The 54,002-nt window shown below is 68.4% G+C and carries 63 protein-coding genes and 1 tRNA gene (1 of these 64 running past the window's edge); 33 read left to right on the forward strand and 31 right to left on the reverse strand.

Going from position 1 to position 54,002, the window contains the following annotated elements; genetic code table 11:
• Positions 1-74: 74 nt before the first annotated feature.
• The gene (gene rimI, locus AC1DXV_RS03410) at positions 75-575 is read right to left on the reverse strand and encodes a ribosomal protein S18-alanine N-acetyltransferase (RefSeq protein WP_477932490.1); all 501 of its coding nucleotides are present in this window, start codon (positions 573-575) and stop codon (positions 75-77) included.
• Positions 572-1,291: a tRNA (adenosine(37)-N6)-threonylcarbamoyltransferase complex dimerization subunit type 1 TsaB gene (tsaB, locus tag AC1DXV_RS03415; RefSeq protein WP_477932492.1), complete on the reverse strand. Its 720-nt coding sequence runs from the start codon at positions 1,289-1,291 to the stop codon at positions 572-574. The genes rimI and tsaB overlap by 4 nt, the downstream gene beginning before the upstream one ends.
• 41 nt (positions 1,292-1,332) lie before the next feature.
• On the opposite strand from tsaB, the gene dacB reads away from it, so the two are divergent.
• The gene (gene dacB / locus AC1DXV_RS03420; RefSeq protein WP_477932494.1) at positions 1,333-2,754 is read left to right on the forward strand and encodes a D-alanyl-D-alanine carboxypeptidase/D-alanyl-D-alanine endopeptidase; all 1,422 of its coding nucleotides are present in this window, start codon (positions 1,333-1,335) and stop codon (positions 2,752-2,754) included.
• Positions 2,755-2,760: 6 nt separating this feature from the next.
• On the opposite strand, the gene AC1DXV_RS03425 is transcribed toward dacB, so the two are convergent.
• The 6 genes from AC1DXV_RS03425 to purE form a co-directional block, all read right to left on the reverse strand.
• Positions 2,761-3,432, reverse strand: coding sequence for an OmpW/AlkL family protein (locus tag AC1DXV_RS03425; RefSeq protein ID WP_477870878.1), 672 nt, complete (start codon positions 3,430-3,432; stop codon positions 2,761-2,763).
• A 38-nt stretch (positions 3,433-3,470) separates the two neighbouring features.
• Positions 3,471-4,565 (reverse strand): SGNH/GDSL hydrolase family protein, encoded by a 1,095-nt coding sequence (locus AC1DXV_RS03430; protein ID WP_477870879.1) that lies wholly within the window; start codon positions 4,563-4,565, stop codon positions 3,471-3,473.
• Positions 4,566-4,720: 155 nt separating this feature from the next.
• Positions 4,721-5,722 (reverse strand): SGNH/GDSL hydrolase family protein, encoded by a 1,002-nt coding sequence (locus tag AC1DXV_RS03435; RefSeq protein ID WP_477870880.1) that lies wholly within the window; start codon positions 5,720-5,722, stop codon positions 4,721-4,723.
• A 36-nt stretch (positions 5,723-5,758) separates the two neighbouring features.
• Positions 5,759-6,757 carry an L-threonylcarbamoyladenylate synthase gene (locus tag AC1DXV_RS03440; protein ID WP_477932496.1) on the reverse strand — a complete coding sequence of 333 codons (999 nt, stop codon included), beginning with the start codon at positions 6,755-6,757 and terminating at the stop codon, positions 5,759-5,761.
• A gap of 22 nt (positions 6,758-6,779) precedes the next feature.
• A complete protein-coding gene (locus tag AC1DXV_RS03445) occupies positions 6,780-7,946 on the reverse strand; it encodes a 5-(carboxyamino)imidazole ribonucleotide synthase (protein WP_477932498.1) in 1,167 nt (388 codons plus the stop codon).
• Complete coding sequence (gene purE / locus AC1DXV_RS03450) at positions 7,943-8,407, reverse strand: 5-(carboxyamino)imidazole ribonucleotide mutase (RefSeq protein ID WP_477864960.1); 465 nt, start codon at positions 8,405-8,407, stop codon at positions 7,943-7,945. Before purE ends, AC1DXV_RS03445 begins: the two co-directional genes overlap by 4 nt.
• Positions 8,408-8,535: 128 nt before the next feature.
• Between purE and AC1DXV_RS03455 the strand changes: the two genes are divergently transcribed.
• Entirely contained in the window at positions 8,536-9,474 is a 939-nt protein-coding gene (locus tag AC1DXV_RS03455) for a tetratricopeptide repeat protein (protein ID WP_477864957.1), read from the forward strand.
• A gap of 60 nt (positions 9,475-9,534) precedes the next feature.
• Here AC1DXV_RS03455 and AC1DXV_RS03460 read toward each other — a convergent pair whose 3' ends face one another.
• The 3 genes from AC1DXV_RS03460 to fba form a co-directional block, all read right to left on the reverse strand.
• Positions 9,535-10,629, reverse strand: a complete 1,095-nt coding sequence (locus AC1DXV_RS03460) for a tetratricopeptide repeat protein (protein ID WP_477932500.1) — start codon at positions 10,627-10,629, stop codon at positions 9,535-9,537.
• Positions 10,630-10,634: 5 nt separating this feature from the next.
• Positions 10,635-11,540 carry a phosphoribosylaminoimidazolesuccinocarboxamide synthase gene (locus tag AC1DXV_RS03465; protein WP_477932502.1) on the reverse strand — a complete coding sequence of 302 codons (906 nt, stop codon included), beginning with the start codon at positions 11,538-11,540 and terminating at the stop codon, positions 10,635-10,637.
• A gap of 101 nt (positions 11,541-11,641) precedes the next feature.
• A complete protein-coding gene (gene fba / locus AC1DXV_RS03470) occupies positions 11,642-12,706 on the reverse strand; it encodes a class II fructose-bisphosphate aldolase (protein ID WP_477864954.1) in 1,065 nt (354 codons plus the stop codon).
• 255 nt (positions 12,707-12,961) lie between these two features.
• On the opposite strand from fba, the gene AC1DXV_RS03475 reads away from it, so the two are divergent.
• On the forward strand, positions 12,962-13,978 hold the full coding sequence (locus AC1DXV_RS03475; protein WP_477864953.1) for an ATP-binding protein: 1,017 nt from the start codon (positions 12,962-12,964) through the stop codon (positions 13,976-13,978).
• 55 nt (positions 13,979-14,033) lie between these two features.
• Here the strand turns inward: AC1DXV_RS03475 and AC1DXV_RS03480 are convergent, their stop codons facing one another.
• The 9 genes from AC1DXV_RS03480 to def all read right to left on the reverse strand — a co-directional run bounded on the left by AC1DXV_RS03480 (position 14,034) and on the right by def (position 22,278).
• Positions 14,034-15,239 carry a threonine ammonia-lyase gene (locus AC1DXV_RS03480; protein WP_477864952.1) on the reverse strand — a complete coding sequence of 402 codons (1,206 nt, stop codon included), beginning with the start codon at positions 15,237-15,239 and terminating at the stop codon, positions 14,034-14,036.
• A 70-nt stretch (positions 15,240-15,309) separates the two neighbouring features.
• Positions 15,310-16,740, reverse strand: a complete 1,431-nt coding sequence (gene pyk / locus AC1DXV_RS03485; protein WP_477864951.1) for a pyruvate kinase — start codon at positions 16,738-16,740, stop codon at positions 15,310-15,312.
• 82 nt (positions 16,741-16,822) lie between these two features.
• Positions 16,823-18,028, reverse strand: a complete 1,206-nt coding sequence (locus AC1DXV_RS03490; RefSeq protein WP_477932504.1) for a phosphoglycerate kinase — start codon at positions 18,026-18,028, stop codon at positions 16,823-16,825.
• 95 nt (positions 18,029-18,123) lie between these two features.
• Entirely contained in the window at positions 18,124-18,453 is a 330-nt protein-coding gene (locus tag AC1DXV_RS03495; RefSeq protein ID WP_477864949.1) for an AzlD domain-containing protein, read from the reverse strand.
• An 85-nt stretch (positions 18,454-18,538) separates the two neighbouring features.
• Positions 18,539-19,303: an AzlC family ABC transporter permease gene (locus tag AC1DXV_RS03500; protein WP_477932506.1), complete on the reverse strand. Its 765-nt coding sequence runs from the start codon at positions 19,301-19,303 to the stop codon at positions 18,539-18,541.
• A gap of 35 nt (positions 19,304-19,338) precedes the next feature.
• Positions 19,339-19,779, reverse strand: a complete 441-nt coding sequence (locus tag AC1DXV_RS03505; RefSeq protein ID WP_477864947.1) for a hypothetical protein — start codon at positions 19,777-19,779, stop codon at positions 19,339-19,341.
• A 115-nt stretch (positions 19,780-19,894) separates the two neighbouring features.
• On the reverse strand, positions 19,895-20,740 hold the full coding sequence (htpX, locus tag AC1DXV_RS03510) for a zinc metalloprotease HtpX (RefSeq protein ID WP_465110648.1): 846 nt from the start codon (positions 20,738-20,740) through the stop codon (positions 19,895-19,897).
• Between the two features lie 54 nt (positions 20,741-20,794).
• On the reverse strand, positions 20,795-21,751 hold the full coding sequence (gene fmt, locus AC1DXV_RS03515) for a methionyl-tRNA formyltransferase (protein ID WP_477932508.1): 957 nt from the start codon (positions 21,749-21,751) through the stop codon (positions 20,795-20,797).
• 14 nt (positions 21,752-21,765) lie between these two features.
• Positions 21,766-22,278 carry a peptide deformylase gene (def, locus tag AC1DXV_RS03520; RefSeq protein ID WP_477873702.1) on the reverse strand — a complete coding sequence of 171 codons (513 nt, stop codon included), beginning with the start codon at positions 22,276-22,278 and terminating at the stop codon, positions 21,766-21,768.
• Positions 22,279-22,486: 208 nt separating this feature from the next.
• On the opposite strand from def, the gene AC1DXV_RS03525 reads away from it, so the two are divergent.
• The 3 genes from AC1DXV_RS03525 (at position 22,487) to AC1DXV_RS03535 (ending at position 25,375) form a co-directional block, all read left to right on the forward strand.
• Positions 22,487-23,656: a LysM peptidoglycan-binding domain-containing protein gene (locus AC1DXV_RS03525; protein ID WP_477932510.1), complete on the forward strand. Its 1,170-nt coding sequence runs from the start codon at positions 22,487-22,489 to the stop codon at positions 23,654-23,656.
• A 57-nt stretch (positions 23,657-23,713) separates the two neighbouring features.
• Positions 23,714-24,859 carry a DNA-processing protein DprA gene (gene dprA / locus AC1DXV_RS03530; RefSeq protein ID WP_477932512.1) on the forward strand — a complete coding sequence of 382 codons (1,146 nt, stop codon included), beginning with the start codon at positions 23,714-23,716 and terminating at the stop codon, positions 24,857-24,859.
• Between the two features lie 63 nt (positions 24,860-24,922).
• On the forward strand, positions 24,923-25,375 hold the full coding sequence (locus tag AC1DXV_RS03535) for a Smg family protein (protein WP_477864443.1): 453 nt from the start codon (positions 24,923-24,925) through the stop codon (positions 25,373-25,375).
• Between the two features lie 64 nt (positions 25,376-25,439).
• Here AC1DXV_RS03535 and AC1DXV_RS03540 read toward each other — a convergent pair whose 3' ends face one another.
• Genes AC1DXV_RS03540 through yajC form a run of 4 tightly spaced genes read right to left on the reverse strand, consistent with a single transcriptional unit; the run spans position 25,440 to position 31,065 of the window.
• Positions 25,440-27,728 carry a DUF1631 family protein gene (locus AC1DXV_RS03540; protein WP_477864442.1) on the reverse strand — a complete coding sequence of 763 codons (2,289 nt, stop codon included), beginning with the start codon at positions 27,726-27,728 and terminating at the stop codon, positions 25,440-25,442.
• Between the two features lie 39 nt (positions 27,729-27,767).
• Entirely contained in the window at positions 27,768-28,799 is a 1,032-nt protein-coding gene (secF, locus tag AC1DXV_RS03545; RefSeq protein ID WP_477864441.1) for a protein translocase subunit SecF, read from the reverse strand.
• A gap of 33 nt (positions 28,800-28,832) precedes the next feature.
• Positions 28,833-30,722 carry a protein translocase subunit SecD gene (gene secD / locus AC1DXV_RS03550; RefSeq protein WP_477932514.1) on the reverse strand — a complete coding sequence of 630 codons (1,890 nt, stop codon included), beginning with the start codon at positions 30,720-30,722 and terminating at the stop codon, positions 28,833-28,835.
• Positions 30,723-30,732: 10 nt separating this feature from the next.
• Entirely contained in the window at positions 30,733-31,065 is a 333-nt protein-coding gene (yajC, locus tag AC1DXV_RS03555) for a preprotein translocase subunit YajC (protein ID WP_477864439.1), read from the reverse strand.
• A gap of 307 nt (positions 31,066-31,372) precedes the next feature.
• Here yajC and rplN point away from each other — a divergent pair, with 307 nt between their 5' ends.
• From rplN to AC1DXV_RS03690, 27 genes are all read left to right on the forward strand, one after another.
• Positions 31,373-31,741, forward strand: a complete 369-nt coding sequence (gene rplN, locus AC1DXV_RS03560) for a 50S ribosomal protein L14 (protein ID WP_011831006.1) — start codon at positions 31,373-31,375, stop codon at positions 31,739-31,741.
• Between the two features lie 25 nt (positions 31,742-31,766).
• On the forward strand, positions 31,767-32,084 hold the full coding sequence (gene rplX / locus AC1DXV_RS03565) for a 50S ribosomal protein L24 (RefSeq protein WP_477864438.1): 318 nt from the start codon (positions 31,767-31,769) through the stop codon (positions 32,082-32,084).
• A 10-nt stretch (positions 32,085-32,094) separates the two neighbouring features.
• A complete protein-coding gene (rplE, locus tag AC1DXV_RS03570; RefSeq protein ID WP_477932516.1) occupies positions 32,095-32,634 on the forward strand; it encodes a 50S ribosomal protein L5 in 540 nt (179 codons plus the stop codon).
• 8 nt (positions 32,635-32,642) lie between these two features.
• The gene (rpsN, locus tag AC1DXV_RS03575) at positions 32,643-32,948 is read left to right on the forward strand and encodes a 30S ribosomal protein S14 (RefSeq protein WP_477864437.1); all 306 of its coding nucleotides are present in this window, start codon (positions 32,643-32,645) and stop codon (positions 32,946-32,948) included.
• A gap of 27 nt (positions 32,949-32,975) precedes the next feature.
• Positions 32,976-33,371, forward strand: a complete 396-nt coding sequence (gene rpsH / locus AC1DXV_RS03580) for a 30S ribosomal protein S8 (RefSeq protein WP_047507686.1) — start codon at positions 32,976-32,978, stop codon at positions 33,369-33,371.
• A 16-nt stretch (positions 33,372-33,387) separates the two neighbouring features.
• A complete protein-coding gene (gene rplF, locus AC1DXV_RS03585) occupies positions 33,388-33,921 on the forward strand; it encodes a 50S ribosomal protein L6 (protein ID WP_477864436.1) in 534 nt (177 codons plus the stop codon).
• An 11-nt stretch (positions 33,922-33,932) separates the two neighbouring features.
• Complete coding sequence (rplR, locus tag AC1DXV_RS03590; RefSeq protein WP_477864435.1) at positions 33,933-34,298, forward strand: 50S ribosomal protein L18; 366 nt, start codon at positions 33,933-33,935, stop codon at positions 34,296-34,298.
• 44 nt (positions 34,299-34,342) lie between these two features.
• Positions 34,343-34,861 (forward strand): 30S ribosomal protein S5, encoded by a 519-nt coding sequence (gene rpsE / locus AC1DXV_RS03595; RefSeq protein WP_477864434.1) that lies wholly within the window; start codon positions 34,343-34,345, stop codon positions 34,859-34,861.
• A gap of 20 nt (positions 34,862-34,881) precedes the next feature.
• Positions 34,882-35,064, forward strand: coding sequence for a 50S ribosomal protein L30 (rpmD, locus tag AC1DXV_RS03600; protein ID WP_047507678.1), 183 nt, complete (start codon positions 34,882-34,884; stop codon positions 35,062-35,064).
• Positions 35,065-35,078: 14 nt separating this feature from the next.
• Entirely contained in the window at positions 35,079-35,510 is a 432-nt protein-coding gene (gene rplO / locus AC1DXV_RS03605) for a 50S ribosomal protein L15 (RefSeq protein ID WP_477864433.1), read from the forward strand.
• 16 nt (positions 35,511-35,526) lie between these two features.
• On the forward strand, positions 35,527-36,837 hold the full coding sequence (gene secY, locus AC1DXV_RS03610) for a preprotein translocase subunit SecY (protein WP_477864432.1): 1,311 nt from the start codon (positions 35,527-35,529) through the stop codon (positions 36,835-36,837).
• A gap of 39 nt (positions 36,838-36,876) precedes the next feature.
• Complete coding sequence (gene infA / locus AC1DXV_RS03615) at positions 36,877-37,095, forward strand: translation initiation factor IF-1 (RefSeq protein WP_047489367.1); 219 nt, start codon at positions 36,877-36,879, stop codon at positions 37,093-37,095.
• Between the two features lie 60 nt (positions 37,096-37,155).
• Positions 37,156-37,269 carry a 50S ribosomal protein L36 gene (gene rpmJ / locus AC1DXV_RS03620; protein WP_011830995.1) on the forward strand — a complete coding sequence of 38 codons (114 nt, stop codon included), beginning with the start codon at positions 37,156-37,158 and terminating at the stop codon, positions 37,267-37,269.
• A gap of 37 nt (positions 37,270-37,306) precedes the next feature.
• Complete coding sequence (rpsM, locus tag AC1DXV_RS03625) at positions 37,307-37,672, forward strand: 30S ribosomal protein S13 (RefSeq protein ID WP_477864431.1); 366 nt, start codon at positions 37,307-37,309, stop codon at positions 37,670-37,672.
• 17 nt (positions 37,673-37,689) lie between these two features.
• Complete coding sequence (rpsK, locus tag AC1DXV_RS03630; RefSeq protein ID WP_025495798.1) at positions 37,690-38,091, forward strand: 30S ribosomal protein S11; 402 nt, start codon at positions 37,690-37,692, stop codon at positions 38,089-38,091.
• A gap of 162 nt (positions 38,092-38,253) precedes the next feature.
• Positions 38,254-38,877, forward strand: coding sequence for a 30S ribosomal protein S4 (gene rpsD / locus AC1DXV_RS03635; RefSeq protein ID WP_047507670.1), 624 nt, complete (start codon positions 38,254-38,256; stop codon positions 38,875-38,877).
• A 166-nt stretch (positions 38,878-39,043) separates the two neighbouring features.
• Entirely contained in the window at positions 39,044-40,030 is a 987-nt protein-coding gene (locus AC1DXV_RS03640) for a DNA-directed RNA polymerase subunit alpha (RefSeq protein ID WP_047507668.1), read from the forward strand.
• 73 nt (positions 40,031-40,103) lie between these two features.
• A complete protein-coding gene (gene rplQ / locus AC1DXV_RS03645; RefSeq protein ID WP_477864430.1) occupies positions 40,104-40,496 on the forward strand; it encodes a 50S ribosomal protein L17 in 393 nt (130 codons plus the stop codon).
• A 110-nt stretch (positions 40,497-40,606) separates the two neighbouring features.
• Positions 40,607-41,527, forward strand: coding sequence for an ATP-binding cassette domain-containing protein (locus AC1DXV_RS03650; RefSeq protein WP_477932518.1), 921 nt, complete (start codon positions 40,607-40,609; stop codon positions 41,525-41,527).
• Positions 41,528-41,539: 12 nt separating this feature from the next.
• Positions 41,540-42,325, forward strand: a complete 786-nt coding sequence (locus AC1DXV_RS03655; protein ID WP_477864428.1) for an ABC transporter permease — start codon at positions 41,540-41,542, stop codon at positions 42,323-42,325.
• A gap of 57 nt (positions 42,326-42,382) precedes the next feature.
• Positions 42,383-44,251: a protein-disulfide reductase DsbD gene (gene dsbD / locus AC1DXV_RS03660; protein ID WP_477864427.1), complete on the forward strand. Its 1,869-nt coding sequence runs from the start codon at positions 42,383-42,385 to the stop codon at positions 44,249-44,251.
• A 44-nt stretch (positions 44,252-44,295) separates the two neighbouring features.
• Positions 44,296-44,372: transfer RNA gene (locus AC1DXV_RS03665), tRNA-Met, on the forward strand.
• A 121-nt stretch (positions 44,373-44,493) separates the two neighbouring features.
• The gene (locus AC1DXV_RS03670) at positions 44,494-44,958 is read left to right on the forward strand and encodes a cupin domain-containing protein (protein ID WP_477864426.1); all 465 of its coding nucleotides are present in this window, start codon (positions 44,494-44,496) and stop codon (positions 44,956-44,958) included.
• 128 nt (positions 44,959-45,086) lie between these two features.
• The gene (locus AC1DXV_RS03675; protein ID WP_477932520.1) at positions 45,087-46,193 is read left to right on the forward strand and encodes a 6-pyruvoyl trahydropterin synthase family protein; all 1,107 of its coding nucleotides are present in this window, start codon (positions 45,087-45,089) and stop codon (positions 46,191-46,193) included.
• A gap of 31 nt (positions 46,194-46,224) precedes the next feature.
• On the forward strand, positions 46,225-46,860 hold the full coding sequence (gene queE, locus AC1DXV_RS03680) for a 7-carboxy-7-deazaguanine synthase (RefSeq protein ID WP_477865786.1): 636 nt from the start codon (positions 46,225-46,227) through the stop codon (positions 46,858-46,860).
• A gap of 4 nt (positions 46,861-46,864) precedes the next feature.
• Positions 46,865-47,410: a methylated-DNA--[protein]-cysteine S-methyltransferase gene (locus tag AC1DXV_RS03685; RefSeq protein WP_477865787.1), complete on the forward strand. Its 546-nt coding sequence runs from the start codon at positions 46,865-46,867 to the stop codon at positions 47,408-47,410.
• A gap of 38 nt (positions 47,411-47,448) precedes the next feature.
• Positions 47,449-47,772 (forward strand): hypothetical protein, encoded by a 324-nt coding sequence (locus tag AC1DXV_RS03690; RefSeq protein ID WP_477865788.1) that lies wholly within the window; start codon positions 47,449-47,451, stop codon positions 47,770-47,772.
• Between the two features lie 10 nt (positions 47,773-47,782).
• On the opposite strand, the gene AC1DXV_RS03695 is transcribed toward AC1DXV_RS03690, so the two are convergent.
• The 7 genes from AC1DXV_RS03695 to AC1DXV_RS03725 all read right to left on the reverse strand — a co-directional run.
• Positions 47,783-48,865, reverse strand: a complete 1,083-nt coding sequence (locus AC1DXV_RS03695; RefSeq protein WP_477865789.1) for a hypothetical protein — start codon at positions 48,863-48,865, stop codon at positions 47,783-47,785.
• A gap of 320 nt (positions 48,866-49,185) precedes the next feature.
• The gene (locus AC1DXV_RS03700) at positions 49,186-49,908 is read right to left on the reverse strand and encodes an ABC transporter ATP-binding protein (RefSeq protein ID WP_477865790.1); all 723 of its coding nucleotides are present in this window, start codon (positions 49,906-49,908) and stop codon (positions 49,186-49,188) included.
• On the reverse strand, positions 49,905-50,654 hold the full coding sequence (locus AC1DXV_RS03705; protein ID WP_477865791.1) for an ABC transporter ATP-binding protein: 750 nt from the start codon (positions 50,652-50,654) through the stop codon (positions 49,905-49,907). The genes AC1DXV_RS03700 and AC1DXV_RS03705 overlap by 4 nt, the downstream gene beginning before the upstream one ends.
• Positions 50,651-51,613, reverse strand: a complete 963-nt coding sequence (locus tag AC1DXV_RS03710; RefSeq protein WP_477865792.1) for a branched-chain amino acid ABC transporter permease — start codon at positions 51,611-51,613, stop codon at positions 50,651-50,653. The genes AC1DXV_RS03705 and AC1DXV_RS03710 overlap by 4 nt, the downstream gene beginning before the upstream one ends.
• A complete protein-coding gene (locus AC1DXV_RS03715) occupies positions 51,613-52,485 on the reverse strand; it encodes a branched-chain amino acid ABC transporter permease (protein WP_477932523.1) in 873 nt (290 codons plus the stop codon). Before AC1DXV_RS03715 ends, AC1DXV_RS03710 begins: the two co-directional genes overlap by 1 nt.
• A gap of 1 nt (position 52,486) precedes the next feature.
• Positions 52,487-53,656, reverse strand: coding sequence for an ABC transporter substrate-binding protein (locus tag AC1DXV_RS03720; RefSeq protein ID WP_477932525.1), 1,170 nt, complete (start codon positions 53,654-53,656; stop codon positions 52,487-52,489).
• A 17-nt stretch (positions 53,657-53,673) separates the two neighbouring features.
• Positions 53,674-54,002 carry the final stretch of an alpha/beta fold hydrolase gene (locus tag AC1DXV_RS03725; RefSeq protein ID WP_477865795.1) on the reverse strand. Its footprint extends 487 nt past the window's final position, so the window shows 329 of its 816 coding nt (coding positions 488-816); its start codon lies off the right edge, out of view; its stop codon occupies positions 53,674-53,676.

Raw genomic sequence — 54,002 nt, forward strand, 5'->3', positions numbered from 1 at the left:
CCGCCACCTCGTCGCCCTGCGCCGGCGCATCCCACACGCGGATGCCCATCTCCTGCAGCATCGCGACCTGGCGTTCACTCCRGCGCATCGGCACCCTCCACCTGCAGGCTCATCACCGCCGCATCCTCGCGCCCGCTCGGGTGCGTGGCGCGCGACGCCGGGTAGTAGCCGCGGCGCATGCCGATCGACTGGAAGCCGTAGCGCAGGTACAGCGCGCGGGCGCGCTCGTTGCTCTGCCGCACCTCCAGCCACAGCTGGCCGGCGCGGCGCTCGCGGCACACGGCGACCAGCTCGTCGAGCAGGAAGCGCGCGTGGCCCTGGCGCTGGAAGGCCGGCGCGACGGTCAGGTTCAGCAGGTGCATCTCGTCCACGCCGGGCATCGCGATGAAGTAGCCCAGCATCTCGCCGCGCTCGCCGTAGATCACGCGGGCCACGTAGCCGGCGGCCAGCGAGTCGATGAAGTTGCCGTGGGTCCACGGGAATTCATAGGCCTGGCGCTCGATCTCGAGCACCGCATCGAGCTGCGTGACGCCCAGCGGCAGCAGCAGGCGCTTGTCCCTCAGTACCGCGCTCATGCCAACGCCTTCGCTTTCATCGCCTTGTCGTGCGCGCGCTCGGCAGTCGTCTGCGCCACCTTGTCGCGCAGGTAGACCGGCAGCGCGTGCGCGGCAGCTACACGGATGCCCTGCGCCCACAGCTGCGTGGCGACGCGCGCCAGCGCCTCGGCCCGCGAGCGCGCCTGCGGCACGCGGCGCACCGACGGCGCGATCACCAGCCGCTCGCCGAAGGCATCGAGCGCCGAGCCGGCGATCACGTCGATGGGCTGTTCCTGCAGCAGCGCATTGAACGCCTCGATGCGCAACAGCGCGGGCGCCGCGGTCACCGCCCAGTGCCCGTCGCTCCAGCGGTAGCGGCCGGCGTAGATCTCGTCCATGCGCGCATCCATCGCGACGCAGACCTCGGCCGCATCGGTCTGCGCGCGCGCATCGTCGGCCACCAGCATCAGGCTGTCGACCGGGATCACCGGCTTGGCCGCGCCGTACGCCAGCCCCTGGGCCACCGAGCACGCGGTGCGCAGCCCGGTGAAGGCGCCGGGGCCGCAGCCGAAGGCGATCGCGTCGACATCGGCCAGCGCCAGGCCGTGCGCGGCCAGCAAGGCCATCAGCTCGGGGATCAGCGCGGCCGAGGCCTGCGCGCCGCCGGCGCCGTCGTGCGCGGCCTGCCGCCCGGGCGCGACCAGCGCGATTGCCATCGCGTCGGTGGAGGTGTCGAAAGCCAGCAGCGTGCCCATGGCGACAGTCTAAAGCCCGGGGTGCGTGAGATCATCAGGAGATGGGGAATGTAGGGAGACGCATCCTGCTGGGCGCCGTCGGGCTGTGGGCCGCGATGCCCGCGCTGGCGGCACCGCTGCCGGTCGAGGCCGAGGTGGCGCTCGACGCCGCCAAGGTGCCGCGCGAGGCGATGGTCGCCTGGGTGCAGGAGGTCGGCGCGAGCGCGCCGCGGCTCGACTGGCAATCGCGCCAGCCGGTCAACCCGGCGTCGCTGATGAAGCTGCTGACCACCTCGGCCGCGCTCGAGTTGCTGGGCCCGGCGTGGACGTGGTCGACGCCGGTCTGGCTGCAGGGCACGGTGCGCAGGCCGGGCCCGAACGGCGTGCTCGACGGCGACCTCGTGATCCGCGGCACCGGCGACCCCAAGCTCGTGCCCGAGCGGCTGTGGATGATGCTGCGCCGCGTGCAGCAGCTCGGCGTGCACGAGATCCGCGGCGACATCGTGCTCGACCGCAGCGCGTTCCGCCCGGCGCTGCAGAACCCGGCCGATTTCGACGGCGATCCGCTGCGCCCGTACAACGTGCAGCCCGATGCGCTGATGCTGAACTACAAGTCGCTGACGCTGACCTTCGCGCCCGACGCGGTGGCCGGCGTCGCCCGCATCACCGCAGACGTGCCGCTGGCGGGCCTGCAGGTCGACGACGGCGTGCCGCTGATCGCCGGCCCCTGCGACGACTGGCGTGCGCCGCTGCTGCTCGATGTCGCCGACCCGGCGAAGCTGAAGGTGGCCGGCGGCTTCCGCAAGCTGTGTGGCGAGAAGTCGTGGTCGATCGCCTGGCCCGAGCCGCAGCGCTACAGCGAGCGCCTGCTGCGCGGCCTGTGGCACGAGATGGGCGGCAAACTGAGCGGCCGCGTGCGCGATGGCCTCGCGCCGTCCACGCCGCCGAGCTTCGAGCTGGTGTCGCCGCCGCTGGCCGAGGTGGTCCGCGACATCAACAAGTTCAGCAACAACGTGATGGCGCAGCAGCTGTTCCTGACGCTCGGCCTGACGCAGCGCGGCCTCGGCTCGCCGGAGCTCGCGCGCGAGGTGCTGCGCCAGTGGCTGGCCGAGCGCTGGCCGGAGGCGGCGCCGTCGGTCGCGATCGACAACGGTTCGGGGCTGTCGCGCGATTCGCGCATCACCGCGCAGCTGCTCGCCCGCGTGCTGCAGGCCGACTGGATGGGGCCGGTGATGCCGGAGCTGATGAGCTCGCTGCCGGTCAGCGGCCTCGACGGCACGCTGAAGCGCTCGCGCGCGACGCTCGGCCGCGGGCACCTGAAGACCGGGTCGCTGAAGGACGTGGCCGGCATCGCCGGCTTCGTGCTGGGCAACAGCGGCCGGCGCTACATCGTGGTGGCCATCATCAACCACCCCAACGCCAACGCCGCCCGCCCGGCCCTCGACGCGATGACCCAGTGGGTCATCAACGACACGGTGAACTGACGCCGCTCAGAACCGGTAGCCCACCGAGAGGTTGGTCGAGATCGGGTCCAGCTTCGTGTCGATCGACTGCCCGGTCGACAGCTTGGTGGTCGTCTTCAGGTAGGTCTTGATGACCGAGCCGTCGACGAACCAGTGCGCGTCGAACTGGTAGCTCAGGCCGAGCTGGAACGACGGCCCGAAGGCCGAATCCGTCGACATCGAGGTCGGCGGGCCGCCCGGGTTGGTCAGCGCGGTCAGCGCGCCCGAGCCTTCCGCGCCGTAGAAGTGCGCGTAGGTCAGGCCGGCGCCGACGTAGGGGCGAAAGGGCGAGCTCGCCTCCAGGAAGCGGTACTGCGCGAACAGCGTCGGCGACACCTGCTTGACCGTGCCCAGCTTGCCGACGCCCGACAGCGCGCCGTCGCCCACCACGTCGTGCTTGTAGGGCAGGCCGGCGAAGAACTCCAGCGAGACGTTGTCGGTCAGCATGTAGCCGAGCGTGAAGATCGCCTGCGTGTCGCTCTTCACGTCGACCTTGCTGTTGGGCAGGCTGGAGGCGCTCAGGTCGTCGCTCTTCACCTGCGGCGCGATCTGGTTGGCGCCGGCCTTCACCATCCAGGTGCCGGCCGATTGCGCGAGCGCCGCGGTGCTGCCGAGCAATGCCAGCGCCGCGATCGCAAGGGTCTTGATGCCATGGGTCATGGGAATGTCCTTTRGTGGGCTGATCGATGGGCGCGGGCTCAGAGCCAGCCGCTTTCGACCATGCGCTTGGCGACGAACCGCGCGAGCAACTGGTAGGCGAACGGCGTCGGGTGCACCGTGTCGGCGAACTCGTAGCGCGAGGTGTCGCCGGCGATCAGCGTGTCGGTCGAGCACACCAGCGAACTGGCGAAGGGCATCTGGACCGTGTTGGCGGTGTTCGCGCTGGTCAGGTCGCAGGCCGGTGCCGTCACGTTGGTCAGGCCGTACATCTCAGGATGGGCGACCTGGTCGCGGCCCTGCGTGTAGGCGTCGACCTCGAGCACGCCCGTGGTGCCGGCCAGGCCGGCGTGCAGCTGGGCGTTGAACTGCGTCACCATCGTGTTGATCAGCGTCTGCGCGTCGGCACTCTGCGAATAGCCGAGTGGCGTCTGGCTGACGTCGGGCAGGTTCACGACGACGACGTGCGTCGCCCCCTTGGCGAGGATCAGCGTCTTGATGTAGGCCGCCAGCTCGCCGCCGGCCGTGGCCATGGCCGTGACGGCCTGCGTCGGCGTGGCCTGGGCCGCGCTCACGGCCGCCAGGTTGATGAACACGTCGTTGCCGCCGGCCATCACGGTGACCAGCTCGGTGCCGCTGAAGCTGCCGCCGACGGCGGTCAGGTGGTTGTTGATCTGCGTGACGACCGGCACGGTGAGCTGGCCGACGTAGCCGCTGGTGTCGCCGGCGGCAATGAGGGCCTTGTTGCCGGGGCCGACCGGGTTGGTCACCCGCGCCCCGCCCTGGGCGTAGCCATAGCAGCCGGCGTGGGGCGCGGCGGCCTGTGCGAAGCCGGCCAGCGGCCCCGACGATTCCAGCCCGGTCTGCGCCGCGCATGGGGCACCGGTGCCGGCCTGCACGGCCAGCAGCTCGGTCCAGTTCTTCGCGGCGCTGCTGTTCACGGTGTACTTGCCGCCGTGGGTGGTCGCGACCAGCGCGGCCGTGGCGTACGTCCCGACATCGCTCAGGCTGTCACCGAACGACACCGTCGCGCTGTACTGCACGCGCGGCGACTGGTCGCCGTCACCCCCGCCGCCACACGCGGCGAGCAGCAGCGACGCGAGCGTCACCGCACCCCAGGAACGGAAGTTCTTCATGCAATCCCCTTGGTTGGTCGGCGGGCGCACGGCGGCCCCCACCGTTCGTGATGAATGGTTGCGGCCGACTATAAAGAGGCACCGTTGCGATGCCTCGTCGGAGAAACCCGCTCGCCGTGTAAAGAAGCGTGGCTGGCGAGCCGGGAATCAGCCGTCTAGAACGGGTTGTTGACGGCGCGGCTGGAAGCCATCGAGCCGAGCTGGCTGTGGGCGACGGGGCCGAAGCGCAGGTTGTCGGCCCACAGCCACGTGCCGGCGGTCGCATCGAGGACGCCCGATTCCGGCACCTTCTTCAGCGTCGAGATGGTGCAGTTCGGCAGCACGGCGGTGCTCAGGCAGGCCGCCGCGTTGTTGTTCACCAGCCCGTAGTTGGGGTAGTTGCGCACCATGTCCTGCAGGCGCTCGTCGAACACCACCAGGCCGACCGACTTGCCGCCGTCCTTCACGTCCTGGAGCTTCAGCCGCAGCGCGGCATTGAACTGGAAGCTCAAGGCCGACAGGAAGGCCGCGCGCCCCGGGTTCGCCAGGTCCTCGGCGACCGCATACGGCGTCAGGCCCTGGTCGGCGGCGGTCGCGACGACCACCTTCGCGCCGAGGTCGGCCAGCCGGATGATCTGCCCGCCCAGTGCATCGCCGGCCGCGGCGGCGGCCGCCTGCAGGCTGCCCGCGTCCTGGCCGGGGAACTGCTGGTACAGCGCGACGATGTCGTTGGCGCCGGCCATCACCGTGACCAGGTCCTTGTTCGACAGCGAGTCGCCGGAGGTGAACTGCGTGATCTGCGAGGCCACGTCGTTGACGCCGGCACCCACCGCCGCCAGCGTCTGCGCCGTGACCGCCGCGCTGTTCGGGTTGCACTCCGCGAAGATCAACCCGAAGGTGCCGGCCACCATCTGGATCCAGATCGGGTTGGTGGCGCAGTCCAGCGCGGTGGTTGGCGTGGCCGGGGTGGTGGTGGTGTCGAAGATCACCGCGTTGATGCTGTACTTGGCACTGGTGCTCGACATCACGCTGGCTTCGTCGCCGAACGAGACCAGCCGCCGCGGCACGAAGCGCTCGACCTGCGTGCCGCCACCGCACGATGCGAGCTGCGTGGCCGCCAGCACGGCCGCACCGAGGCGCACCCAGCTCTTTTGCTTCGGATCAGCCTTGAAAATCATGAACACTCCAGAGGGGAAAACGGTGAGGGGAGGAAGTCAGGCGGCGGCAGCCCGTTGCAGGCGGTCGCGCACACCGTCCCATTCGGGATCGGCGGGCGGCTCTTCCACCCAGATCAGATGCACGCCCTCGGCATCGAGTTCGCGCAGCGCGGAAAAAAGTTCGTGGGCCGCCTGCGATGCCTGCGACGGCATCACGCGGTGGCGCAGCCCGCGCACCGCCTTGGCGGGCACGGTTCGCGAATATACCGCCAGCTTCAATGTCGAGCCTTCGAGCATCTGCAACGCGGTATTCAGCATCGGCCCGGCCATCAGGCGCAGCTTGGCGCGCGGGGCGTAGTGGGCCTCCAGCGTGCCGGAGGCGCGCGGCGCGGCGTCGTCGCGGTCGGCCAGCGGCTGGCCGGCGGCGGTCTCCAGCTGCCGGCGCGTCAGCACGCCGGGGCGCAGCAGCACCGGGCGGCCGCGCGAGCAGTCGACGATGCTCGATTCGATGCCGACCTCGCAGTCGCCGCCGTCGAGCACCAGCAGCGTGTCGCCGAACTCCTCGACCACGTGCGCAGCGCGCGTCGGGCTGATGCGGCCGAAGCGGTTCGCGCTGGGCGCTGCGACACCCGGCACGCCCAGCGCCTTGGCTTCGCGCAGCAGCGCCTGCGCGACCGGGTGCGAGGGGCAGCGCAGGCCGATGCTGTCCTGGCCGCCGGCCGACGCGCCGGCCACGCCGGGCATGCGCGGCACGATCAGCGTCAGCGGGCCGGGCCAGAAGCGGGCCGCGAGCTGCTGTGCGACGGCCGGCCAGTCGGCGGCGAACACCTGCGCCGAGCCGACGTCGGGCACATGGACGATCAGCGGGTGGTCGGCCGGCCGGCCCTTGGCGGCGAAGATCTTCGCGACGGCCGCGTCGTCATCGGCGCGGGCGGCCAGGCCGTAGACCGTCTCGGTCGGCATGCCGACCAGCTCGCCATCGGCCAGCGCACGGCCGGCCTGGTGGATGGCCTGGGTGGCCGCGGCAGCGGCGGGATCGCGGGCGTCGAGCAGCACGGCAGGTCCTCGTCTCAGCCGCTCACCAGGCCGCGAGGCCCAGGTGCTCGGCCGCCTGCAGCGCGACCGCGTGGGCGAGCTCGGCCGTCGCGGCGGTGACCGTCAGGTGGCCCATCTTGCGGCCCGGGCGGGCGCTGGCCTTGCCGTAGAGGTGCAGGTGCACGCCTGGCAGCGCCAGCACCGCGGCCCAGTCGGGCTCGATCTCGTTGGCGCTGCCGTCGCGGAACCACAGGTCCCCCAGCAGGTTCAGCATCACCGCCGGCGAGTGCAGCCGCGGCGCGGCCAGCGGCGCGCCGGCCAGCGTGCGCACCTGCAGGTCGAACTGCGACTGGTCGCAGGCGTCGAGCGTGTAGTGGCCGGAGTTGTGCGGGCGCGGCGCCATCTCGTTGGCGACCAGCCGGCCGTCCTTCAGCACGAAGAACTCGACGCACAGCACGCCGACGTAGCCGAGCGTCGCGGCGATGCGCCCGGCATGCGCGATCGCCTGCTGCTGCACGTCGGGCGTCACGTCGGGCGAGGGCACGCGCGTCACCGCGAGGATGCCGTCGCGGTGCAGGTTCTGCTGCAGCGGGAAATGCACGCTCGCGCCGTCGGCGCCGCGCGCGACGATCACGCTCACCTCATAGGCCAGCGGCAGCATCTGCTCGAGCACGCAGGGCACCTGCTTCAGCGCGTCCCACGCGGCGGCGAGCGCGGCGCGGTCGGCCACCCGCACCTGGCCCTTGCCGTCGTAGCCGAGGCGGGCGGTCTTCAGGATGCCGGGCAGCAGCGCGGCGTCGACGGCGTCGAGCTGGGGGCGCGTCTCGATCAGCGCGAACGGCGCGCACGGCACGCCGCAGCGGCCGAAGTGCGCCTTCTCGGCCGCCCGGTCCTGGCAGACCGCGACCGCATCGCCCGCCGGCGCGACCGGCCGCATCGCGGCCAGCGTGCGCAGCGCGGCGGCCGGCACGTTCTCGAACTCGGTGGTGATGGCCGCGCTGACGGCCGCCAGCTGCGTGAGCCCGGTCGAATCGAGGTAGTCGGCACGCACATGGTGGTGCGCGACCAGGCCGGCCGGGCTGGCGGCGTCGGGGTCGAGCACCGCGGTGGCGTAGCCCATCTGCTGCGCGGCATGCACGAACATGCGGCCGAGCTGGCCGCCGCCCATCACGCCCAGGGTCTGGCCGGGGGGGATGAAGCGCTGCGTCATTTGAGTTCGGAGGACATCGCCCGGGCCACCTCGGTCTGGCGGGCGCGGTACGCCTCGAGCTGGGCGCGCAGCGCGGGCTGCTCGCAGGCCAGCATCGCGACGGCGAACAACGCGGCATTGGCCGCGCCGGCCGCGCCGATCGCGAAGGTCGCGACCGGGATGCCCTTGGGCATCTGCACGATGGAATGCAGCGAATCGACGCCCTGCAGGTGACGGCTCGCGACCGGCACGCCCAGCACCGGCACGGTGGTCTTGGCGGCCAGCATGCCGGGCAGGTGGGCGGCGCCGCCGGCGCCGGCGATGATCGCGCGCAGGCCGCGCGGCGCGGCCGTTTCGGCGTAGGCGAACATGTCGTCGGGCATGCGGTGGGCAGAGACCACGCGCGCCTCGTAGGGCACGCCGAACTCGGCGAGAATCTCGGTCGCGAGGCGCAGGGTCTCCCAGTCGCTGCTGGAACCCATCACCACGCCAACCACGGGGGCGCTGCTCACGGCTCGCTCCAAGGGCTGAACAACCTTGAATTGTAGGCGGCGCGGCCCATCTGACTGATCGACCTCACTGCAGCATCGCCTGCCATTGCCGGAACACGATGGACATCACGATTCAGAACTTCGAAGCCGACCTGATCAACGCCTCGGTCGAGCAGCCGGTGCTGCTGGACATCTGGGCCCCCTGGTGCGGCCCCTGCAAGGCGCTGACGCCGGTGCTCGAGAAGATCGAGGTCGCCTACGCCGGCCGCTTCAAGCTGGCCAAGCTGAATGCCGACGAGCAGCCCGAGATCTCCGCCCAGCTGTCGCAGATGTTCGGCGTGCGCAGCATCCCGTTCTGCGTGCTGTTCAAGGGCGGCCAGCCGGTCGACGGCTTCGTCGGCGCGCTGCCCGAGGCGCAGGTGCGCGAGTTCCTCGACCGGCACGTGCCGAGCGCCGAGGAAGCGGCGGCCGGCGAAGACCTGGCCGCGGCCGAGGAGCTGCTGGCCGAGGGCGATGCCGACAGCGCACTGGAGCGCCTGCAGGAGGCGGTGGCGATCGACCCGGGCAACGACGTGGCCCGCTACGACTACCTGCGCGCGCTGCTGACGGCCGGCCGTGTCGACGACGCGCGCCGCGCGTTCGACCCGGTCGCGAGCAAGGTGATGCTGGACGCGCGGCTGGCCGCGGCCGGCCACTGGCTGGCGGCCTGCGAGAAGGCCGCGTCGGCGCGCGGCCCCGAGCCGCTGGCCGCGGCGATCACTGCGAACAAGCGCGATTTCGACGCCCGCTTCGAACTCGCCCAGACCCACTTCGCCGCGCAGCGCTTCACGCAGGCGATGGACGAGCTGCTCGAGATCGTGATGCGCGACAAGGCCTGGAACGGCGAACTGGCGCGCAAGACCTACGTGGCCATCCTCGAGCTGATGAGCAAGCCGGCGCCGAAGCAGGAGGTGGCGGCACCAAAGGGCGCGCTGGAGGTCACGGGCAAAGTCAATGCCGCGCCGGCCGATCCGGTGATCGACCAGTACCGCCGCAAGCTCAGCATGGCGCTGTTCTGATCCGTAGCCCGGATGCCAATCCGGGATTCGTGACGCACAGCCCCCGGATTGGCATCCGGGCTACGCAAGCGCTGCCTCGAGCAGGCGCACCACTTCCGCCTGCTCGTCGGCGAAGGCCTTCCAGGCCGCCTCGGCCTGCTGCGAGTGCTTCCTGGCAGCCTCATGCTGCCCGAGCGCCGCGTAGACCTGCGCCAGCCGGCTGTGCGTGGCGGCGCGGTCGTCCAGGTCGCAGTCGGCGCGGTTCGCGGCCTCGGCGGCCTGCGCGTCTTCGCGCGCCAGGTCGAGCTGCTTCAGCTGGATGCGGCACCAGCCCTGGTCGGCACGCAGCCAGTTCGCCATGTGGGCCGCGCCCTGCGTCAGCGCATGGTCGAGGTGCTGCTCGTACAGCGGCAAGGCGTCGGCGTGCCGGCCCTGCAGCGACAGCAGCTGCGCCCGCATGACCGGCGCCAGCGCGTCGAGCGCCGCGGTGCCGACCAGCGCATCGAAGTTCTGCGACGACTCGGCGCCGAGCATCGCCTGCCGCGTGGCCTGCGCCTCGCCGGGGCCGCTCAGCACGTTCTGGCGCGCCTGGCTGGCGTTCAGCCAGGCCATGTTGGCGAGCAGCGCCGCGAGCGTCGTCTCGTCGCCCTCGGACGTGGCGTGCTGGCGGGTCAGCGCGTACCAGGGCTGGGCCCGCTCGTAGCGGCCGGCGAAGTGGTAGGTCTGCGCGATCACCAGGCTGATGCGCGACTGCGCCGCATGGTGCTTCGCATCGGCGAGCTGCAGTGTCTCGGCGACGCGCCGCGCCATCGACGCGAAGTCGTGCCGCACGTAGTCGAGGTGGGCCAGCCAGGCGCAGCACAGCGCATGCAATGCCGGTTCGCGCGCGGCGCCGCTCATCGCGTAGGCGCGGTGGATCTTGTCGACCGCCTCGGCCGAGCCGAGCTTGCCGTAGTGCGCGATCAGCCCTTCGGCCAGGCTGATCCACGCGCTCAGCGCCATGTGCGGCTGCACGGCGTACTGCTGCTGCAGGCCGGTGAGCGCCTTGCGCGCGTCGTCGAAGTGGCCGAGGCGCGCCATCAGACAGGCGCGTTCGGCGCGCAGGCAATCGGCCTTGACCGGGTTGCCGGCGGCATCGATGGCGGCGTCGAGCTGCTTCAGCAGGCGGGACTGCATGGCGCTCAGGAGGTGAGGCGTTGCAGGGCTTCGCGGTACTTGGCGGCGGTCTTCTCGACCACCTCGGCCGGCAGGGATGGCGCCGGCGCGCGCTTCGGCCAGGGCTGGCCGTCGATGCGGACCTGCTCGAGCCAGTCGCGCACGAACTGCTTGTCGTAGCTCGGCGGGTTGCGGCCTTCGCGGAAGGCGGCGTCGTAGCCCTCGACCGGCCAGAAGCGCGACGAATCGGGCGTCAGCACCTCGTCCATCAGCGTCAGCGTGCCGTCGCTGTCGAGCCCGAACTCGAACTTGGTGTCGGCGATGATGATGCCCTTCTTCAGGGCGATCGCGGCGGCGCGGGTGTAGAGCTGGATCGCGGTGTCGCGCACGCGGGTGGCCAGCTCGGCACCGACGATCTGCGCCATCCGGTCGAACGAGATGTTCTCGTCGTGGTCGCCCATCTCGGCCTTGGTGGCAGGCGTGAAGATCGGTGCCGGCAGCGGGCTCGCGTTCTTCAGCCCGGCCGGCAGCGCGACGCCGCACACCGACTGGCTCTGCTGGTACTCGCTCCAGCCGCTGCCGGCCAGGTAGCCGCGCACGACGGCCTCGACGGGCAGTGGCTTCAGGCGCTTGACGAGCATCGAGCGGCCGCGCACCTGTGCGCGCTCGGCGGCGGTGACGACGCTCTCGGGGTCGTCGCCGGTCAGGTGGTTCGGGATGATGCCCTCGAGGTGGGCGAACCAGAACAGCGCCATCTGCGTCAGCAGCTCGCCCTTGCCGGGGATCGGCTCGCCCATGATCACGTCGAAGGCGCTGAGCCGGTCGCTCGCCAGCATCAGGATGCGGTCCGTGCCCACCGCGTAGTTGTCGCGGACCTTGCCGCGCGCGAGCAGGGGCAGGGAGGTGAGGGTGGAGTTCAGCACGGCGTTCATGGGCTCTTTCGGCGCAGGGGCAGGACAGCGCCGGATTGTAGTGAGCCACGAACGACGAAGCCCGGCATGGCCGGGCTTCATCAACAGTGAGGATGCGGGTTTCAGACCACCATCTGCGCCAGCTCACCCTTGGCATACCGCTGCGCCACCTGCGCCAGGCTCTGCGCCTTGATCTTGCCGGACTGGCCTTCGCAGCCGAACTCCAGGTAGCGCTGCTTGCAGATCGCCTTGGCGGCCTCGCGCGCCGGCTTCAGGTACTCGCGCGGGTCGAACTTTTCCGGGTTCTGCACGAAGAACTTGCGGATCGCCGCCGTCATTGCCAGGCGGATGTCGGTGTCGATGTTGATCTTGCGCACGCCGTGCTTGATGGCTTCCTGGATCTCGCTGACCGGCACGCCATAGGTTTCCTTCATGTCGCCGCCGAACTCGCGGATCGCGGCCAGCAGCTCCTGCGGCACGCTCGAGCTGCCGTGCATCACCAGATGGGTGTTCGGGATGCGGGCGTGGATTTCCTTGATGCGGCTGATCGCGAGGATGTCGCCGGTGGGCTTGCGGGTGAACTTGTAGGCGCCGTGGCTGGTGCCGATCGCGATCGCCAGCGCGTCGAGCTGCGTGCGCTTGACGAAGTCGGCGGCCTGCTCCGGGTCGGTCAGCAGCTGGTCCATCGTCATCGTCGCGTCGGTGCCGTGGCCGTCTTCCTTGTCGCCCTTCATCGTCTCGAGCGAGCCGAGCACGCCCAGTTCGCCTTCGACCGTGACGCCGACCCGGTGCGCGATGTCGACCACCTTGCGCGTCACGTCGACGTTGTAGTCGTAGCTGGCGATGGTCTTGCCGTCGGCCTGCAGCGAGCCGTCCATCATCACCGAGCTGAAGCCCAGGTTGATGGCGCCCTGGCAGACATCCGGGTTCTGGCCGTGGTCCTGGTGCATCACCAACGGAACCCGGGGGTAACTTTCGACCGCGGCGAGGATCAGGTGCTTGATGAACGGCTCGCCGGCATATTTGCGGGCGCCGGCGCTGGCCTGCAGGATGACCGGGGCGCCGACCTCGTCGGCGGCGCTCATCACGGCCTGCACCTGCTCGAGGTTGTTGACGTTGAAGGCCGGAATTCCGTAGCCGTTCTCGGCGGCATGGTCCAGCAGCTGACGCATCGAAACGAGTGGCATGGCGATGTCCCTGGAAGTGAAGAAACCCTTCAGCCGGCATGAAACCGCGCTGTAACTCGCGGCATTGTACTGAGCCCCTCCACGGGAAAACCCCGTGCCGGCGATGGCCTCCCCCGAGCGCGGGGGGGCGGCGGGCCGGCCCCCAGCATGCACCGGAAATGGCCGGTCTTCCAGCCGCTTTTCCCGCTCAAGTCGTGCGGCGGGCGCGGGACACTGATTGCAACATCCGACCGTCCCGCTGGAGGGAAACCCGTCATGGCCCGACTCGACCTGAATGCACTCACGCTGTGGATCACCGCGGCGGCCCATCAACAACCGCAGGATCTCGCGGCGCAGGTGGCCGAGCGCACCGGCGTCTCGCGCGCCACCGCCAACAAGGCGCTGCGCCGGCTGGCCGAGATGGCGTGGCTGGTGCGCGAGGGCAGCGCCTCGCGGCCGCTGTACCGGCCGGGCACGATGCGCCAGGTGGTGCAGCGCTACCCGCTGCACGGCCTCGGCGAGGACCTGCCGTGGTCGCGCGACTTCTCGCCGTTCTTCACGCTGCCGGATGCCGTGCGCCGCATGGTGCACCACGCCTTCACCGAACTGCTGAACAACGCGATCGACCACAGCGCCGGGCAGAGCGTCACGGTGTCGATGCGTCAGACCGGCAGCCATGCGCAGCTGCTGGTGTCGGACGACGGCCGCGGCCTGTTCGACAAGATCAACGAATCCTTCGCGCTCGACGAGCCGCATCTCGCGATGCTCGAGCTCAGCAAGGGCAAGCTGACCAGCGCGCCGGACCGCCATTGCGGCCGCGGGCTGTTCTTCACCTCGAAGCTGGCCGACGTGTTCGACCTGCATGCCAACGAATCGGCGTTCCAGCACCGCGGCTGGGAGGCCGGCCGCTGGCGCGAAGGCAAGCCGCTGAAGCACCAGGGCACGTCCATCTACGTGGCGTTCGCGCTGGACAGCACGCGCACGCTGGAGCAGGTGCTGCAGGCGCACAGCGCCGACGGCGCCGGCTACGACTTCGAGCGCACTGTGGTGCCGCTGCGGCTGCTGACGACGACGCAGTCGGGCCTGGAGTCGCGTGCGCAGGCGCGCCGCGTCGGCGCACGCCTGAACCAGTTCCGCCGCGCGGAGGTCGATTTCAGCGGCGTGACGAGCGTCGGGCACAGCTTTGCGGACGAACTGTTCCGCGTGCTGGCGAACGAGCAGCAAGGCCTGGACCTGGTGCCGATCAACATGCTGCCCGCGGTGGCGGCCATGGTCGCCAGCATCCGCCCGTAGCCCGGATGCCAATCCGGGATCGCGTCGGCACCACCCACCCGGATTGGCATCCGGGCTACCCGATGCGTTCCGCTCTGTAACCCTGCGCCCGCATCGCGGCCAGGATCTCCTCGATGTGGGCCACGCCGCGCGTGTGCACCACCACCTCGATCTCCGCGCGCTCCACCGACAGCGAGCTGAACGCCCGCTGGTGCTGCACCTCGTCGATGTTGGCGCCCAGCTTGCCGAGCAGCGTCGCCACGTCGGCCAATGCACCGGGCACGTCGCGCACATCCATGCGCAGGCGCGCCAGCCGGCCCGACTTCACCATGCCGCGCTGGATGATCTCGCCCAGCACCAGCGGCTCGATGTTGCCGCCGGAGAGGATCAGCCCGACCTTGCGCCCGGCGAAGCGCGCGCGGTGCTTCATCAGCGCCGCGAGGCCGACGGCGCCGGCGCCCTCGACCACCGTCTTCTCGATCTCCAGCAGCATCAGGATCGCCTGCTCGATGTCGTCCTCGCCGACCAGCAGCACGTCGTCGACATGCTGCTGGATCAGCGGCACGGTCAGCACCCCGGGTACCTTGACGCCGATGCCGTCGGCGATCGTCGCCTGCGCGCTCTCGCGCTGCTGGTTGTGCACGACGTTCCAGACGGCCGGGAAGCGCTCGGTCTGCACGCCGATCACCTGGATGCCCGGCTTCAGCGCCTTGGCGGCGCTCGCGATGCCGCCGATCATGCCGCCGCCGCCGATCGCCACCACCAGCGTGTCGAGGGCCGGCTGCTGCGCCAGCATCTCGAGCGCGATCGTGCCCTGGCCGGCGGCCACGTCGAGGTCGTCGTAGGGGTGCACCAGCGTCAGGCCGCGCTCCTGTGCGAGGCGCAGGCCGTGCGCGCGCGCATCGTCGAAGGTGTCGCCTTCGAGCACCACGGTGGCGCCGAAGCCGCGCGTGCGCTCGACCTTGACCGCCGGCGCGAAGCGCGGCATCACGATGGTGGCGGGGATGCCCAGGCGCTGCGCGTGGTACGCGACGCCCTGCGCATGGTTGCCGGCCGAGACGGCGAGCACGCCGCGCGCGCGCTCGATGTCGCTCAGCTGGGCGATCTTGTTGAGGGCGCCGCGYTCCTTGAAGGAKGCRGTGAACTGCAGGTTCTCGAACTTCAGGAACACCTCGCAGCCGGCGATGGCCGAGAGGGTCCGCGAAGGCACGCAGGGGGTGTCGAGCACCTGGCCGTGCAGCCGCTCGGCGGCGGCACGGATGTCAGCGAGGACTAGGGTCATGCAGTGATTGTGGCCGGCTTCGACAAGCTCAGCCCCACCCTTCGACAAGCTCAGGGCGAACGGGGGTCGTTCAGCCGACGCGGCAGACCTTCAGCATGTTGGTGCCGCCCGGGTAGCCCATCGGCTCGCCGCAGGTGATCGCGTAGGTGTCGCCCGGCTTCAGCACGCCCTTCTCGATCAGCAGCATCTCGGCGCGCTTCAACGCCTCGTCGCGGTCGCTGAAGTTCGGCATCAGCAGCGGGCGCACGTTGCGGTACAGCATCATCTTGCGCTGCGTGACCACCTGCGAGGTCAGGCCGTAGATCGGCACGTGGATCTTGTGGCGGCTCATCCACAGCGACGTCGAGCCCGATTCGGTCAGCGCGAGGATCGCCTTGCAGCCCAGGTGGTAGGCGGTGAACAGCGCGCCCATCGCGATCGACTGGTCGATGCGGCCGAACTTCTTGTTCGTGAAGCCGGCGTCCAGCGAGATCTCCTCGGCGCGCTCGGCCTCGATGCAGATCGTGGACATCATCTCCACCGTCTCGACCGGGTACTTGCCGGCCGCCGTCTCGGCGCTCAGCATCACCGCGTCGGTGCCGTCGAGCACCGCATTGGCCACGTCGCTCACCTCGGCGCGCGTGGGCACCGGGTTGACGATCATCGATTCCATCATCTGCGTCGCGGTGATGACCACGCGGTCCATCTCGCGCGCCATCTTGATCATGCGTTTCTGCAGCGCCGGCACCGCGGCGTTGCCGACCTCGACCGCGAGGTCGCCGCGCGCGACCATGATGCCGTCGCTCGCGCGCAGGATGCTCTCGAGTGCCGGGATCGCCTCGGTGCGCTCGATCTTCGCGATCAGCGCCGGCTTGTGGCGCCACGGCTCGCCGGCCACGTTGGCCAGCTGGCGCGCCATCTCCATGTCGGTCGCGTTCTTCGGGAAGCTCACCGCCAGGTACTCGCACTGGAAGCTCATCGCGGTCTTGATGTCCTCCATGTCCTTGGCGGTCAGCGCCGGGGCGGTCAGGCCGCCGCCGGCCTTGTTGATGCCCTTGTTGTTCGACAGCTCGCCGCCGATCACGACGGTGGTGTGCACCTGGTCGCCGCGCACCGCGTCGACCGTCAGCTTCAGCAGTCCGTCGTTCAGCAGCAGCGTGTCGCCGGGCTTCACGTCGCGCGGCAGCTCCTTGTAGTCGAGGCTCACCAGCTCGTTGGTGCCGAGCGCGGTGCTGCTGGCGTCGAGCACGAACTTCTGGCCCGGCTCGAGCATCGTCTTGCCGCCCTCGAACTTGCCGACGCGGATCTTCGGGCCCTGCAGGTCGGCCATGATGGCCACTTCCTTGCCGGCGGCGCGGGCGACCTCGCGCACGAGGGCGGCGCGGTCGATGTGGTCCTGGGCCTTGCCGTGCGAGAAGTTCAGCCGCACCACGTCGACGCCGGCGCGGATCATCTGAGCCAGCACCTCCGGCGAACTGGAAGCGGGGCCGAGGGTGGCGACGATCTTGGTGGCGCGGGGCATGGTGGAGGTCTCCGGTCTTGTCGTTGTGGGTGCTGCAATCAGGGGTGCCGGCACGGGGTGGGCCGGCGCGCGGCCGGTACGGTCAGGCTTGGGCACGGCGCTGCAGGATCTCGAAAGCTGGCAGCGTCTTGCCTTCCAGCACTTCGAGGAAGGCGCCGCCGCCGGTCGAGATGTAGCCGACATCCTTCTCGATGCCGTACTTCGCGATCGCGGCCAGCGTGTCGCCGCCGCCGGCGATGCTGAACGCATCGGAGGCGGCGATCGCGCGCGCCAGCGTCTCGGTGCCGTGCGCGAACGCATCGAACTCGAACACGCCGACCGGGCCGTTCCAGACGATGGTGCCGGCGGCCTTCAGCTGGGCAGCGAGACGGGCGGACGTTTCCGGGCCGATGTCGAGGATCAGGTCATCGGCTTCGACGGCCGAGGCCGCCTTCACGGTGGCCGGCGCGTCGGCCGCGAAGGCCTTCGCGGTGACGACGTCGGTCGGGATCGGCACCGCGGCGCCGCGCGCCTTCATGGCCTCGATCACCGCCTTGGCCTCGCCGACCAGGTCGGCCTCGACCAGCGACTTGCCGATCGGCAGCCCGGCGGCCAGCAGGAAGGTGTTGGCGATGCCGCCGCCGACGATCAGCTGGTCGACGTTCTTCGCGAGCGACTGCAGGATCGTCAGCTTGGTGCTGACCTTGCTGCCGGCGACGATCGCCACCAGCGGGCGCTTCGGGTTGGCCAGCGCCTTCGTGATCGCGTCGATCTCGGCGGCCAGCAGCGGGCCGGCGCAGGCGATCTTCGCGAACTGCGCGATGCCGTAGGTCGAGGCCTCGGCGCGGTGCGCGGTGCCGAAGGCGTCGTGCACGAAGATGTCGCACAGCGCGGCCATCTTGCGCGAGAGCTCTTCGCTGTTCTTCTTCTCGCCCTTGTTGACGCGGCAGTTCTCGAGCAGCACCACCTGGCCGGGCGCGACCTGCACGCCGCTGCTGTTGCCGCCCACCCAGTTCGCGATCACCGGCACCTCGCGGCCGAGCAGCTCGGAGAGGCGCTTGGCGACCGGCGCCAGCGAATCCGCGGGCTTGAACTCGCCCTCGGTCGGGCGGCCCAGGTGCGAGGTCACCATCACCGCGGCACCGGCCTTCAGGGCCAGCTCGATGCAGGGCACCGAGGCGCGGATCCGGGTGTCTTCGGTGATGCGGCCGGTGTCGTCCAGCGGCACGTTCAGGTCGGCACGGATGAACACGCGCTGGCCTGCAGCTTTGCCTTGGGCTGCAAGGTCTTCAAAACGGAGAACGTTCATGGGCGGCCAAAGTTAGAGGGGGAATTCTAGGGATGCCGCAGGCGCAAAAGTTACGAAGCGGTTCCGAGATCCATTGGACACCAGCCGGGCGGCGTCTACCAGCCCAGCAGCAGTTTCAGCGGCACCAGCACGGCCATGCCGACGACGATGGTGCCGAGGATGCCGCGGCGCCAGAAGAACCACGCGGTGGCGGCCACCACGGCGTAGATGCGCGCGTCCTGCCAGGTGCTGATCAGCTGGCCCTGGCTCATCACGACCTCGGGCACGACGACGGCCGCCAGCGCCGCGAGCGGGGCGAAGCGCAGGCCGCGCTGCACCCAGCCGGGCAGGCGCAGCTCGCGTTCGGGAATCAGGAAGAAGCAGCGGGTGACCACGGTGATCAGGGTCAGGCCGATGATCGTGATGAAGGATTCCCAATCGCTCATGACGACCCCTCGCTCAATGAGTTCATCGAGCGATCCCCCGAGGGGATGCGGGCCGGCTTGGGAGCGGCCCGGCGCTCGGCCCGCCTCATGACGCCACCCGGTCGCGCGGCTTGGTGCGCATCAGCGACGCGAGCACGCGCCGCCCGGCATCGCCGCCGCCGTCGATCATCAGCCCGATGCACACCGCGGCGGCGATCGCGACCACCATGTTCAGCCGGTACGGCAGCGCGAAGGCCGCGACGGCGGCAGCGCCGGCCACCACCGCCGCGAAGCTGGTCGCCTTGTCGGACAGCAGCGCGTAGCCCAGCCCGAGCAGCGCCAGCACGCCGGCGAAACCGAGGCCCCAGTGCGTCGGCACCACGTCGGCCAGCACGATGCCGAGCACCGACGGCACCTGCCAGGCCAGCCAGCTCATGAAGCTGCTGCCGAGGAAGTACTCGATCTGGCCTTCGTCGTCGCGCGGTTCCTTGAACTTCTTCATGAAGAGCACGTAGTTCAGGTCGGCGGTCAGGTAGCCGAGCAGCATCCGCTGGCCGCGCGGGAAGCGCATGAAGAACGGCCGCCAGTGGGCGCTGAAGATCACGAAACGCAGGTTCACGCACAGCGCGGTGGCCCAGATCACCCAGGTCGGCGAGCCGGCACCCATCAGCGGGATGGCCGCCAGCTGTGCGCTGCCGGCGAACACCGTGAAGGTCATCAGCAGCGACAGCGGGATCGAGAGACCCGCCTTCACCATCGCGACGCCGGTCACCAGGCCCCAGGCGGCGATGCCCAGGCTGACGCCGGACATCTCGCGCATGCCGGTGGCGAACTGGGGGTGGCGGACGAGGGCGCGCAGCGGGGAACTCATGCGGGCATTGTCACCGCATGCGGGTTATCCCGCTGTCAGGTGTCGTTGTGGCGGGTCGCCTTGGCGCCCGGCGTCTTGGCCGGCCGCTTCTCGGCCGCTTCGGCTGGGGCATCGCCTTCGGGGGCGAGCTTGGCCTCGGGCTTCGCGTCGGCGCGGACGTCGGCCTTGGGCTCGGCCCTGGATTCACCCGACTTGGCGCCGCCTGCCAGCTGCGGCACCACCGGCTCGATCTTGTTCTCGCGCATGTAGTCGTTCATGTCGCGCCAGCCGGCGAACACCGAGGCCTTGTCGGCCTTCTTGTTGAGCGCGTAGCAATCCTCGATGGCCCGGTTGGCGTGGCGGCAGGCGCCGCCGATCGCGCGGCCGTCGGCCTCGCGGGCCGCGGCCAGCTTCTCGGCCGAGTCGACTCCCAGCATGTCGCAGCCGGCGAGGGCGGCGGCGCAGAGCAGGAACGCGGTGATCAGGTGGCGTGGCATGGCGGGCGGTGGTCCGGGGACGGGTCTGTGGTTGCAGTGTCCGCCGGTTCGCGAGCGGGGCAGGCGTGAAAAAGCCCCTCGAAGAGGGGCCAGTTCGGGGCTTTGCAGGAGCGGCTCAGGCCGGGCGCATGGCCATCAGGCGGGCGACGCGCTCTTCGGTCGACGGGTGGGTCGAGAAGAGGCCGCGCAGCCCGCCGCCGGACAGCGGGTTCATGATCATCATCTGCGCCGTCTCCGGATGGCGCTCGGCGGCTTCCATCGGCATCCCTTGCGCGTAGCGGTGGATCTTCTGCAGCGCGCTGGCCAGTGCCTGCGGATCGCCGGAGATCTCGGCGCCGCCGCGGTCGGCCTCGAACTCGCGGGCACGGCTGATCGCCATCTGGATCAGGCTGGCCGCCAGCGGCGCGAGCAGCATCACCAGCAGGCCGACGATCGGGTTGTGCGGCCGGCCCTCGCTGTCGCGGCCGCCGAAGAACATCGCGAAGTTCGCGAGCATCGAGATGGCACCGGCCATCGTCGCGCTGACCGTGCTGATCAGGATGTCGCGGTGCCGCACGTGCGCCAGTTCATGGGCCATCACGCCGCGCAGCTCGCGCTCGCTGAGCACGCGCAGGATGCCGGTGGTGGCGGCCACCGCCGCGTGCTCCGGGTTGCGGCCGGTCGCGAAGGCGTTCGGCGCGTCTTCATTGATCAGGTAGACGCGCGGCATCGGCAGTTGCGCGCGCTGCGCGAGTTCGCGCACCATGCGATAGAACTGCGGTGCCGAGGTCTCGTCGACCTCCTGCGCGTTGTACATGCGCAGCACCATCTTGTCGGAGAACCAGTAGCTGAAGAAGTTCATGCCGACGGCGACGAGCAGCGCGACCATCATGCCGGCGCGGCCGCCGATCATCGCGCCGATGGCCATGAACAGCGCCGTGATGGCAGCCATCAGCACCGCAGTCTTCAACAGGTTGAACATGGAGAGGCCCTTTCTCTGGCTACAGGGCCTCAGATGAGGTCCCGTGCTTCAAGTTCAATCGGTGCGGCCGAAAGCGCTGCCCGGCGCGACCGGGCGCGACTGCAGCCAGGCGCCAGCCGCCAGCCGCTTGCCGCCGGGGCGTTGCAGCTCGGTCAGCCGCAGCGATCCGCTGCCGCAGGCGACCTCGAGGCCTTCGGGGCCGCTGGACAGCACGGTGCCGGGCGCGCCGCTGCCGGTGCGGACTTCGCCGCGCCACAGCTTCACCGTTTCGCCCTCCAGCAACCCGGTGGCGCCGGGGAACGGATCGAAGGCGCGCAGCCGGCGCTCGATCAGATCGGCGGAAAGCGTCCAGTCGACCGCGGCCTCCGCCTTGTCGATCTTGTGCGCGTAGGTCACGCCCTCGGCCGGTTGCGGCGTGCGCGGCATGCCGCCGCAGGCGGCCAGCTCGAGCGCCTCGACGATCAGCCGGCCGCCGAGCGGCGCCAGCCGGTCGTGCAGGCTGGCGGTGGTGTCGGCCGGCCGGATCGGCAGGGTCTCGATCAACAGCATGTCGCCGGTGTCGAGACCTGCATCCATCTGCATGATCGTGATGCCGGTCTGTGTGTCGCCGGCCTCGATCGCGCGGTGGATCGGCGCGGCACCGCGCCAGCGCGGCAGCAGCGAGGCATGGATGTTCAGGCAGCCGCGCACCGGCAGGTCGAGCACCCACTGCGGCAGGATCAACCCGTAGGCGGCCACGACCATCACGTCGGGGCGGGCCGCCAGCAGCGCGCTGCGGGCCGCGGCGGCATCGTCGGGGTACTTGCCGTCCAGGCGCAGGCTGCGCGGCTGCGCGACCGCGATGCCGTGGCTTTCAGCGAATGCCTTCACCGGCGACGGCTGCAGCTTCATGCCGCGGCCGGCCGGGCGATCCGGCTGGGTCAGCACCAGCGGGATCTCGAAGCGGGCCGCATGCAGGCGGGCCAGGGCGACCTGCGCGAACTCGGGGGTGCCGGCGAAGACGACGCGCATCGGGGGCAGGCCGCTCAGGGACGCTGTTCGTCGCGCGTGCGCTTCAGCATCTTGGTCTTGATGCGGTCGCGCTTCAGCGAGCTCAGGTACTCGACGAACACCTTGCCCAGCAGGTGGTCCATCTCGTGCTGCACGCACACCGCGAGCAGGCCTTCGGCGTCGAACTCGCAGATTTCGCCGGCGCGGTTCAGTGCCCGCACGCTGACGCGGGCGTGGCGCGGGACCTTGTCGTAGACCTGCGGCACCGACAGGCAGCCTTCGTCGCCGGTCACCATCTCTTCGCTGAGCGCGGTCAGCTCGGGGTTGATCAGGACGTGCGGTTCGTCACGGCGCTCCGAGGTGTCGATCACGATCACGCGTTCGTGGACGTCGACCTGCGTCGCCGCCAGGCCGACGCCGTCGGCCTCGTACATGGTCTCCAGCATGTCGTCGACAAGCTGTCGGATGCGTGCGTCCACTTGCGTGACAGGCTTGGCAACGGTGTGCAGCCGGGGATCGGGGTAACGGAGTATCGAGAGCTTGGCCATGTGGGAAACGCGCAACGCCGGACGGCGTGACAGGACGCACGCGAGGTGTGTCCGGAAGTCAATTTCGTTGCGATATCAAGGGTTTAGGGGCAGAATCTGTGAAACTGAATGAAGATTTTCGCTGAGCCGCAGGCATCGTGCCGCGGCCCGGTTCAGTTAACCGCACAACGCAGCATTGTGCTGCCTGAGCGCCCGGAGACTTACCTTCATGACCCGAAGCCACCGTATCGCCCTGTCGTTCCCCCGGGCTGCCGCCATCACCGTTGCGCTGGGCGTCTGCTTCGGTTCCGCGACCGCGAACGCACAAGCCGGCAACTACCCGATCACTCCCAAGCAGCGCAGCACCGCGCAGCAGGTGGCCGAAGCCGGCGTCGCGCTGTCTGACCTGTCCCCCAATGCGCCCGACTCGTACACCGTGAAGCGCGGCGACACGCTGTGGGACATCTCCAGCGTGTTCCTGGTCAGCCCGTGGCGCTGGCCCGAGCTGTGGGGCATGAACCTCGACCAGATCCGCAATCCCCACCTGATCTACCCGGGCCAGGTGCTGTTCCTCGACAAGGCCAATGGCCGTGCCCGCCTGCGCGTCGGCTCCGGCGAGCAGGGCGGCGTCGTCAAGCTGTCGCCGCGCGTGCGTGAAGGCGACCTGTCGCGCGACGGCATCCCGGCGATCGCGCTGAACCTGATCGAGCCGTTCCTGAACGAGGCCGTGATCGTCGACGAGAACGAACTCGCGAAGGCGCCGCGCGTCGTCGCGACGCCGGAAGCCCGCGTGCTGCTGGCGCGTGGCGACAAGGCCTATGTGCGCGGCGACCTGGGCGGCGCGCGCAACTTCCGCTTCTTCCGCGAGCCGCAGGCCCTGCGCGACCCGACCACCAACGAGGTGCTGGGCTACGAGGCGTTCTACCTCGGCACCGGCGAGCTGATCCGCCAGGGCGACACCAGCGGCGCCGCACGTGCCGACGACATCGTTCCCGACACCTTCATGCTGACCAGCATCCGCCAGGAAGTGCGCGTCGGCGACAAGCTGTCGCCGGTCCCGCCGCGCGAATTCCAGAACTACATTCCGCGCGCGCCGCAGTCGCCGATCACCGGCCAGATCGTCTCGGTGTACGGCGAGGCCGTGGCGGCCGGCCAGAACCAGATCGTGTCGCTGAACAAGGGCGCGCGCGACGGGCTCGAGAAGGGCAACGTGCTGGCGCTGTGGAAGGACGGCGCGCGCACCGTCGACAAGACCGAAAAGGGCACGCCGGCGATCAAGCTGCCGGACGAGCGCCATGGCTACCTGTTCGTCTTCCGCGTGTTCGACCGCATGTCGTATGCGCTGATCCTGTCGGTGCAGGAACCGGTCCGCCGCGGCGACCGCTTCACGCAACCCTGATCGCCCCGCTGATCGCGACCGCAGCGTTGTCAAGCGGTCGCCGGTCGGTCGACCGGCATGGGTGCTTCCCCCGCGTTCCACGAGTCCGCCCCGATCGATGATTGGGCGGACTGGGTCCGGCTGGTCGAAACGCCCGGCATGGGGCGCGAGGCCGCCCGCAAGCTGCTGGCCGCCTTCGGGTCACCTGCGGCGGTGCTGCAGGCCGGCTCGGCCGCGCGCCGGCACGTCGTCGAGCCTGCCGCCGCGGATGCGCTGGACGACCTGCCGGCCGGGCTTTCCGATCTGCTGGAGACCACGCGCCGCTGGCTCGCGTCGTCATCCGCCGAGGCGCCGCGCCGCATCGTCACGCTGGGCGACCCGCACTATCCGGCCGCCCTGCTGCAGACTGCCGATCCGCCGCTGATGCTCTATGCCGAAGGGCGCATCGAGCTGCTGGCCGCCCCATGCGTGGCCATCGTCGGGAGCCGGCAGGCGACGATCCAGGGTCTCGCGAATGCGAAGGCCTTCGCCCAGGCGTTGAGCGAGGCCGGCATGACGGTGGTGTCGGGGCTGGCCCAGGGCATCGATGGCGCGGCCCACGAAGGGGCGCTGCAGGGGCTGTCGAGCACCATCGCGGTGGTCGGTACCGGCCTGGACCAGGTCTTCCCGAAACGCCATGCCGCGCTGGCGAAACGCATAGCCGCCGAAGGGCTGATGCTGAGCGAGTACGCGCTGGGCATGCCGCCGCTCGCGCACAACTTCCCGCAGCGCAACCGCATCATCACCGGCCTGTCGCGCGGCACGCTGGTCGTCGAGGCAGCGCTGCAATCGGGTTCGCTGATCAGCGCCCGGCTCGCCAGCGAGGCGGGTCGCGAGGTGTTCGCGATTCCCGGCTCGATTCATTCGCCGCAGTCGCGCGGCTGCCATGGGCTCATCAAGCAGGGTGCCAAGCTGGTCGAGAGTGCGGCCGATGTGCTCGAGGAATTCCAGTTCCAGCAGCGTGGTGATCCGGGAGCGACGGCCGACGTGGGCGTTGACTCCGGGAGCATCCCCGACGATGCCGTCATGGCGGCACTCGGGTTCGAGCCCGTCACGCTGGACGCGCTGGTCGCACGCACCGGATGGTCGGCGCAGCAGCTCAACATCCGCCTGCTGGAGCTGGAATTGGAAGGCCGCGTGAGCCGGCTTCCGGGCCAGCTGTTTCAGAGGGTTTCAGCTGCCTGAGCCACCCCGGACCCAGGGCTTTTTGCCAGTCATGCGGGAGTGACCGTGCGGTATAGTGGGTTCATGTTCGACGTGCTTGTCTACCTGTACGAAAACTACTGGCGGCCGGACGCATGCCCGGACCACGCCCAACTGACACGCAAGCTGTCAGCGATGGGCTTCGAGTCCGACGAGATCGAAGAGGCGCTGTCCTGGCTCGACGGCCTGGCCACTGCAGCGCAGTCGTACGGCGGCGAGCAGGGTCCCGACAGTCTTCGCGTCTACACGCCCACCGAGCAGGAGCACCTGGGCGAGGCGTCCATCGGCTTCGTCAGCTTCCTCGAATCGGCCGGCGTGCTGCCGCCACCGATGCGTGAGATGGTCATCGATCGCGCGACGGCGATTTCCGGCGGACCGGTCGACCTCGAAGACCTGAAGATCATCGTGCTGATGGTGTTCTGGAGCCTGGGCGAAGAACCCGATGCGCTGATCCTGGACGAGTTGTTCGTCGACGAGGCGGATCGGTTGATCCACTGACTTCCCCGCCTTGCCAACGAAAAAAGCCACCGAACGCGGTGGCTTTTTCGTTGGGGCCGGAGGGTCAGTTCAACAACCGGCTCGGATCGACATCGAGCTTGGCCAGCGCGCTGCGCGTGGCCCGCACGGTCAGCGATTCATCCTGCGCCGGCACCAGCAGGCCGGCCTGCAGGAAGGCCGCCAGGCGGTGCTGCTGGAACAGGATGCCGCGCCCATGCGGCGACACGAACAGCGCCAGCTGGCGCCGCAGGCCCTGCCAGGCGAGCTGCACGGCCTCGTTGCGATTGCGGTAGTCGAGCATGTACCAGCCGCCGACCTGCAGCTCGCGCGCCCAGGTCAGCATCGCCGGCGTCGGCATCGAGCCACCTTCGCCGACCACCTCGAGCTCGGCGCTCTCGTGGCCCGACAGGTCCAGCACCATCGCCTCGTCGATGTCGACATCGGCCGATTCCGGCAGCATTTCCTCGAGGGTCTCGAGGCGGACCATCAGTTCCTCGAGCCGCTCCTGCGGGATCGCGGCCGTCTTCGCGGTGAACGCCGCGGCGAGCGAGTTGTTCAGCCGCTGGATGTGCTCGTCCTGGCGCTCGGGCGAGACGCCGGCGTGGTCCATGCCCTCGCGCAGCGTCTTCAGCAGCGGCGGCAGGCGGCGGATCACTTCGGCGCGTTCCTCGCGCGAGACCTTCGCGCTCGCCGACCAGATCAGGTCGGCCGCGGCGCGCTTCATCGTCTTCGTCTCGGCGCCCTGCGCGCCGCTCTTCACCGCAGTCATCGCCATCACGTCGGCCCAGACCTGGAACAGGAAGTCGCGCACGCCTTCCTGCACCGGCACCTCGTTGAGCATCTTGCGCAGCTCGATCGTGTACTGGATCGCGAGCGTCTCGCGCTGCTCGACCTGCTGGGCCAGCGAGACGCCCTTGCGGGTGGCCTCGTTCTCGTTCTGGAAATAGTTCTCGAGGAACTTCTCGAACTCGGTCAGCACGGTCTGGAACACCCGGCGTCCGGTGTCCGGGTAGGCCTCGACGACCTGCACGACGCGCTTGATCTCGCGCTCCAGCGCATCGCCGACGGCGCGGCTGGTGGAGTCGAAGCCCATCACGCAGGCGCCCATGCGGTCGATCAGCCGGCGCGCCGGGTGGTCGACGGTCGCAAAGAAATCGGGCTCGCTGACGGCCACCCGCAGCACCGGCATCTGCAGCCGGGCGAACCACACCCGCACGACGGCCGGGATGCGCTCCTCGGTCAGGATGCTCTGGAACAGCAGCGCGACGATCTCGATCGTGGCGCGCTCGACCGGCGTCGACGCGGCCTTCTTCAGCGCCTGCTTGCGCTGGTGCAGTTCCTCGAGCAGGGCCGGGGTGCTGACCTGGCCGGCCGAGGTGCGCGGGGAATCGGGCGAGCCCGCTCCGAGGCGCCGCTGGATGCCTTGCTGGGCGTCCGTGATTGCGGCCCGCAACTCGGGCGAGGCCGAATTCATCGGCGCCGTGCGGCTGAAGTCGGGGAGCTGCCGGCCGATCAGCCGGTTCAGGCGCCCGAGCACCGCCTCGGCGTGGTCGGCCCCGCGGGCGAAGCCGCCGGCCCGGGTCATCATGCGGGTTTCCTCACCGACGCCGGTGCGGCCGAAGCCGGTGCCTGCCGGCGATGCGACGGTCGCCGGCCCGCCGGAGGCGCCGCCACCGCCAGCACCCTGGCCATTGCGCGTGCGCCGGATGAACGGCCGCAGGTCGACGTCGGGCAACACGCCCTTCTGCACCAGCCAGCGGTTGGTCTCGTGGTACGCCTCTTCGGCGAAATGCGCGAATTCCTCGTGGATCACGCCCTGCAGCGTGCGCCACAGGTCATGGTTGAGCGAGGCCCCGCGCCAGGCGGCGGTGACGATGCGGGCCAGCACATGGGGGCGCAGCACGTCGTTGGTGTCGAGCTCGTCGCGGCGTTCCATCGACGACATGCGCGAGCGCAGGTCGGTGAACTCCCACGACGACTTGTCCATCATCGCCAACGCCAGCCGCGAACTGAGGATCTCGACCTCGATGGTGTCGTCGTCGACCAGCGTCATGCTGGCAGCGCGCCCGGGTGGTGGCAGGTCACCGGGGCGCGAAGCCGACACCATGCCGTTGCCGAGCGAGGCGCGCAGTGCCGTCGTCATGCCGCTGACCCACAACGGCGCGGCGCGCCGCAGGTCGGCCGCCGCATCGCGGCGCTTGTACTGGATCCCGTGCTCGGCCGTCTGGGCGGCCAGCAAGCGGGCGCCTTCCTCGACCGCCTGGACGATGCCGGGCACGCCGTAGAGGAGCCGCTCGACGTAGGAGCGGCGCGCCTGGGCGGCCAGGGCCAACGAATCGGCGGCGGTCGCCATGAAGGTGTCGGATAGCGATCGAGTGGGGAAGTCCTTACTCTACACCACCGCTCCGGCGTTCGGATCGTCCGGATCGGTCTCTTTGGCCGTCGCTTTCATCAGGTCTTCACGCTTCACGCCCAGCCACATCGCGATGGCGGCGGCCACGAAAACCGACGAGTAGATGCCGAACAGGATGCCGATCGTCAGCGCCACGGCGAAATAGTGCAGCGTCTGGCCGCCGAAGATCAGCATCGACAGCACCATCATCTGGGTGCTGCCGTGCGTGATGATGGTGCGGCTCATCGTGCTGGTGATCGCGTGGTCGATGACTTCGGGTGTCGTCATCTTGCGGTACTTGCGGAAGGCCTCGCGGATCCGGTCGAAGATCACGACCGATTCGTTGACCGAGTAGCCCAGCACCGCGAGCACGGCGGCCAGCACCGACAGGCTGAACTCCCACTGGAAGAACGCGAAGAAGCCCAGGATGATGATCACGTCGTGCAGGTTGGCGACGATCGCGGCGACCGAGAACTTCCACTCGAAGCGGAAGGCGAGGTACAGCATGATGCCGGCGATCACGAAGACCAGCGCCTTGGCGCCGTCCTCGGCCAGTTCGCGGCCGACCTGCGGGCCGACGAACTCGTTGCGGCGCAGCGATACCGGCTCCGCGTCGCCGACCTTGCAGACCGGGCGCGACACGGCCTCGCCCTTGTCGCTGACGGACTGCAGCGTCGACACGATGCCGTTCTCGGCTTTGCACAGTGCACCGAACACCCGCTCGACGACCACGTCCTGCTTGATGTCCGGCCGCACCGGCAGGCGGATCAGCACGTCGCGCGCGCTGCCGAAGTTCTGCACCTGGGCCTCGCCCAGTTGCAGGCCTTCGACGATGCCGCGCACCCGGTTGATGTCGGCCGACTGCGAATAGGCGGTCTCGATCAGCGTGCCGCCGGTGAACTCGACCGACAGGTGCAGCCCGCGGGTCGCGAGGAAGAACACCGCCGCCAGGAAGGTCAGCAGCGACACGACGTTGAACACCAGCGCATGCCGCATGAACGGGATGTCGCGCTTGATCCGGAAGAATTCCATGGAATTGCCTGCTAGTTCGGGTGTTGCGTGGGGTCAGCCTTGCGGCTGGTCGCCCGGCGTGGCCGGTGCGCCCTGCGGGCGCCAGACCTGGCCGATCGACACGCTCTTGAGCTTCTTCTTGCTGCCGTACCAGAGGTTCACGAGGCCGCGCGAGAACATCACCGCCGAGAACATCGACGTGAGGATGCCCAGGCAGTGCACCACGGCGAAGCCCTTGATCGGGCCGGAGCCGAAGGCCAGCAGCGCGACGCCGGCGATCAGCGTGGTGACGTTGGAGTCGAGGATGGTCGCGAACGCGCGCTCGTAGCCGGCGTGGATCGCCGCCTGCGCCGACGCGCCGTTGCGCAGTTCCTCGCGCACCCGCTCGTTGATCAGCACGTTGGCGTCGATCGCCATGCCCAGCGTCAGCGCGATGGCGGCCACGCCCGGCAGCGTCAGCGTCGCCTGCAGCATCGACAGCACCGCCACCAGCAGCAGCAGGTTGAACGCGAGCGCCAGCGTCGAGAACACGCCGAACAGCAGGTAGTAGCAGCACATGAACAGCGCGATCAGGGCGAAGCCGCCCATCACGCTGTGGAAGCCCTTGGCGATGTTGTCGGCGCCGAGCGTCGGCCCGATCGTGCTCTCCTCGATGATGTCCATCGGCGCGGCCAGCGAGCCAGCGCGCAGCAGCAGCGCGGTGTCGGTGGCCTCGGACGGCGTCATCGAGCCGGAGATCTGGAAGCGGTTGCCGAGTTCGCCCTGGATCACCGGCGCGGTCACGACCTCGCCCTTGCCCTTCTCGAACAGGATGATCGCCATGCGCTTGCCGATGTTGTCGCGCGAGGTGTCGCGCATGATGCGCGCGCCCTTCGCGTCGACGGTCAGGTCGACCTTCGGCTGCTGGGTCTGGCTGTCGAAGCCGGGTTGCGCATCGGTCAGGCTGTCGCCGGTCAGCACGACGTTGCGCTTGACGATGATCGAGCGGCCGCCGCGTTCGGTGAAGCGCTCGGTGCCGAACGGCACCGGCCCGTTGCCGGCTGCCGCCGAATTGGCTTCGGCGCTGTCGTCGACCATGCGCAGCTCGAGTGTCGCGGTGCGGCCGAGCGTCTGCTTGGCGCGCGCGGTGTCCTGCACGCCCGGCAGCTCGACGACCACGCGGTCGACGCCCTGCTGCTGGATCACCGGTTCGGCGACGCCCAGTTCATTGACGCGGTTGTGCAGCGTCGTGATGTTCTGCTTGATCGCGGCGTCCTGGACCAGGCGCGCGGCCGCCGGCTTCAGAGCGCCGGACATGCGGATCTCGGTGCCGTCGGGCGTCTCGGTCCATTGCAGGTCGGGCAGCTGTTCGGTCAGCAGTGAGCGCGCCGCGTTCACCGTCTCGCGGTCGCGGAAGCGCACCTCGACGGTGTCGCCGTTGCGCGAGATGCCGGCGTGGCGCAGGTTCTTGTCGCGCAGCAGCGTGCGGATGTCGCCGGTCAGCGCCTCGGCCTTCTTGGTCAGCGCCGACTTCATGTCGACCTGCATCAGGAAGTGCACGCCGCCGCGCAGGTCCAGGCCCAGGTACATCGGCAGCGCGCGGATCGCGGTCAGCCAGTGCGGCGAGCGCGACAGCAGGTTCAGCGCGACGACGTAGCTCGGGTCGTTCGGGTCCGGGTTGAGTGCATTGGCGATCGCTACCTTGGCCTTGCCCTGGGTGTCGACGTCGCCGAAGCGGGCGCGCACCGAGTTGCCGTCGAACTCGACGAAGTCCGACGGGATGCCGGCCGCGGACAGCGCCTGCGTCACGCGCTGCGTCATCGACGCATCGAGCTTCAGCGTCGGCTTGCCGCTGCTGATCTGCACGGCCGGCGCTTCGCCGAACACATTGGGCAGCGTGTACAGCAGGCCGACCACCAGCGCGATCCCGAGGATCGCGTACTTCCACCACGGATAGCGATTCATGGCACCCTGCTTACTTGACCGTGCCCTTGGGCAGCACTTGCACGACGGAGCTGCGCTGCACCTGCACCTCGACGCCTTCGGCGATCTCGACGTGGATGAAGGTCTCGCCGAGCTTGGCGACCTTGCCGAGCAGGCCGCCGGCGATCACGACCTCGTCGCCCTTGGCGACGGCCTCGATCATCGCCTTGTGCTCTTTCTGCCGCTTCATCTGCGGGCGGATCATCACGAAGTACATCACCACGAACAGCAGCACGAACGGCAGCATGCCGGTGATGCCACCGCCGAACGGCGACTGGGCGCCTGCTGCGGGAGCGGCCTGGGCAAAAGCTTCGGAAATGAACACGTGAGAATCCTCAGTGGACGCCCCTGCGTGCCAGACGGCCCCGGGGCAGAAATGAAAAGTCCGCGATTGTAGGTTGTGGCGCGCAGGCAAAGTCCTGGCGCTGCGCCCGGTTTCTTTTGCGGGACCGGGTTGACACGGGTTTCAGAAGTCCCCCATAATCCGCAGCTTCGCCGAAACGCCCGTTTGGCTGTGCACCAAGGAACTCAGTGATGAGGTCAGTGGAGCCCCAGTGAAACGAGCCTCGGCTCCGCCCAAACCACGGGCCCAAGACTGACTGCGCTTGCGCAGTACAAGTTGGGGACTGAACATGATTCAAATGCAATCGCGGCTTGATGTCGCGGACAACACTGGCGCGAAATCCGTCATGTGCATCAAGGTGCTCGGCGGCTCGAAGCGTCGTTACGCCGGCATCGGTGACGTGATCAAGGTCAGCATCAAGGAAGCTGCGCCGCGTGGTCGCGTGAAGAAGGGCGAGGTCTACAGTGCCGTCGTCGTTCGCACCGCCAAGGGCGTTCGCCGCCAGGACGGCTCGCTGGTCAAGTTCGACGGCAATGCCGCCGTCCTGCTGAACGCCAAGCTCGAGCCGATCGGCACCCGCATCTTCGGCCCGGTCACGCGTGAACTGCGTACCGAGCGCTTCATGAAGATCGTTTCGCTCGCACCTGAAGTGCTCTGAGCTGAGACAAGTCAAAGGACGAGCCATGAACAAGATTCGTACAGGCGACGAGGTCATCGTGTTGACCGGTCGCGACAAGGGCAAGCGCGGTAAGGTCGTCGCACGTGTCGATGCTGACCACCTGAGCGTCGACGGCGTGAACGTCGTCAAGAAGCACGTCAAGCCGAACCCGATGAAGGGCACCACCGGCGGCATCGTCGACAAGGTCATGCCGATCCATCAGTCGAACATCGCCATCTTCAATGCGGTGACCGGCAAGGGTGATCGCGTGGGCATCAAGTTGCTGGCTGACGGCAAGAAGGTCCGCGTGTTCAAGTCCAGCGGCGAAGAAATCAAGGCATAAGAGGTTAGCCATGGCTCGTTTGCAACAGTTTTACCGCGAGAAGGTCGTTCCCGACCTCGTGACGAAGTTCGGCTACGTCTCGACGATGCAGGTTCCCCGCATCACGAAGATCACGCTCAACATGGGCGTGAGCGAGGCGGTCTCGGACAAGAAGGTCATGGAACACGCTGTCAGCGACCTGACCAAGATTGCCGGCCAGAAGCCCGYGGTCACGAAGTCGAAGAAGGCGATTGCCGGCTTCAAGATCCGTGACGGCGTGCCCATCGGCTGCATGGTCACGCTGCGTGGCGTCCAGATGTATGAATTCCTGGACCGCTTCGTGACGATCGCGCTGCCGCGCGTTCGTGACTTCCGCGGCATCTCGGGTCGTTCGTTCGATGGCCGTGGCAACTACAACATCGGCGTCAAGGAACAGATCATCTTCCCCGAGATCGAGTACGACAAGGTCGATGCGCTGCGTGGTCTGAACATCAGCATCACGACGACTGCCAAGAGCGACGATGAAGCCAAGGCGCTCCTCGCTTCGTTCAAATTCCCGTTCAAGAACTGAGGTGGCCCGTGGCTAAGACATCCCTCATCCAGCGCGAAGAGAAGCGCGAGCGACTGGTTGCCAAGTTCGCGAAGAAGTACACCGAGCTGAAGGCTACGGCGAACGACGCGAAGAAGTCCGACGAAGAGCGCTACGCCGCGCGCCTGGAGCTGCAGAAGCTGCCGCGCAATGCGTACCCGACGCGTCAACGCAACCGTTGCGAGCTGACCGGTCGCCCGCGTGGCACCTTCCGCAAGTTCGGCCTGGGCCGCAACAAGATCCGCGAACTCGCGTTCAAGGGCGACATCCCCGGTGTCGTCAAGGCCAGCTGGTAATCGGCAGGACGATCAGGAGATATTCGAATGAGCATGAGTGATCCTATCGCCGATCTGCTGACGCGCATCCGCAACGCACAGATGGTCCAGAAGACCTCCGTGACGATGCCGGCGTCGAAGCTGAAAGTGGCGATCACGCAAGTCCTGAAGGACGAGGGCTACATCGAGAGTTTTGCGCTGGTGGGCGAAAAGTCCAAGCCGCAGCTCGAGATCACGCTGAAGTACTACGCCGGCCGCCCGGTGATCGAGCACATCGAGCGCGTCAGCCGCCCGGGTCTGCGGATCTACAAGGGCCGCCACGACATCCCGAGCGTGATGAACGGTCTCGGTGTCGCCATCGTGACCACGCCGAAGGGCGTGATGACGGACCGCAAGGCTCGCCAGGCCGGTATCGGCGGCGAAGTGCTTTGCTACGTCGCCTAAGCAACGGAGAAGCGAAATGTCCCGCGTAGGAAAAATGCCGATCGCTCTCCCGCAAGGCGTGGATGTGTCGATCACCGCTGAGAAGATCAGCGTCAAGGGCTCGCTCGGCACGCTGGTGCGTCCGGTGAACGGCCTGGTGGCCGTGACGAACGAAGGCGGCAAGCTGCAGTTCGCACCGGCCAATGACAGCGTCGAAGCCGACGCGATGTCGGGCACGATGCGCGCGCTGGTGGCCAACATGGTCAACGGCGTGAGCAAGGGTTTCGAGAAGAAGCTGACGCTGGTCGGCGTGGGCTTCCGGGCCCAGGCTGCCGGCACCAAGCTGAACCTGCAGATCGGGTTCTCGCACCCGGTGTCGAAGGACATGCCGACCGGCATCAAGGTCGAGTGCCCGACGCAGACCGAAATCATCATCAAGGGTTCCGATCGCCAAGCCGTTGGCCAGATCGCCGCTGAAGTCCGCGCGATCCGGCCGCCCGAGCCCTACAAGGGCAAGGGCATCCGGTATGCCGACGAGAAGGTCACCCTCAAAGAGACCAAGAAGAAGTAAGGAGCGACGACATGTTGAACAAAAAAGATCAGCGCATTCGCCGCTCCCGCCAGACCCGTGCACGCATCGCGGTCCAACGCGTGGCGCGCCTGACGGTCTTCCGCACCAACCTGCACATCTACGCCAGCGTCATCTCCGACGACGGCCAGAAGGTGCTGGCCAGCGCCTCGACCGCCGAAGCCGACGTCCGCAAGGAACTGGGCGCCTCGGGCAAGGGTGGCAACGTGGCTGCTGCCACCGTCATCGGCAAGCGCATCGCCGAGAAGGCGAAGGCTGCGGGCGTCGAGAAGGTGGCGTTCGACCGCGCCGGTTTTGCATACCACGGCCGCATCAAGGCGCTGGCAGACGCGGCTCGCGAAGCCGGCCTGCAGTTCTGATGCCCTCGGGCATCTGAGAATCGGCGAAGACAAGGAATTCGACAATGGCAAAGTTTCAACCCCGCGCGCAGGCTGAAGGCAACGACGACGGCCTGAAGGAAAAGATGATCGCGGTCAACCGCGTCACCAAGGTCGTCAAGGGTGGTCGCACGCTGAGCTTCGCGGCTCTGACCGTGGTCGGTGACGGCGATGGCCGCATCGGCATGGGCAAGGGCAAGGCGAAGGAAGTTCCGGTCGCCGTGCAGAAGGCGATGGAATCCGCCCGTCGCAACATGGTCAAGGTCTCGCTGAAGAACGGCTCGATCCACCACAAGGTGATCGGCGAGCACGGTGCTTCGCGCGTCCTGATGGCACCGGCCAAGCCGGGTGACGGCATCATCGCCGGCGGCCCGATGCGCGCGGTGTTCGAAGTGATGGGCGTGACCGACATCGTCTGCAAGAGCCTCGGTTCGACCAACCCGTACAACCTCGTTCGCGCCACGCTGAATGCCCTGAAGCATGTCAGCACGCCGGCTGAGATCGCCGCCAAGCGTGGCCTGTCCGTCGAGCAGATCCTCGGCTGAACGGCGCGCGGAGAAACATCATGGCTGACAAGAAAACCGTCAAGATCAAGCTGGTCCGCAGCATCGCCGGCACGCGCGAATCGCATCGCGCGACCGTGCGCGGCCTGGGCCTGCGCAAGCTGAACAGCGAATCGACGCTGGAAGACACGCCGGCAGTGCGCGGCATGATCACCAAGGTCCAGTACCTGGTCAAAGTGCTCTGACCCGAGGAACGAACATGGAACTGAACAACATCAAGCCCGCCGCGGGCGCCAAGCATGCCAAGCGCCGTGTCGGCCGTGGCATCGGCTCCGGCCTGGGCAAGACGGCCGGCCGCGGCCACAAGGGCCAGAAATCGCGTTCGGGCGGCTACCACAAGGTCGGCTTCGAAGGCGGCCAGATGCCGCTGCAACGTCGCCTGCCGAAGCGTGGCTTCAAGTCGGCGCTGCTGAAGTACAACGCCGAGATCACGCTGTCCGACCTCGAGGTGCTGGCCACCGATGAAGTCGACATGCTGACGCTGAAGCAAGCGGGCCTCGTCGGCCAGCTGGCCAAGGTGGTCAAGGTCATCAAGACCGGCGAGCTGACCAAGAAGGTCGTGCTCAAGGGCATCGGCGCGACCGCCGCTGCCAAGGCTGCGATCGAAGCCGCTGGCGGCTCGGTCGCGTAACTCGGGACGCGCTTCAGTGGCAACCAACGCGAATCAGCTGGCCAAGAGTGGCAAGTTCGGCGACCTCCGTCGCCGGCTCGTCTTCCTGGTGTTGGCGCTCGTCGTGTACCGCATCGGAGCGCACATCCCGGTGCCGGGCATCGATCCGAACCAACTGCAGCAGCTCTTCAAGGGCCAGCAGGGCGGGATCCTGAGCCTGTTCAACATGTTCTCGGGCGGCGCCCTGTCGCGCTTCACCGTCTTCGCGCTGGGCATCATGCCCTACATCTCGGCGTCGATCATCATGCAACTGATGACCTACGTGGTGCCGAGCCTGGAAGCGCTGAAGAAGGAAGGCGAGTCGGGTCGTCGCAAGATCACGCAGTACACGCGCTACGGCACGCTGGGCCTCGCGATCTTCCAGTCGCTGAGCATTGCGCTGGCGCTCGAGGGCCAGGCGGGCCTGGTCGTTTCGCCCGGCGTCGGCTTCCGTCTGACGGCGGTCGTGAGCCTGGTGGCCGGCACGATGTTCCTGATGTGGCTCGGTGAGCAGATCACCGAACGCGGCCTGGGCAACGGCATCTCGATCCTGATCTTCGGTGGCATCGCGGCCGGCCTGCCGAACGCGATCGGCGGCTTGCTCGAGCTGCGCAACACCGGCGCGATGAGCGTCCTGGTGCTGCTGTTCATCCTGCTCGTGATCGGGGCGGTGACGTATGCGGTGGTGTTCGTCGAGCGGGGCCAGCGCAAGATCCTCGTGAACTATGCGAAGCGCCAGGTCGGCAACAAGGTCTACGGCGGCCAGTCGTCGCACCTCCCGCTCAAGCTGAACATGTCGGGCGTGATCCCGCCGATCTTCGCGTCGTCGATCATCCTGCTGCCGGCCACCGTGGTGAGCTGGTTCGCGACGGGCGAAAGCCTGCGCTGGCTGAAGGACCTGGCCGGCCTGCTGTCTCCGGGCCAGCCGATCTACGTGATGCTGTATGCCGCGGCGATCGTGTTCTTCTGCTTCTTCTACACGGCACTGGTGTTCAACAGCCGTGAGACGGCAGACAACCTGAAGAAGAGCGGCGCGTTCATTCCGGGCATTCGTCCGGGCGACCAGACGGCCAAGCACATCGACCGCATCCTGTCCCGCCTGACGCTGGCCGGTGCGATCTACATCACGCTGGTCTGCCTGCTGCCCGAATTCCTGGTGCTGAAGTACAACGTTCCGTTCTACTTCGGCGGGACCTCGCTGCTGATCATCGTGGTTGTCACGATGGACTTCTGGGCGCAGGTGCAGTCTTATGTGATGAGTCAGCAGTACGAGTCGCTGCTCAAGAAGGCGAATTTCAAGGCCAGCTGATGCTGGTGATCGACGAAGACAGACACGAAACAGACAGGCATGGCGAAAGACGACGTCATTCAGATGCAAGGCGAGATTCTGGAGAATCTGCCGAATGCCACGTTTCGTGTGAAGTTGGAAAACGGGCACATCGTGCTGGGCCACATCTCCGGAAAAATGCGGATGCACTACATCCGCATCCTGCCCGGCGACAAGGTGACAGTCGAGTTGACGCCCTACGATTTGACGCGGGCCCGCATCGTGTTCCGGGCCAAGTGATTGTTCGGAACACGACGAGTTTGAATCAGGAAGCGCTCTGAAAGGGCCTAGGAGAAGAGTATGAAAGTTGCAGCATCGGTCAAGAAGATGTGCCGGAATTGCAAGGTCATCCGTCGCAAGGGCGTTGTGCGCGTGATCTGCACGGATCCGCGCCACAAGCAGCGCCAAGGCTGAACCTGGCCTTCGGACGAAAAGCGAATAGAGGAAGCTCATGGCACGTATTGCTGGTATCAACATTCCGCCCCAGAAACACGCTGAGATCGGCCTGACGGCGATTTACGGCATCGGTCGCAGCACCGCGCAGAAGATCTGCGCCGCCTGCAACGTCCCGCTCGATCGCAAGATCAAGGACCTGACCGACACCGACCTGGAGAAGATCCGGGAAGAAATCGGCCGCATGACGATCGAGGGCGATCTGCGCCGCGAGATGTCCATCAACATCAAGCGGTTGATGGACCTCGGCTGCTACCGTGGCTTCCGTCATCGCCGTGGCCTGCCGGTTCGCGGCCAGCGCACGAAGACGAATGCGCGCACTCGCAAGGGCCCGCGCAAGTCCGGCGCCCTGGTCAAGAAGTGATTTGAGAGAAGGTCGATATGGCTAAAGCACCGAATACCGCTGCCCAGCGTGTGCGCAAGAAGGTCCGCAAGAATGTTGCGGACGGCATCGCCCACGTTCACGCATCGTTCAACAACACGATCATCACGATCACCGATCGTCAGGGCGGCGCGCTGTCCTGGGCGTCGAGCGGTGGCCAAGGCTTCAAGGGTTCGCGCAAATCGACGCCCTTCGCAGCCCAGGTGGCGGCTGAAGTCGCAGGTCGTGCTGCCCAGGAACAGGGCATCAAGAACCTCGACGTGCGGATCAAGGGCCCCGGCCCGGGTCGTGAATCGTCGGTGCGCGCCCTGGCTTCGCTGGGCATCCGCATCAACTCGATTTCCGACGTGACGCCGGTGCCGCACAACGGCTGCCGTCCGCAGAAGCGTCGTCGCATCTGATCGCTGAAGTTTTTCTCGTCGCCGGCGGGTGCCTTGCACCGCGCCGGCGCATTCGTTAGGCCGCCAGGCCTCAAGCCCACCGTCCGAGCGCCCAGAACAACACTCGCCGGACTCGCATGAGCTTCAGAGGAAGCCCATGTCAGATTGACCAAAGGAAGCAACGTGGCACGTTATCTTGGCCCCAAGGGCAAACTCGCCCGCCGTGAAGGCACCGACCTGTTCCTGAAGAGCGCCCGTCGCGCCATCGGTGACAAGGTCAAGTTCGACAGCAAGCCCGGCCAGCATGGCCGCACCTCCGGCTCGCGCACCTCCGACTTCGGCCTGCAACTGCGCGAGAAGCAGAAGGTCAAGCGCATGTACGGCGTGCTGGAGCGCCAGTTCCGCCGCTATTTCGCCGAGGCCGAGCGCCGCAAGGGCAACACCGGTGCCAACCTGCTGCTGCTGCTGGAATCGCGCCTGGACAACGTCGTCTACCGCATGGGCTTCGGCTCGACCCGTGCCGAAGCGCGCCAGCTGGTGTCGCACAAGGCGATCACGGTGAACGGCGCCACGGTCAACATCGCGTCGTACCTGGTCAAGGCCGGTGACACGGTGGCCGTGCGTGACAAGTCGAAGAAGCAACTGCGCATCACCGACTCGGTCAAGCTGGCCGAATCGCAAGGCATGCCGAACTGGGTGCAGGTCGATGCGAGCAAGCTGGAAGGCGTGTTCAAGAAGGCGCCGGACCGCGACGAATTCGGCGCGGACATCAAGGAAGCGCTGATCGTTGAACTGTATTCGCGTTGATGCCCGTGCCGGCCACGCCGACGTCGCCCCCGTGGGCGGCGCGGGGTGGCCCGTCCGCGTTTCGCGAGTCTCTCGATTTCCCTGGTGCGGCCGTGGCACCCGCCGTGGCCGTTGGTCCCTCAGCCTTATCGGTGTAACGAACCGAGGGTATTGAAAGAAAGACCTCATGCAAACAAATCTGCTCAAACCCAAAGCCATCAATGTGGAGCCGCTGGGCGGCAACCGCGCCAAGGTCACGCTCGAACCGTTCGAGCGCGGCTACGGCCACACGCTGGGCAACGCGCTGCGTCGCGTGCTGCTGTCGTCGATGGTGGGGTATGCGCCGACCGAAGTGACGATCGCCGGCGTGCTCCACGAGTACTCGACCGTCGACGGCGTGCAGGAAGACGTGGTTCACATCATGCTGAACCTGAAGGGCGTCGTGTTCCGCCTGCACAACCGCGACGAAGTGACGCTGGTGCTGCGCAAGGAAGGTGAAGGCCCCGTCACCGCCGGCGACATCCAGACGCCGCACGATGTGGAAATCATCAACCCGGATCACGTCATCGCCCACCTGTCGCAAGGCGGCAAGCTGGACATGCAGATCAAGGTCGAGAAGGGCCGCGGCTACGTGCCCGGCACGCTGCGCCGCTACGGCGACGAGCCGACCAAGTCGATCGGCCGCATCGTGCTGGACGCTTCGTTCTCGCCGGTCGCCCGCGTCAGCTACACGGTCGAGAGCGCCCGCGTCGAGCAGCGCACCGACCTGGACAAGCTGGTGATGGAGATCGTCACGAACGGTGCGATCACGCCGGAAGAGGCGATCCGCGCGTCGGCGAAGATCCTGGTGGAACAACTGGCCGTGTTCGCGCAGCTGGAAGGCAGCGAGATCGCCGCGTTCGACCAGCCGGCCCAGCGCAGCACGCAGTTCGACCCGATCCTGCTGCGTCCGGTCGACGAGCTCGAGCTGACGGTGCGTTCGGCCAACTGCCTGAAGGCCGAAAACATCTACTACATCGGCGACCTGATCCAGCGCACCGAGACCGAGCTGCTGAAGACCCCGAACCTGGGTCGCAAGTCGCTGAACGAAATCAAGGAAGTGCTCGCCTCGCGTGGTCTCACGCTGGGCGCACGCCTCGAGAACTGGCCCCCGCAGGGCCTCGACAAGCGCTAACGCGTTTGATCGTGCACCCCCAGTACCTGATACGGCTGGGGTCTTATAAGTCAGTCAACAAAGGAACAGCACCATGCGTCACCGCAACGGACTTCGCAAACTCAACCGCACGTCGGAGCACCGCGCTGCGATGCTGCGCAACATGTGCAACTCGCTGCTGCAGCACGAAGCGATCAAGACCACGGTCCCGAAGGCCAAGGAACTGCGCCGCGTCGTCGAGCCGCTGATCACGCTGGCCAAGGAGCCGACGCTGGCGAACCGCCGCCTCGCCTTCGACCGCACGCGCGACCGCGACATCGTCACGAAGCTCTTCAACGAACTGGGCCCGCGCTACAAGGCGCGCCCGGGCGGCTACACCCGCATCCTGAAGATGGGCTTCCGCATCGGCGACAACGCGCCGATGGCCTTCGTCGAGCTGGTCGACCGCCCTGAAGTGGCCGACGAAGCGGCGACCGACAACGCCTGAGCGGCAGCGCCTGAACAAGGCGCGCTGAATCGAAAAGGGCCGGTGATTGCGATCACCGGCCCTTTTTCCATGGGCGATGCTTTTCTCGCGGCGATGGCACACTGCGCGGCATGGCCGAGCCGATCTTCCGCATCTCCCACCTGCACAAGAAATTCGGCACCAACACCGTCGTCGACGACCTCTCGCTGGAGATCCAGGCGGGCGAATGCCTCGGCGTGATCGGCCCGAACGGCGCCGGCAAGACCACCACGATCCGCATGTGCCTGGGCCTGGTCGGGCCGGACGCCGGCGAGGTGCAGGCCTTCGGGCTGCCGATTCCGCAGCAGGTGCGCGAGGCCAAGAAGCGGATCGGCGTCGTCACGCAGTTCGACAGCCTCGATCCCGATTTCACCTGCGCAGAGAACCTGCGCGTCTACGGCCGCTACTTCGGCCTGCCGAAAGCGACGATCGAGGCGCGCATCCCGAAGCTGCTGGAGTTCGCCTCGCTGCAATCGAAGGCCGATGCGAAGCCCGGCGAACTGTCCGGCGGCATGAAGCGGCGCCTGAGCCTCGGCCGTGCGCTGATCAACGACCCCGACCTGCTGCTGCTCGACGAGCCCACCACCGGCCTCGATCCGCAGGCGAGGCACCTGATGTGGGAGCGGCTGCAGAACCTGCTGCAGCAGGGCAAGTCGATCCTGCTGACGACCCACTTCATGGACGAGGCCGAGCGCCTGTGCGATCGCCTGCTGGTGCTGGACCACGGCCGCAAGATCGCCGAAGGCACGCCGCGCGGCCTGATCAACGAGCACCTCGAGACCGATGTCGTCGAGGTGTTCGGCGATGGCGCGCTCGCGATGGCGGCGCAGCATGCGGGCCTGGCCGAGCGTGTCGAGACCAGCGGCGAGACGGTGTTCTTCTACCTGCGCCAGCCGCAACCGCTGCTGCAGGCGCTGGCGCAGCACCACGACATCCGCACACTGCACCGGCCGGCGAACCTGGAGGACCTGTTCCTCAAGCTCACGGGCCGGCAGATCCGTGACGACGCCTGACAGGACCGAGCGATGCTGATCTCCCTCTACGCCGCCCCGCGCATCACCGCGCGTTTCTGGCCGGTGGTGCTGCGCAACCTGCTGGTGTGGCGCAAGCTGGCGGTGCCGAGCGTGCTGGGCAACATCGCCGAGCCGCTGATCACGCTGGTGGCGTTCGGCTACGGGCTCGGCTCGATGATCGGCCAGGTGCAGGGGCTGCCGTACATCGAGTACCTGGCGTCGGGGAGCATCGCCGTCAGCGGTGCGCTGGCCGCGACCTTCGAGGCGCTGTACTCGGCCTATTCGCGCATGCAGGTGCAGCGCACCTGGGACAGCATCATGAACGCGCCGATCGCGCTCGACGACATCGTGTTCGCCGAGATGCTGTGGGCGGCGATGAAATCGGTGTTCACGGTGGCGGCGATCATGGCGGTGATCTTCGTGCTCGGGATCAGCCGGGCGCCGACGATGCTGCTCGCGCTGCCGGTGCTGTGCTTCGTCGGCGTGACATTCGCCTCGATCGCACTGGTGTTCAACGCGCTGGCGCAGAGCTACGATTTCTTCACCTACTACTTCACGCTGGTGATGACGCCGATGACCTTCCTGTCGGGCGTGTACTTCCCGATCGAGCAGATGCCCGGCTGGCTGCAGGTGATCGCGCAGGTGCTGCCGCTGACCGCCGCGGTCGACCTGGTGCGGCCGTTGATCCTCGGGCAGTGGCCGCAGCAGGTGGGGCTGCCGGTGCTGGTGCTGGCCGCCTATGCAGGGGGCGGCTACTACCTGGCATTGGTGCTCACCCGGCGCCGTTTCTTCAAGTAGCGGCACGGAACCTGTCGCGTGCCTTCGACTCCCCCTCCCATGCGTGCATTGAATCCCGTGACCCCCTGGCCGCGCCTGGCGGCTGCATTGATGATGTGGGCGGCGGCGCTGTGCGCGCTGCCCGGCGCGGCGCGGGCCGCCGACGATTTCCTCGACCCCGCGGTGGCCTTCCGCTTCGATGCGAAGCCGCTGGACGCGAAGAGCGTCGAGGTCAGCTTCGCGATCGCGCCGGGCTACTACCTCTACCGGGAGCAGTTCAGGTTCGCGGCCGGCGGGGCGACGCTCGGCGAGCCGGTCATCCCGCCGGGCAAGGTGAAGTTCGACGAGACCTTCCAGAAGAATGTCGAGACCTACCGCGACGTGATCCGCATCGTCGTGCCGGTGCAGCAGGCGGCACCGCGCTTCACGCTGACGGTGACGAGCCAGGGGTGTGCCGACAAGGGCCTGTGCTATCCGCCGCGCGAGACGCAGGCGGAGATCGGCCTGAGCGGCTTCGGCGGYGACGGGACGGCGCGGCTGGTGGTGGCGGGCGGCAGCGGTGCCACGTCGTCGAGCGCGGCGCCCACCGGCTCGGCCACAGCGGCCCTGGCGCAGACGGAGGCAGCGTCGCCGTCATCGGCAGCGCCGACCTCCACCGACAACGCCGGCATCGACGCCGCCTTGCGCGGCGGCCGTTTCTGGACCGTGGTCGGCGTGTTCTTCCTGGCCGGCGTGCTGCTGTCGCTGACGCCCTGCGTGCTGCCGATGCTGCCGATCCTGTCGTCGATCATCGTCGGGCAGGGGCACAACGTCACCCGCTCGCGCGGGCTGGCGCTGGCCGCGAGCTATTCGCTCGGCATGGCACTGGTCTACACCGCGTTCGGCGTGGCGGCGGGGCTGGCCGGCGTCGGGCTCGCAGCGGCGTTGCAGAACCCGTGGGTGCTGGGGGTGTTCGCGCTGGGGCTGGTGGCGCTCGCGGTCTCGATGTTCGGCGTGTACGAGTTGCAGCTGCCGGCGGCGCTGACCGGCCGCCTGACCGAGGCCTCGCAGCAACTGCCGGCCGGGCGCATGGCCAGCGTGTTCGCGATGGGCGGCGTGTCGGCGCTGATCGTGAGCCCGTGCGTGGCCGCGCCGCTGGCCGGTGCGCTGGTGTACCTGAGCCAGACGCGCGACGTGCTGCTCGGTGGCACGGCGTTGTTCTCGCTGGCGGCCGGCATGAGCATCCCGCTGCTGCTGGTCGGGGCCTCGGCCGGCACGCTGCTGCCGCGCGCCGGCGCCTGGATGGATGGCGTCAAGCGCCTGTTCGGCCTGATGCTGCTCGCGGTGGCGCTGTACACGGTGCAGCCGGTGCTGTCGGCCACGGTGGCGCTGGCGCTGTGGGGCGCATTGCTGATCGGTGCGGCGGTGGTCGCGCTGGCCGGCGGTGCGCACGCGCCCGCGACGGCGCCGGGCACGCTGCTGCGCAAGTCGGGTGCGGCGGTGCTGGCCTTGCTGGGCACACTGCAACTGGTGGGCGCGGCCTCGGGCGGCACCGATCCGCTGCAACCGCTCGGGCACTTGCGGGGCGGCGGTGCCGTTGCGGCAGCGCACGGGCCGACGTTCGCGACGGTGCGCAGCGTTGCCGAGCTCGATGCCGCACTGCGCAGCGCAGGCCGGCCGGTGATGCTCGACTTCTATGCCGACTGGTGCGTGTCGTGCAAGGAAATGGAGCGCTTCACGTTCACCGATCCGGCCGTGCAGGCGAAGCTCGCGAACGCGCTGCTGCTGAAGGCTGATGTGACGAAGAACAACGACGACGATCGCGCGCTGCTGAAGCGCTTCAACCTGTTCGGCCCGCCGGGCACGATCTTCTTCGCTGCCGACGGTCGTGAAATGCAGGGCACCCGCGTGATCGGTTTCCAGAAGGCCGAAGAGTTCCTCGTGACATTGCAGCGAGCCGGCCTGTAAAGCTCGCACGCCATCAGTTCCTGTGCTATAGTCACAGGCTCAGTCGCGGGGTGGAGCAGTCTGGTAGCTCGTTGGGCTCATAACCCAAAGGTCGTTGGTTCAAATCCAGCCCCCGCAACCAAATCCAGAACAAGAAGGCCCTCCATGCGAGGGCCTTTTTGCATTTCAAATCTGACGCGGAATCTGGCGCAGACTTTGCGACATGCAGGTCCTGCAGTCCTGCAGATTCATCAGGGTCAACCATGAACATCAAACCAACAATCTTGTTTCTGTGCACGGCGGCTGTGCTGTCGTGCAACGTGATCGCCCAAGCTGCCGATGCAGGCGTGGTCACGTTGACGCCGGAAGAAATGAAATGGGACACGGGCGGCCTCGCCGTGCGCGGCATCTCCCAGGCGATCCTGATCGGCGACCCGGCCAAGCCGGGACCTTACACGGTCCGACTGAAAGTGCCCGCCGGCTACAAGCTCGCCCCGCACACGCACCCCGATTTCCGGCAGATCACCGTGCTGTCCGGCACCTGGTACACGGGCTACGGCGAGAAGTGGGACGCCAAGGCCCTCAAAGCCCTGCCCGCGGGCAGCTTCTACACCGAGCCGGCCAACGTTCCCCACTTCGTCGAAGTGCGGGACGAGACCATCGTTCAAGTGACCGGCATGGGCCCCGGCGGACGGCACTTCGTGAACCCCGCCGACGAACAGAAGTAAGGCCTCCAGAGGCAGCGACGGGGTTTTCGACCCCTCGCTAAAATGGCCGTCCGGAGCGCCCGTGGACGGCGCCGCGCAACGCCCACGGACCGTGGGCGTTCCTGCTTCCAGACTCCCACAGAGACAGCGTGCCGATCAAGACCCTCCACTGTGCCGCCAGCGGCTTCGAGTCCGCCTGCGAAGTGAGCCTGCTGCCCGCAGGCCATCGCTCGCGCCGCCTGCATGGCCACAGCTTCCTCGCGACGCTGCGCGCCGAATTGCCGCACGGCTGGGCCGCCTTCCCCGGCGGCGAGGTCGAACGCCTGCGTGCCGATCTCGAATCGCGCACCGCGCAGCTCGACTACCGCCTGCTCAACGACATCGTCGCGCAGCCCACCGACGAGAACCTCGCGCGCTGGATCCGCTCGCAGCTCGACGCGCCCGGCATCACGCAACTCGGCATCCAGAGCACCGCGCACGGCGGCGTCGACCTCGATGCCACCGGCCAGGCCCATGTCTGGCGCCGCTACCTGTTCCAGGCCGCGCACAAGCTGCCGAACGTGCCGCTCGGCCACAAGTGCGGCCGCATGCACGGCCATGGCTTCGAGGTCATCATGCACGCCAACCAGGACCTCGGCGCGCGCGACCTCAGCATCGACTACGACCACCTCGACGACTGCTGGGCCCCGCTGCACCACGAGCTGAACTACGGCTGCCTGAACGACCTGCCCGGCCTGCAGAACCCGACCAGCGAGCTGATGTCGAGCTGGCTGTGGGAGCGCCTGAAGCCCACGCTGCCGGAGCTGTCGTGGATCACCGTCTACGAAACCGCCTCGTGCGGCGCCAACTTCGACGGCCGCCACCACCGCATCTGGAAGGAGTTCACGCTCGACAGCGCGCTGCAACTCAAGCACGCGCCCGACGGCAGCCCGCTGCGCCGCATCCACGGCCACACCTACACGCTGCGGCTGCACCTCGCCGCACCGCTCGACACGCTGATGGGCTGGACCGTCGACTTCGGCGACGTGAAGACGCTGTTCGATCCGATCTTCAAGGCGCTGGACCATCGCCCGCTGTACGAGATCGAAGGCCTCGCCGATGGCGACACCGCGACACTCGCCGCATGGATCCTGAAGGAGGCACGCGCCGTGCTGCCGATGGTCGATCGCGTCGACCTCTACGAAACGCGCGGCTGTGGCGCCATCGTGATCGCCGACCAGGCCGAGGTGCAGGCCGGCCTCGCGATCCCGATCTGAACCGACGCGTGAACCAACGGAAGGACGCAGCATGACCTACGCGGTCAAGGAAATCTTCTACACGCTGCAAGGCGAGGGCGCCCACGCCGGTCGCCCCGCGGTGTTCTGCCGCTTCGCCGGCTGCAACCTGTGGTCGGGCCGCGAGCAGGACCGCGCGACGGCCGTCTGCCAGTTCTGCGATACCGACTTCATCGGCACCAACGGCGTCAATGGCGGCAAGTTCGACACCGCGCTCGCGCTGGCGCAGGCCGTCGCGTCGCACTGGCCGAAGCCGCACGCCGGCCGGCCGTTCGTCGTGTGCACCGGCGGCGAGCCGCTGCTGCAGCTCGACGAGGCGCTGGTCGACGCCTTCCATGCGCAGGGCTTCGAGATCGCCGTCGAGACCAACGGCACCCAGCCCGCACCGCCGGGGCTCGACTGGATCTGCGTCAGCCCGAAGGCCGATGCCGAGCTGGTGCTGACGCAGGGCCATGAGCTCAAGCTCGTCTACCCGCAGCCGAAGGCGATGCCCGAGCGCTTCACTTCGCTGAAGTTCGACCACTTCTTCCTGCAGCCGATGGACAACCTCGAGCGCAAGCGAAACACCGAGCAGGCGGTGGCCTATTGCCTGGCCCACCCGCTGTGGCACCTGAGCGTGCAGACGCACAAGTACATCGGCATCGCGTGACGCGATGAACGTCCGCCACGCCGTGTTCGCCACCGCCATCGGGCCCTGCGCGATCGCGTGGGGCGCGCAGGGCATCGTCGGCAGCTGGCTGCCCGATGCCGACGAGGCGGCGTTGCGCCGGCGCATCCAGCGGCGSCTGCCGGAGTCGGTCGAGGGCCTGGCGCCGCAAGACATCCAGGTCGTGATCGACCGCCTGCGGGCGTTGATGGACGGCGAGCGCGTCGACCTGTCGGGCGCGCCGCTCGACATGATCGGGCTGCCTGATTTCCACCGCCGTGCCTACGCGATCGCGCTGGCGATCCCGCCCGGCGAGACGCGCAGCTACGGCGAGATCGCGCAACAGCTCGGCGAGCCCGGCAGCGCCCGCGCGGTCGGCCAGGCGATGGGCAGCAACCCGTTCCCGCCGATCGTGCCGTGCCACCGCGTGCTGGCGGCGGGCGGGCGCTCCGGCGGCTTCTCGTCGCCGGGCGGTATCGACATGAAGCGCCGGCTGCTCGGCATCGAGCGTGCCCGCATCGGCAGCGAGCCGGGCCTGTTCGACGAGCTGTAGGGCGGGCGCGTGCTGCGAACGCTGGCATCATCGGCGCGATGTCCGATGAGTACCAGATCCACGTTCCGCCGTCTTTCTACGCGCTGTACACCGATGCCCGCCAGCGCCTGACCGTGCCGCTGGCCGAGCTGCGCGAGCGCTACGAGCTGTGCGAGGACCTGTCGCAGCACCTGAGCGAGCGTGCGAGCGCCCAGCATTTCGGCACGGGGGCTTCGCAAGCATCGGTGCTGGCCGATTGCCTGCGCGGCCTGCAGGCCGGTCCGGTGGTGTCGAAGGACGAAGCGGTGTGGGTGGTGCACCGCCTCGCGGAGGTGCTTGGGTGGCCGTTCCTCGACAGCGGCGAACCGGCCGCCGAGGACTGAACCCGGCGAACTACTCGGCCTGGCCGCTGTTGCCGCCGTTGGCCGCCATCGTCGTCGCCGCCGGCGCCTTCGGGGCCTCCAGCAGCGCCACCGTCGGGCTCTTCAGCGTCTTCGCGAAACCCACCACCGTCTGGGTCGGCTGGTACGGCAGCGACTGCCACGGGTTCGCGCCATGGCTCAGCAGGAAGCTCACCATCTGCGTCTGCGCGCGCTCGTCGTTCATGAACGCCGGCACGATGACGCGCGCCAGCGGAATCCACGGCAGCTGCTGCCCCTGCGTCGACGGCACCTTGTCGACCAGCTTCGGCTCGCGCTTGAACCACCATTCGAGCGCTGCATAGTCGGAGGTGCGCAGCGCCTCTTCGAACCCGGCGGCCAGCTTGCCCTGGTACGGGCCGAGGCCGGCTTTCGCGGTGTGGCCGGTGGCCTCCAGCCTGGCCGCGAGCGGCGTCTGCAGCGCGCTCGGGTGCAGTGCGCTCAGCGGGCTGAAGTTGAGCTGGCCGACCGCCAGGTCGCCCTGGTCCGACCATTGCGCGATCACCTCGTCGAGCCCGGCGGCGCGCGCGCTCGGCGAGCTCAGCAGGCGCAGCACGTCATGGTTCACCGCGCGCGAATCGCCCTCGGCCAGGAAGCGCAGCGAGCGCAGCGCCTGCGGCGAGGCCTTCGAGAAGTCGACCGGGTTCGGCGAACGGGCCAGCGCGACCATCGGCGGCTGGTAGCAGGTCTCGGGCTGCGCGCCCTTGTCGAGCAGTTCCGGCAGCACCGGCCAGAACTGCGGATCGCGTGCCGCGATCGTCAGTGTGCATTCCTGGAAGCCGCTGGCGCGGATGTCGGCGACCTTCAGGCTGCCGGGCTGGAACGGCAGGCAGCGCGCGGTCAGCGCCCGCTGGGCCGAGTTCAGCGCCGCGCACGACTGCGGATCGCCTTCGGTGAACTTGGCGTGGATGTGCTTGATGATTTCCCAGGTCGGGCTGGTGTCGGTCGCGATGCCGGTGGCGCTCATGATCGCGCCGGCCGTGGTGGTGCAGCCGCTGGTCAACAGCAGGCCCGAGATCGCGGCGCCGAGCGCCAGCAGCCGTGGCAGAAAGTTCATGGTGTAGCGCTCCCAACGCACAGCCGCCCGGCTCGTGGCCGGAATGCGTTCTACAGCGCAAAAAGCAAGCCATCGCTGCCGGACGCGTCCAGGCAGGTGCACGGCAGAAATCCGAACCGGTGCACGGCTGCACGAAGCAAGCGCCGGCGCGGCTTGCGCGCGATGTTGGGAGGCACTCGCCTGCCGGCGGCCGGCGATACGGATGCTGACGCAGCTGACACAAAAGGGAAGCCTGCCTTGCCGAAGGGGTCATCTCGCGCAAAAAACGGCAGCCCCGGCGACAGGTGGTAACGCCGCGTATCGGTCCTCAAGAAAGAAGCTCAGACGCCGAGCCAGCGCGTGAGTGCCGCGTGGTCTTCTGCGAGTGCCGAGGAGCTCGAGGCGCAGACGATCCGCCCCTTCTCCAGCACCACCGCCTGGTCGGTGTGCTCCAGCACGCGCCGCACGTTGCGATCGACGATCAGCGTGCTGATGCCGCTCGCACGGATCTGTGCGATCACGCGCCAGATCTCGGCCACCACCAGCGGCGCCAGGCCTTCGGTCGCTTCGTCGAGGATCAGCAGCTGCGGGCTCGTCATCAACGCGCGTCCGATCGCGAGCATCTGCTGCTCGCCGCCCGAGAGCTGCTGGCCGCCGTGCGCCAGCCGCTCGCCGAGGCGCGGAAACGTCTCCAGCACGCGCTCGAGCGTCCACGGCCGCTGGCCGTCGGCTGCGGCGCGCGCCGCCATCACGAGGTTCTCGCGCACCGACAGGTTCGGGAAGATGCCACGGCCCTCGGGCACGTAGCCGGCGCCGAGCCGCGCGATGCGCTCCGGCGGCCAGCCGGTCACGTCGCGGCCCTGCCAGCGCACCCGGCCGGCGCTCGGCCGCAGGTAGCCCATCAGCGTGCGGATCAGCGTGGTCTTTCCCATGCCGTTGCGCCCGAGCAGGCCGAGCGCGCTGCCGGCCGGCACCGTGAACGACACGCCGTGCAGCACGCGGCTGTCGCCATAGCCGGCGTGCAGCGCATCGATCTCGACCAGCGGTGCGTTGGCGGCCGTCATCCATGCCCCTCGCCGAGGTAGGCCGTCACCACCTGCGGATGCTCGCGGATGCGCTGCGGCACGTCGCAGGCGATGACCGCGCCGTTGACCATCACCGTGATGCGGTCGGCGATGCGGAACACCGCATCCATGTCGTGCTCGACCAGCAGGATCGCGTGGCCCGCCTTCAGCGACTGCAGCAGCGCGAGCATGCGCTCGGTCTCCTCGGCGCCCATGCCGGCCAGCGGCTCGTCGAGCAGCAGCACGCGCGGCCGGGTGGCCAGGCACATCGCGATCTCGAGCTGGCGCTTCTGGCCGTGGCTGAGCGTGCCGGCGAGGTGCGCGGCGCTGTCGGCGAGGCCCGCGGCCTGCAGCGCCTGCCCGGCCACCTCGCGGCTGGCGCTGCAGCGCTGCGCCGATTGCCACACCTGCCACGGCCGCTGCAGCGCGGCCTGCGCGCTGAGCCGGCAGTTCTCCAGCACGCTGAAACTGTCGAAGATGGTGGTGCGCTGGTAGCTGCGGCCGATGCCGGCGCGCGCCCGGCGCGGCTGCGACCAGCCGGTGATGTCGTCCTCGCCGAAGCGGATCTGCCCGGCGCTCACCGGCAGCTCGCCCGACAGCAGGTTGATCAGCGTCGACTTGCCGGCGCCGTTGGTGCCGATCACCGCGTGCACCTCGCCGAGCCGCAGGTCGAGCGAGACCGCGTCGACGGCAGCGAGGCCGCCGAAGGTGCGCGACAGGCCGGTCGCCTGGATCAGCGCGCTCATGCAACCCCCCGGCGCCAGCGGATGCCGACGATGCCGCGCGGCAGCAACGCGACGAACGCGATGATCGTGAAGCCGAGCGTCATCTGCCAGTGCGCCGCCAGCGGTCCGACCAGTCCCTCGCTCGCGAACAGCTCCTTCAGCAGCGTGAACGCCACCGCGCCGACGATCGCGCCGCGCAGCGGGCCGAGGCCGCCGAGGATGATCATCAGCAGCACCGCGCCCGACTCGTGCCACGACAGCAGCTCCGGGTTGACGACGCCGTCCTGGATCGCGAGCAGCGCGCCGGCCAGCCCGGCCAGCGCGCCTGCGATCACGAAGGCCGCGAGCTTGTAGCCGTAGGTGCGGAACCCGACCGCCCGCATGCGCGCCTCGTTGACGCGGATGCCCTGCAGCGCATGGCCGAAGCGCGAGCGCAGCAGCAGCGCGAGCCCGCCCCAGGTGAACGCGAGCGAGGCCAGCACCAGGCCGTAGACATGGCGCTTGTTCTCGAGGTCGAGCAGCGTGGTGTCGCCCAGCCGCAGCACCGGCCGCACGTACAGGTAGATGCCGTCGCTGCCGCCGCCGAGCTTGGTGTCGTGGAAGACGAAGTAGGCCATCTGCGCGAACGCGAGCGTCACCATGATGAAGTACACGCCGCGCGTGCGCAGGCTCAGCGCGCCGACGAACAGCGCATACGCGGCCGCGCCGCCCATCGCCGCCGGCAGCAGCCACCCGAGCGACGCCCCTTCGCCCTGCGGCGACGCGAGCACCGTCACGTAGGCGCCGATGCCGAGGAAGGCCGCGTGCCCGAGGCTCACCAGCCCGGTCGCACCGACCAGCAGCTGCAGGCTCAGCGCGAAGATCGCCGAGATCAGGATCTTGACGGTCAGGTCCATCAGGTACGGCGACAGCAGCGCCGGCAGCAGCGCCAGCGCGAGCAGCACCGCCGGTGGCAACCAGCGTGACCCGGCGGGCGGCATCAGTGCCCCCGCCGCATCAGGCCTTCGGGCCACCACACCAGCACGATCGCCATCAGCAGGTAGATGCCGATGCCGCTCAGCTCGGCGAAGAACACCTTGCCGAAGGTATCGACGAAGCCGACCAGCAGCGACGCGACCAGCGCGCCGGTGATCGAGCCGATGCCGCCGATCACGACGATCACGAAGCTGACGATCAGCACGCTGCCGCCCATGCCCGGGTACACCGACGACATCGGCGCGGCGATCATGCCGGCCAGCGCCGCCAGCGCGACGCCGGCCGCGAACACGCCGCGGTACAGCAGCCGGATGTCGATGCCGAGCCCGCGCACCATGTCGCGGTTGCTGGCGCCGGCGCGCACCATCATCCCGAGCCGCGTGCGGTTGACCACCAGGTACAGCAGCGCCGCGATCGCGAGGCAGGCGGCCGACGCGAACAGCCGGTACACCGGGTACGACATCAGCTCGCCGAGCGCGATGCTGCCGGCCAGCCAGGCGGGCGGCTGCACGCCGTGCACGTCGTTGCCGAGCAGCAGGCTGCGCGATTCCTCGAACACCAGGATCAGCGCATACGTCATCAGCACCTGCTGCAGGTGCTCACGCTGGTACAGGAAGCTGAAGAACGCCCACTCCAGCACGAAGCCGAAGGCCGCCGCCAGCAGCGTGCCGACCAGCAGCATCAGCACGAACTGATCGACGAAGTACGGCGCCAGCGCGAACGCGAGGTAGGCGCCGATCATGTAGAAGCTGCCGTGCGCGAGGTTGATCACGCCCATGATCCCGAAGATCAGCGTCAGCCCGCTGGCCACCAGGAACAGCAGCAGGCCGTACTGGACGGCGTTCAGGCACTGGACCAGGAAGGTGGTGGCATCCACCTCAGAGCTTGCAGCCGCGGGCCGGGTCGGCGAGCGCCTTGACGGCGATCGACTTGAACTCGTTGTTCGCGCCCTTCACCTCGCGCAGGTACATGTCCTGCACCGGGTTGCCGGCCGCCGACAGCGTGAACTTGCCGCGCGGGCTGTCGACCGTCGTCTTGCGCATCGCGGTGGTCAGTGCCTCGCGCCTGGCGAGGTCGCCCTTCACCGCGTTGAGGCCGGCTGCGAGGATCTGCGCCGCGTCGTAGCCCTGCACCGCGTAGACGTCGGCGTTCGTCTTGTACGCGAGCGCGAAGCTCTTGCGGAACGCGTTGTTGCGCGGCGTGTCGAGGTTGTCGGCGTAGTGCAGCGTGGTCAGCAGGCCCTGCGCGGCGGCGCCCTGGGCCTCGAGCGTGCCGTCGGTCAGGAAGCCCGAGCCGTACAGCGGGATGGTCTTGTTCAGGCCCGCGGCGGCATAGTCCTTGACGAACTTCACCGCGCCGCCGCCGGCGAAGAACGCGTACACCGCGTCGGGCTTCTGCGCCGCGATCTCGGTCAGCAGCGCCTGGAACTCGACGTTCGGGAACGGCAGGTTCAGGTCTTTCACCACCTTGCCGCCGCCCTTCTCGAAGGCCTCGGTGAAGCCCTTGACGGCCTCGCTGCCGGCCGCGTAGTTCCAGGTGATCGTCATCGCGCGCTTGTGGCCCTTCTGCGCCATCACGACGCCGGTGGAGTAGCCCGGCTGCCAGTTCGAGAACGAGCTGCGCACGATGTTCGGCGAGCACAGCGGGCCGGTGATCGCGTCGGCACCGGCGTTCGGGATGATCAGCAGCGTGTTGCTTTCCTTGGCCGCCTTCGCCATGCCGAGCGCGACGCCCGAGTGCACCGTGCCGACCAGCACGTCGACCTGGTCGCGCTTGATCAGCTTGTTGACGTTGTCGGTGGCCTTGGCCGGCTCGGACTCGTCGTCGACCTTGAAGTACTGGATCTCGCGGCCGCCGAGCTTGCCGCCCTGCTCCTGCACGTACAGCCTGAAGCCGTTCTCGATCATCGTGCCCAGGCTCGCGTAGGTGCCGGTGTAGGGCAGCATGAAGCCGATCTTGATCGGGCCGGCGGCCTGCGCATGGGCCCCGCCCATCATCGCCATCGACATCGCCAGGGCCGCGAGGGCCGGGAGTTTGATCAGGTGCATGCCAGTCTCCGTGAGGTTCAGGATTCGAGGGGGTCGGACAACCCGGTGATGAAGCGGCCGGCTTCGTGGATCACGAGGTCGGGTTGGTCGCGGTGCGGCGAGTGGCCGCAGTGTTCGATCTCCAGCAGGCGCGTCTGCGGGGCACGCCGCGCGATGCCGCGGATCTGCTCCAGCGTACCGTATTCGTCGTCGACGCCTTGCAGCGCCAGCACCGGGCAGGTGATCGCGGCCAGCTCGTCTTCGATGCTCCAGCGGCGGAACGACGGATCGAGCCAGATGTCGTTCCAGCCGCGGAACGCCGACTCCGCATCGGCATGGTAGCGGCCCAGGCGCTGCGGCAGATCGG

The sequence above is a fragment of the Rhizobacter sp. P3_C12 genome (assembly GCF_056402735.1).

Bases quoted from the DNA above. Each gene is read 5' to 3' on its own strand.
- purE (WP_477864960.1), bottom strand. From the start codon at position 8,407: ATGGGTTCCAGCAGCGACTGGGAGACCCTGCGCCTCGCGACCGAGATT.
- rplQ (WP_477864430.1), top strand. From the start codon at position 40,104: ATGCGTCACCGCAACGGACTTCGCAAACTCAACCGCACGTCGGAGCAC.
- dacB (WP_477932494.1), top strand. From the start codon at position 1,333: ATGGGGAATGTAGGGAGACGCATCCTGCTGGGCGCCGTCGGGCTGTGG.
- rpsH (WP_047507686.1), top strand. From the start codon at position 32,976: ATGAGCATGAGTGATCCTATCGCCGATCTGCTGACGCGCATCCGCAAC.
- dprA (WP_477932512.1), top strand. From the start codon at position 23,714: ATGGGTGCTTCCCCCGCGTTCCACGAGTCCGCCCCGATCGATGATTGG.
- rplO (WP_477864433.1), top strand. From the start codon at position 35,079: ATGGAACTGAACAACATCAAGCCCGCCGCGGGCGCCAAGCATGCCAAG.
- AC1DXV_RS03475 (WP_477864953.1), top strand. From the start codon at position 12,962: ATGGCCCGACTCGACCTGAATGCACTCACGCTGTGGATCACCGCGGCG.
- infA (WP_047489367.1), top strand. From the start codon at position 36,877: ATGGCGAAAGACGACGTCATTCAGATGCAAGGCGAGATTCTGGAGAAT.
- AC1DXV_RS03695 (WP_477865789.1), bottom strand. From the start codon at position 48,865: ATGAACTTTCTGCCACGGCTGCTGGCGCTCGGCGCCGCGATCTCGGGC.
- AC1DXV_RS03720 (WP_477932525.1), bottom strand. From the start codon at position 53,656: ATGCACCTGATCAAACTCCCGGCCCTCGCGGCCCTGGCGATGTCGATG.
- htpX (WP_465110648.1), bottom strand. From the start codon at position 20,740: ATGTTCAACCTGTTGAAGACTGCGGTGCTGATGGCTGCCATCACGGCG.
- AC1DXV_RS03430 (WP_477870879.1), bottom strand. From the start codon at position 4,565: ATGAAGAACTTCCGTTCCTGGGGTGCGGTGACGCTCGCGTCGCTGCTG.
- AC1DXV_RS03495 (WP_477864949.1), bottom strand. From the start codon at position 18,453: ATGAGCGATTGGGAATCCTTCATCACGATCATCGGCCTGACCCTGATC.
- secF (WP_477864441.1), bottom strand. From the start codon at position 28,799: ATGGAATTCTTCCGGATCAAGCGCGACATCCCGTTCATGCGGCATGCG.
- AC1DXV_RS03525 (WP_477932510.1), top strand. From the start codon at position 22,487: ATGACCCGAAGCCACCGTATCGCCCTGTCGTTCCCCCGGGCTGCCGCC.
- AC1DXV_RS03445 (WP_477932498.1), bottom strand. From the start codon at position 7,946: ATGACGCAGCGCTTCATCCCCCCCGGCCAGACCCTGGGCGTGATGGGC.
- rplN (WP_011831006.1), top strand. From the start codon at position 31,373: ATGATTCAAATGCAATCGCGGCTTGATGTCGCGGACAACACTGGCGCG.
- AC1DXV_RS03710 (WP_477865792.1), bottom strand. From the start codon at position 51,613: ATGCCGCCCGCCGGGTCACGCTGGTTGCCACCGGCGGTGCTGCTCGCG.
- rplX (WP_477864438.1), top strand. From the start codon at position 31,767: ATGAACAAGATTCGTACAGGCGACGAGGTCATCGTGTTGACCGGTCGC.
- rplF (WP_477864436.1), top strand. From the start codon at position 33,388: ATGTCCCGCGTAGGAAAAATGCCGATCGCTCTCCCGCAAGGCGTGGAT.
- fba (WP_477864954.1), bottom strand. From the start codon at position 12,706: ATGCCACTCGTTTCGATGCGTCAGCTGCTGGACCATGCCGCCGAGAAC.
- AC1DXV_RS03465 (WP_477932502.1), bottom strand. From the start codon at position 11,540: ATGAACGCCGTGCTGAACTCCACCCTCACCTCCCTGCCCCTGCTCGCG.
- AC1DXV_RS03690 (WP_477865788.1), top strand. From the start codon at position 47,449: ATGTCCGATGAGTACCAGATCCACGTTCCGCCGTCTTTCTACGCGCTG.
- rpsK (WP_025495798.1), top strand. From the start codon at position 37,690: ATGGCTAAAGCACCGAATACCGCTGCCCAGCGTGTGCGCAAGAAGGTC.
- AC1DXV_RS03505 (WP_477864947.1), bottom strand. From the start codon at position 19,779: ATGCCACGCCACCTGATCACCGCGTTCCTGCTCTGCGCCGCCGCCCTC.
- AC1DXV_RS03500 (WP_477932506.1), bottom strand. From the start codon at position 19,303: ATGAGTTCCCCGCTGCGCGCCCTCGTCCGCCACCCCCAGTTCGCCACC.
- AC1DXV_RS03460 (WP_477932500.1), bottom strand. From the start codon at position 10,629: ATGCAGTCCCGCCTGCTGAAGCAGCTCGACGCCGCCATCGATGCCGCC.
- rpmD (WP_047507678.1), top strand. From the start codon at position 34,882: ATGGCTGACAAGAAAACCGTCAAGATCAAGCTGGTCCGCAGCATCGCC.
- rpsE (WP_477864434.1), top strand. From the start codon at position 34,343: ATGGCAAAGTTTCAACCCCGCGCGCAGGCTGAAGGCAACGACGACGGC.
- rpsM (WP_477864431.1), top strand. From the start codon at position 37,307: ATGGCACGTATTGCTGGTATCAACATTCCGCCCCAGAAACACGCTGAG.
- AC1DXV_RS03490 (WP_477932504.1), bottom strand. From the start codon at position 18,028: ATGAACGTTCTCCGTTTTGAAGACCTTGCAGCCCAAGGCAAAGCTGCA.
- AC1DXV_RS03640 (WP_047507668.1), top strand. From the start codon at position 39,044: ATGCAAACAAATCTGCTCAAACCCAAAGCCATCAATGTGGAGCCGCTG.
- AC1DXV_RS03705 (WP_477865791.1), bottom strand. From the start codon at position 50,654: ATGAGCGCGCTGATCCAGGCGACCGGCCTGTCGCGCACCTTCGGCGGC.
- AC1DXV_RS03655 (WP_477864428.1), top strand. From the start codon at position 41,540: ATGCTGATCTCCCTCTACGCCGCCCCGCGCATCACCGCGCGTTTCTGG.
- AC1DXV_RS03535 (WP_477864443.1), top strand. From the start codon at position 24,923: ATGTTCGACGTGCTTGTCTACCTGTACGAAAACTACTGGCGGCCGGAC.
- AC1DXV_RS03650 (WP_477932518.1), top strand. From the start codon at position 40,607: ATGGCCGAGCCGATCTTCCGCATCTCCCACCTGCACAAGAAATTCGGC.
- queE (WP_477865786.1), top strand. From the start codon at position 46,225: ATGACCTACGCGGTCAAGGAAATCTTCTACACGCTGCAAGGCGAGGGC.
- tsaB (WP_477932492.1), bottom strand. From the start codon at position 1,291: ATGGGCACGCTGCTGGCTTTCGACACCTCCACCGACGCGATGGCAATC.
- secD (WP_477932514.1), bottom strand. From the start codon at position 30,722: ATGAATCGCTATCCGTGGTGGAAGTACGCGATCCTCGGGATCGCGCTG.
- pyk (WP_477864951.1), bottom strand. From the start codon at position 16,740: ATGCCCCGCGCCACCAAGATCGTCGCCACCCTCGGCCCCGCTTCCAGT.
- rplR (WP_477864435.1), top strand. From the start codon at position 33,933: ATGTTGAACAAAAAAGATCAGCGCATTCGCCGCTCCCGCCAGACCCGT.
- AC1DXV_RS03700 (WP_477865790.1), bottom strand. From the start codon at position 49,908: ATGACGGCCGCCAACGCACCGCTGGTCGAGATCGATGCGCTGCACGCC.
- rpmJ (WP_011830995.1), top strand. From the start codon at position 37,156: ATGAAAGTTGCAGCATCGGTCAAGAAGATGTGCCGGAATTGCAAGGTC.
- AC1DXV_RS03435 (WP_477870880.1), bottom strand. From the start codon at position 5,722: ATGATTTTCAAGGCTGATCCGAAGCAAAAGAGCTGGGTGCGCCTCGGT.
- def (WP_477873702.1), bottom strand. From the start codon at position 22,278: ATGGCCAAGCTCTCGATACTCCGTTACCCCGATCCCCGGCTGCACACC.
- AC1DXV_RS03455 (WP_477864957.1), top strand. From the start codon at position 8,536: ATGGACATCACGATTCAGAACTTCGAAGCCGACCTGATCAACGCCTCG.
- AC1DXV_RS03670 (WP_477864426.1), top strand. From the start codon at position 44,494: ATGAACATCAAACCAACAATCTTGTTTCTGTGCACGGCGGCTGTGCTG.
- AC1DXV_RS03425 (WP_477870878.1), bottom strand. From the start codon at position 3,432: ATGACCCATGGCATCAAGACCCTTGCGATCGCGGCGCTGGCATTGCTC.
- fmt (WP_477932508.1), bottom strand. From the start codon at position 21,751: ATGCGCGTCGTCTTCGCCGGCACCCCCGAGTTCGCGCAGGTCGCCCTG.
- AC1DXV_RS03540 (WP_477864442.1), bottom strand. From the start codon at position 27,728: ATGGCGACCGCCGCCGATTCGTTGGCCCTGGCCGCCCAGGCGCGCCGC.